We start from the raw sequence: 57671 nt of genomic DNA on the forward strand, positions 1-57671 counted from the left end.
TGAGTGTAATAATTACAGTTGTAGTTAATTACTTTATTTATATTTTTATACAATTCAAAACACTAAGGCATTGCCTGTTATAAACCCAATTATAAATTATTGAATGGAACTGGAGAATAAAGGTGTAAAGGGCAGTCAGCTAAAAAATACGATCATTAAAACGCTTTATTTTAATAAAGCGATGTCATGCGCGGGCTTGAGCGAGTTATTTGATAAAAGTATACCGTCAATAGCTAAGGCTGTAAATGAATTAATGGATGAGGGTTTTGTTGTTGAAGATGGCTATGCCCCTTCAAGCGGTGGCCGCAGACCGCTGATGTACTCGGTAAAGGCCAATACCATGTATATTCTGGCCATTGCGCTTGACCAACTTACTGCACGGATCCAGCTTTTTGACCTGCTAAACAATGCTGTAGCCGACATGGTTACTTTTGAACTTAAACTACTTAACAATCCCGATGCCCTGGCTAAACTAACCACGGAGATCAATAATTATATTAAGGGTTCAGGCGTGGCCAAAGAAAAAATAGCAGGTACAGGTATTGGTATGCCGGGCTTTATAAATGTTACCGAGGGCATTAATTACACTTATCTTGATGCCGGCGGCGAAAGTTTGACCGCTTATCTTACCGCTAAAACTGGTATCACTACCTATATTGATAATGACTCCAGCCTAATAGCCCTGGCCGAACAAAAGTTCGGTATAGCCAAATCACAGAATGAGGTAATGGTGATCAACCTGGGTTGGGGTATCGGTTTAGGGATGATTGTAAATGGTAAGTTATTCCGTGGATATAATGGTTTTGCCGGTGAGCTAAGCCACATACCTTTATCAGAGGATGGCGCGCTTTGCGAGTGTGGTAAACGCGGTTGCCTGGAAGCAGAAGCTTCCATGCTGGTAGTAGCCCGAAAAGCCATCGCAGGTATTCAGCAGGGACGTATCACCAGTTTAAAATACAATAGTAACGATAACGATCACTCTAAGCTCATGGGTGATGCTGTACTGGAAGCTGCCAACAACGGCGATCAGTTTGCTATTGAGCTGCTATCAGACGCGGGTTATAAAATAGGGAAGGCCCTGGCTATCCTCATCCACATCATGAACCCCGCTATTATTGTACTGAGCGGCAGGGGGGCAAAAGTAGCTAAGATACTCATGGCGCCTATACAACAGGCCCTGCATAAGTACTGCATCCCCAGGCTTGCAGGTGGTACCGAGTTACTGGTATCCGAGTTGGGTTTTGACGCCGAGTTGATTGGGGCAGCCGTACTGGTAATGGAAAATTTTGATAAAAACAAAAAAGCAAAAATAAGCAAGGCGGCGAAAGCTGTAGCTTAGTCGATGTGCGGATATGCAGATGTGCAGATTAAAAAATGAAATAATTATTGATAATTTGATTTTTTAATCTGCACATCTGAAATTCGCACATCTGCACATCTGGTCCTATTTGCACATCTAAAAAAAAACTTTTCCTGAATAATCCATGGCTTCCTGAAATTTTCCTAAATCAAGCCCCAGGAGCTCGTTTTGTGATTGCAGGTATCCAATAAGGTTTTCGGTAGCGATATTGCCTGTAAGGTCGTCTGCGGCCATTGGACAGCCTCCGTAACCCTTTAGTGCTACATCAAAACGTTTACATCCGCTTTTGTAGGCAGCTTCTATTTTGGGCTGCCAGGTATCGGGTGTAGAATGTAGATGGATGCCGAACTCGGTTTCCGGAAATTTACGGCATAGGTCAGGATAAATACTGCCGATCTGTTCTGCCCGGGCAATGCCAATAGTATCAGCAAGGGCTATGTTTTTGATCCCCAGGCCAACCAATTGTTCTGTCCAATGCTCTATGATACCCGTATTCCATTCATCACCGTATGGATTGCCAAATCCCATAGATAGGTAAACCAACAATTGTTTATTACTGGTATGGCATAACTCGTTGATCTTTTTTACATTATCAAAAGCCTGTGGTAGTGCGGTATTGGTATTGCGGAGCTGAAAAGTTTCGGATATGGAAAAAGGATAGCCCAGGTAGGTGATCTCTTCGTGTTTAATGGCATCCTCTGCACCGCGGTAGTTGGCAATAATGGCTAGCAGTTTTGACCGGGTATTGCTCATATCCAGCTTTTTTAATACTTCGGCAGTGTCCTGTAGTTGTGGTATAGCTTTAGCGGATACAAAGCTGCCAAAATCGATGGTGTCGAAACCTACCTGTAACAACAGGTTGATATAAGCCGCTTTGATGTCGGTTGGTACAAAATCATGCAAACCCTGCATGGCATCGCGGGGGCACTCGGTTATTTTTATGCTCATTTCAAGTACTAAGTCTGAGGTCTATAGTCCAAAGTTAGTTTTTAAGTCTGAAGTTGTGAATTTTTAAACCTAGTCTAAAGACTTTATGACTTTCGGCTTGAGACTCAGAAATCAATCAACCGTTTTGGGTAAATGCTTGTCTTCGGTCAATCCTTCGCGTTCAAACTTGCGGATAATAAGCCTTGTACCGCCATTATAAGTAATATAGCTGGATACCCAGTTAATAAACACGATCACCTTGTTACGGCCACCTAAAAGCGATATTAAGTGAACGAATAGCCATACCAGCCAGGCAAAAAATCCCTGGAATTTTATTTTACCCAGATCGGCAACGGCTTTATTACGACCAACAGTAGCTAAGGAGCCCTTGTCGAAATACTTAAAAGGTACTGTTGGTTCATGGTTGATGAGCTGAGCTATTGATTTGGCCACATGCTGCCCCATTTGTATGGCCACCTGGGCCACGCCTGGGTGACCTTTAGGAGTTTCGTCGGTTATCATGGCTGCCACATCGCCAATGGCAAATATGTTGCTGGTGCCCACTACACGACAAATACTATCAGTCCTGATCCTGTTGCCGCGTTCAATAAAGCTGGGGTCGATACCTTCGGGTACCACACCCATAACTCCGGCACTCCAGATCACCGTTTTGGTACGAATGGTTTTACCACCTTCAAATTTGATCTCCTCGCCGTCATAACTTTCTACTTTTACGCCTAAAAGTACTTCAACACCCATTTTGGTCAAAAAATCCTTGGTTGCGGCAGATGCTTCATCTGAAAAAGGGCCTAATACTTTTGGCAGGAAATCAACCAGGTACACTTTCATATCCTCCTTTTTGAGCTCTGGATAATCTTTGGCCAGGATATGATTGCGCAATTCTGCCAGTGCGCCCGATAGCTCCACACCGGTTGGCCCGGCGCCTACCAGTACAAAAGTAAGGTAGGGGGCACGTTCTTCCTGGGTGGGTTTTAATAGTGCTTCCTCAATGTTTTGCAGGATGGAATACCTTAGGTTAAGCGCTTCAGGAATAGATTTCATGGGCATCGAAAACTTTTCGATATCCTTATTTCCAAAAAAGTTGGTGGTTGAACCTGTAGCTATTACCAGGTAATCATAGGCTATTTCACCAATGGTGGTTTCAAGGGTGTTTTTTTCAGCATTTACCTTGGTTACCTCGGCAATCCTGAACCTGAAGTTTTTTTGACTGGCAAAGTTCTTACGCAGCGAAAAAGCTATCGATTCCGACTCGAGGCTGCCCGTGGCTACCTGATATAAAAGCGGCTGAAACGTGTGGTAATTATGCTTATCGAGCATTAAAACCTCAACGGGTTTATCTTTAAGGTGCTTGGCTACCTGGAGGCCGCCAAAGCCCCCGCCTACAATAACTACCAGTGGAAATTTTGAGCTGTCTGTTAAGTTCATAGCACAGGTGTTTTTAAAATGTTAACCCCCTCTAAATCTCCCCCAAAGGAGGATACTTTAAAAAACTAAAGCCCTCCCTTCCGGGGAGGGTTGGGAGGGGTTATCAATAGAAACAAAAAAGGCCCCAAAAGTTCTTTGGGGCCTTGTAAATAAATTTATGGAGTTTATCTCAGGTCTTTTTTCCCAAAGTCAACAATAACTGGTGTCGCTACGCAGATAGATGAGTATGTTCCGAAGATCACACCGATCAATAATGCGAACGAGAATCCTTTGATCACGTCACCCCCAAATATGAACAACACGATCAATACGAATACCACGGTTAAAGCGGTAATGATGGTACGGCTCAGGGTGCTGTTGATAGCCTGGTTAATTACTTCTTCAGGGTTATCAGTTTTTGCATGGTGCAGTTCCAGGAACTCGCGAATCCTGTCAAACACTACCACGGTATCATTGATCGAGTAACCGATAACGGTTAATATCGCGGCAATGAACGCCTGGTCAATATCCAGTGAGAATGGAAGTATACCTCTGAATAAAGAGAAGAATGATAATACCAATAACGCATCATGCGCGGTTGCTATCATTGCACCTAAACTGAACTGCCATTTGCGGAAACGGATAAGAATATAAGCCGAGATCACAAATATGGCGAACAATACCGTATAGATAGCTGATGTTTTTAATTCATCGGCAACGGTGGCGCTCACTTTGGAGAAACCTACTATATCCTTATCGGTTATACGGGTAGCATCTTTGGTCCCCAAAGCCTGGATCAATGTGCTCCTTACTTTAGAGTCAGTGGCGGCATTATTATCCCTGATCAACAAGTTGGTCGTGATGCTCATTTTATCGGCACCAAATGTTTTAACCTCTGTACTGCGACCTAATGTAGCGTCAACTGCATCGTGAATGGCTTCAGTAGTAACGGCTTTATTAGGGAAAGTAATGATATAGTTACGACCGCCTTCAAAATCCACACCATAGCTAAATCCGCGGGTAAAGATGGAAATTAAGCCTGCTAGTATGAATATACCCGAGAAAGCGTAAAACTTGAAACGATTTTTTACGAATTTAAAATTCGCGTTTTTGAACGTGTGTGAGCTCCATGGGTGAGAGAATTTAATGTCCCAGCCTTTATCAAGCATCCACTCAAATATAACCCTTGAGATCAGTAATGAACAGAACAATGAAGTAATGATACCGATCATCAACGTGGTAGCGAAACCTTGTATCGGGCCTGAACCAAAAATGAACAGGATCAAACCGGTTAAGAATGTGCTGATCTGTGAATCGAGAATAGACGGTAAAGCGTGTTTAAAGCCATCGGCTACAGCTATTCTTAATGATTTGCCTAAACCAAGTTCTTCACGAACACGTTCATAAACCAGTACGTTAGCATCAACCGCAATACCCAGTGTGAGTACAATACCTGCTATACCCGGTAAAGTTAATACCGCGCCTAAGCTGGTTAATACACCCATCAGGAAAAATATGTTGATGATAACCGCTACAACTGCTACGGTACCTGCACGGTTGTAATAAGCAATCATGAATATCAATACCACAACCAAACCTAATATACTTGAGGTAATACCGGCATTGATTGCTTCCTGACCTAATGACGGACCTACTACTGATTCTGATATGATGTGAGCAGGAGTAGGTAAACGACCAGCTTTTAATACGTTGGCCAAATCCTTGGTGTCCTCAATAGTAAAGTTTCCGGAAATAGAAGATACCCCACCAGAGATCTCATTCTGAACGTTTGGTGCAGAGTATACATTATCATCCAATACAATGGCTACCGCTTTTTTGTTGGTACCTGATGATGCCTCAGCAGTAACGGTACGCCATTTCTGGGCACCTTCTGAGTTCATGATCATAACAACCTCTGGATTTCCTTTAGGGTCATTATCGGCACGGGCGTCAGTGATCACATCGCCAGATAATACCGGGCCATTGTCAGCGCCCGTTAATTTGATGGCATATAATGCAAATGCTTTGTCCTTGTTGTTTTTTAATGGTTTTACTTCCCAAAGGAATTTTAGGTTACGTGGTATTACCGCTTGTACATCGGCGCTATGCAGGTACGAGTTAACTTTGGCTGTATCTCTTAGCGGAGCGTAACCTACAACTGGTCCCTGGCCTAATTGCTGCTGACCACTTGCATCCTGCCCAATGTTTGGAGACAATACCGAAAACAGTGGGTGCAATGCTGCAAATTGTGTTTTGCCGGCCAACGCTGTAGCAGATGTATCTTTAGCGGCATTTTTTTGAACCTTGCTCAATAATGAACCTGCTTTAGCTGCAGTATCAGTTTTAGCGGTAGCTGTTGTAGTTGCTTTAGCTTTTGATGAATCTGCTTTAGCTGTTTTGTTTTTTGCAGCCAGCAAGTTGTCAATATTGGCTATGTATTGATAAGCTTCGGTATTATCATAAGTTTCATAGAACTCCAGCTTGGCAGAACCTTGTAACAATTTACGAACACGCTCCGGTTCTTTTACACCAGGCAACTCAATCAGGATACGGTTTGAGCTTTGCTCTAACTGAATGTTAGGTTGCGTAACACCAAATTGGTTGATACGGGTATTTAAAACCGTGTATTCTTGTTTTACCGCTGTATTGGCCTGATCTTTCAAATAGGCTTGAACTTCGCTGTTAGATGCGTTAAACTTTAAGTGATCCTGATTATCCTTTGTTGAAAAGATAGCAGCCAGTTTACCGTTTGGATTCAGTTTCTCATACTCGCTAACAAATAACGAAATGAAATCTTTCTGATTGGTTTTAGCGTCAGCTTGTAATTTGTCGGCATTAGCCAATGCCTGGTTAAACACAACGTCTGGATTGTTGTTGGCAATTTTCCTTACCAGCTCGTCAAGCGAAATTTGCATGGTAACGTTCATCCCACCTTTAAGGTCGAGACCTAATGCCAATTCTCTTTGGAGAACGTATTGATAATTGTGTTTGAACAACGGATATACCGGCTGTGTCGACATCGAATCCAGATACGCTGTTTCTCTCTTAGGGTCACCCTTTGAATATACTTTGGCATCACTTTGAACTTTACGCGCCACCCACGTGAAAGATAGCTGGTATAAGCATACTACAGCCAGCAGAATGGCGAAAAATTTAATAACCCCTTTACCTTGCATCGAATTATAATATGTAATTAATTAGTTTATAAGCTTTTTTTTAATAAGACGGCAAATCTAATAAAATTTCGCAAGCATGAAATTTTAAATTAAAACAATTTGATGACAGAAAATGTTAGCGGCGTTCCATCGTGATGAAGGAGTACCTGTACTTGTTTTTCTCATCGGGCTCAAAATTTTCCCGTTCCGTCTCTTTCCAATCCTGAGGATCCAACTCCGGGAAAAAAGTATCCCCATCAAAATCCTGGTCGATCACGGTTAAATAAATACGATCCGTAAGCGGAATGGCTTGCCGGTAAATCTGGGCGCCACCAACAATAAATACCTCATTCTCGCCGGCGCAAAGCTCAAGAGCATCTTCTATAGAGCCTGCAACTTCACAGCCTTCAATAGTGATGGACTGCTGGGTTACTACTATGTTACGGCGTTTGGGTAATGGTTTACCAACCGACTCGTAGGTCTTACGCCCCATGATCACGGTATGCCCGGTGGTGATATCTTTAAAATGTTTCAGATCATTTGGTAAATACCAAAGTAATTTATTGTCCTTGCCTATAGCATGGTTTTTGGCTGTGGCAACTATGATGGATGTAGTCATTGATTCATTAGTATCATTGGTTCAATAGTTCATTGGTATTGCCCCAGTCATGTAATTTTACCATCACGTCATTGCGAGGAACGAAGCAATCCCTAACTATACAGAGCGACCCTGTAAATCGGGGATTGCTTCGTGCCTCGCAATGACGCGCGGTTGATAATTGTTGTAAGATTAATGAAATTCTGTTAATTTTTAAATTCGGAAAATTCTGATTCAGACAATCTACACCGCCACCGCAGCCTTGATATGCGGCCATGGATCATAGTTCTCCAAAGTAAAATCTTCAAACTTAAAAGCGAAGATGTCTTTAACTTCGGGATTGATCTTCATGGTTGGTAATGGGCGTGGTTCGCGGCTCAGCTGCAAACGGGCCTGATCCATGTGGTTATTGTACAGGTGGGCATCTCCAAAAGTGTGGATGAAATCGCCATAATCCAGATCACAAACTTGGGCCATCATCATGGTCAACAAAGAGTAGGATGCAATATTGAACGGCACACCCAAAAATATATCGGCACTTCTTTGATAAAGCTGACAAGACAACTTACCCTTCAATTCCCCCTTCAAGGGGTTAGGGGGCTCCACGTAAAACTGGAAAAGACTGTGGCAAGGTGGTAGTGCCATCTGGTTCACATCGGCAACATTCCATGCCGATACGATCATGCGGCGCGAGTCGGGATTATTTTTAATTTGGTTTACCACCTGGGTTATCTGGTCAATGTGGCCTCCATCGGGTTTTGGCCACGAGCGCCATTGATAACCGTACACCGGGCCGAGATTACCTTCGGCATCGGCCCACTCATCCCAGATGCGAACGCCGTTTTCTTTCAGATAGCTGATATTGGTGTCGCCACTCAAAAACCAGATCAATTCGTGAATGATGGATTTGAGGTGTAATTTTTTGGTGGTCACCATTGGGAAACCATCTTTAAGATTGAAACGCATCTGGTAGCCAAACACACTTACCGTACCGGTTCCTGTCCTGTCATGCTTTTGCGCTCCGGTTTCCATCACATGGCTCATCAAATCGAGATACTGTTTCATTTTTTTGGTTGATTAAATTACTTGTTGATTGGGAGAGTGGTTGGATTGGGGTGATTAAGTTTTGAAGAACCTAATGAACTCATGAACCGTTGAACCAATGAACAAATTTCAAAAGGCAAAGAAAAATAATCTAATTTTGGTATCCTAACAGATGTGCAAAAATACAAGCGGTGTTAGTCTTTTTTCTATGATCCTTTTTCCGAACGCAAAAATAAACATTGGCCTGAACATTATCGAACGCCGGCCCGACGGTTATCATAATCTGGAAACCATTTTTTACCCTATCAATATTAAAGATGCTCTTGAAGTTGTGGTAAGCGATAAACTGAGTTTTGAGTCTTCCGGTTTGGAGATCCCGGGCAGGGTAGAGGACAACCTGTGCATTAAAGGTTATCATTTATTAAAAAATGACCATAACCTGCCACCAGTGAGTATTCATCTCCATAAAAATATCCCGATAGGGGCCGGACTGGGCGGGGGCTCGGCTGATGCTGCTTATTTTATTAGGCTGATGAATCAGCAATTTGAACTCGGGCTGTCTGTTGCTGAAATGACCGGTTATGCGCGCAGGCTTGGTGCCGACTGTGCTTTCTTTATCGAAAATAAACCTGTATTCGCTTTTGAGATGGGTGATGAATTTGAATCGATCAAATTGGATCTGTCTAACTATAAAATTGCTTTGGTGATGCCGGATGTTCACATATCAACTGCCGAAGCTTTCAGAGGGATTAAACCATCCCCCGCAAAAGAATCATTGTTTGATCTGATCGCTGAGCCGATTACCGAATGGAGAAAATTCATCAAAAATGATTTCGAAGCATCGATATTTAAAAATCATGTAGAAATACGGGGCGTTAAAGCAGCCTTGTATGAAGCCGGTGCCATCTACGCCAGTATGAGCGGGAGTGGAGCCTCGGTATTTGGCATATTTGAACAAACGCCCAACCTGCAACATCTGGAAGCAGAGAACGAGGTGTTTTATGATGTATAGTAAAGCATAATCCTTGAACAGGCGGCCCATTTTGTTACAAAAAGTGGGTTTACATGGTTTACATATTTTATGGTTAACTATTAATATAATTAATTGATAATCAATAAATTATGTTAAATATGCAGTGATTTAATGTAAACCATGATTTGTCTGAATTTAAGTCCCTCTCAGGGGACTCTGCGTTTGTATCACCACGCGTCATTGCGAGGCACGAAGCAATCCCAATAAGCAGAGCCGCTCTGTAGGTCGTGGATTGCCACGCTATCGCTCGCAATGACGAGAAGGAGATAAATTCCCCTTAATCAAACTCCCGCGTCTTCGCTTACGCCCCGTCCAATAGCCTCTACCCAATCGGTCTCGCCCCAGCCTTTTGCCATAGCGCTCAATAAGCGGCTGTGTAAGGTATTTACAAGTGGCATGGGTGTCTGACTTGCCTGGGATAATTTAAATGCAAGACGCGCGTCCTTATAGCCTAATTTTGATTTGAAACCTACGGGTTGGTATTGCTTGTTGGCGATAGCCCGGCCATAATTTTGAAAAATAGGGACATTGAACAGTGTCGATCCGAAAAAGTTGGCTACCTGTGCCCGGTCCAGTCCGTTCTTCTCTGCAAGGGTATAAGCCTCCGCCATGAGTTCCATCGAAGCCATGATCATAAAATTACCTGCAATTTTTATCACGTTTGCTCCACCAGCCGATTCGCCAAAATCTATCACGCCCTGGCCAAGGCAATCCAGTACTGGTCTGGCTGTGTTCTTGGCATGCTGATCGCCGGATACGCATATCCAGAGTTTACGGGCCTCTGCGGCCTCGGCCCGGCCAAATATCGGAGCGGCCAGATAGTGACTGCCGGCTTCTTCATGAAGCAGGGTAAGTTGCTCAGATGTTTCTGGTGAAACGGTGCTCATGGAAATGTGCAGGGCATGCTCGGGCAATTTTTCCAATATGCCCTGATCTCCCAGGGTTATTTCTTTCAGCACTTCGTCGTCCGAAAGTATCGTGATCACGATGTGGACGCCTTCGGATGCATCAGCAGGCGTTTGGCATTTGGTAACGTATGCGGGATTGAGCTCATCTATTTTTGAAAGGGTGCGATTATAAACTTGTAAATGATAACCCGACTTGATGAGATTTTGTGCCATAGGTATGCCTATGTTACCGAGGCCGATAAATCCGATTTTCTTTTCCATGATTGTTATTGGATGTTAGCTGATATACTCTCTGTCTTCGTCGCTTAGTGTATTAGGGTCTTCTTTCTTGTGGATGTTGTCATGATAGCCCTCAATGTCAAATTTTGCTTTTTTAGGTCGACCAACAAGCCAGCCTAAAATAAAAGCCACCACGGCTACCACTGCCATCATCGTCAATTTTGAAATATAAAAATTGGAGAATAAAAAGGCGAACGGAACCTTGTCTGTGTTTTGTACCAATGCTGCTGTGAGCAAAATGGTGATAACTATTATGGTGATTGTTTTAATGCTCATGACGATTTGGTTTAACAGTTTATACAATATCCGGTTTTTAAATCTTTATTAAAAATCATTTTCGTTTAGCGCTTTGTAAAAACTGAAAAACATGGAGGGAGTAGGTGGTTAAAAATGGAGCACCTGAAAATTGGTTTTCGATCATCGTGAAAAAAATAGAAACGATTTTTGATGGTTTTAAATTTTAAGCCCGGAAGAAAACCGACCGAAATGAAACCGTGATTTTGAGAGGTTCGGGATCACTGAATCAAATCCTGATTTGACAATCCTGTTTCTTCTACTTTTTGATTGGTCTTATCAGCTCTATCACCATGTTCTCCGGCCCGAAAACAGACAGCTGCTGCTCCGCTGAGAATCCAAAAAATTTCACCGGATTAAATTTTTTGTATACAACTGGGGATGTCTGGCCAATTTTACTTCACTCCTTATTTTTAAGTTCATAACACTATCTGTGAACTTTTAAGCCAATCCTCTTATCTGTAGTTGTTAGTTATATAATTACTTTTATTTATCTGAATATTAAGTATATAAATACATTATTTATGCGTATGGATTTTTATTGCTAATTTTTTTAGTTTTTTGTTGTTTTAGTTAAATCTATTTTGTTTAACTCTTACTTTTGATAATTAAATTAAATATTTGATTATTAAAGTTTTATATATTTTATAAAATAACTATTTCCAAAGTTTTTGAATTGAAATTTTGCTTAAAAAGTAGCTTAAGATGTATTTTTATGTAATTGCCTGTTTTTTTATTTGTTACACTAACTAAAAAATGAATTTTGGCGCTGTTGTGCGCAAAGATGTTTAAACGGTGCCAAACCTGTCGAAAAATAATAATGCCTTACAGGGCTTAAAAATGGCTTTCAAAACCAGGGGCTTTCTATCCCCTACCAGGGTATGTCGGCATTAAAAACAGAAGGAAATGGGGCTGGATTTTGTGGTTTTATGAAGGCAATAGCTGGGGGTAAATTGTCCGATATTTACAAAGAAATAAAACCGCAGGAAGCGAAAAAAGAAGAATTATTATCTTGATCTTCTCTTACTGATTTGTTTTCGGGCTACCGGATATAGGAATATCGTAGACAAAATAATGACTGCTCCTACCCAGAAACCCACCGTCATTTTGTTCATATCACCAAAAAAAATAAACGACATCAGGATGCCATACACCGGTTCGAGGTTAGTGATGAGTGCTACTTTGAAAGCCGAAAGTTCGCGCATTACAGATACTCCCGCAACATAGGCAAGCGACGTGCAAATGGTGCCAAGCAGCACCAGGTATCCAATGTCGCTGGGTTTTAAAAGGAGTGGTCTGTTAAATCCATTGGTTAATAAAAGGTATATGGAGATCCATAAAAACGCGCCGGTTAGTTCATAAAAAGCAATGATAGGGGCCTCATGTTTCTTTACGAATTTTGAATTGATGATCGAAAAAAGACTGGCGCAAACGGCGCTTGCAAGCCCGGTAATGATACCCTTAGTGTAATGTGATTCAAATTTGAATATTAAAACAATGCCGGTTATGATCAGCAATCCGGCCATTATCTCCAGTTTTGAGATCTTTGTTTTATTCAATAAAGGCTCAAATATCGCCGTAAATAAAGTAATGCTGGAGAGGCAAACCAGCGTTACAGGAACGGTAGATAACTTGATAGAAGCAAAAAAAAGTACCCAATGACCGCCCACTAAAGCGCCCGTAAAGGCCATTTTTAGAAAGGTTTTTTGATCAACTTTGATAGCTGTTCTGTTAAAATTGAAGTATAAAAACAGCGATATCACGGCAATCATTACCCTGTACCACACCAGTTGTACTGCCGAAATGGTAATAAGATTGCCCAAAATACCGGTAAATCCCCAGATAAAAACAGTGAAATGGAGTATAATTAAGTTCTTGTTAAGGCTTCCTTTGCTACTGTTTGTAACCACTATTTTGGCGCTTTTAGGAGTAAATAATAGCCGAGCAAACCAAATGTTGTATTAGGAATCATGACGGTAAAAATAGGAGGAACTCCGCCTTTTATGGAGAATACGATAGAAAATCGCTCTACAATAATGTAGGCGAAACAGAGTAAAATACCGATCCCAAGGGGTAAACCAACACCTCCCCGTACCTTGCGTGACGATAAAGCTACGCCCACAATGGTTAAAACATAGGCCGATAAAGGGTATATAAAACGGTGATATTTTTCGTAATAAAGGTTATTTAGCACCTCTGGCCGGCGTAGTTTTTCCTTATCTATATTCTTGTTTAGGTCGCTTAACGACATGGCCGCGTATACATTATCATACACGATAAAGTCGCTTGGGTGCATGTCAAGCGTGGTATCTTTTGGCGTTGTGCTGTTGATATACTGCTCTTTTAGGCCGTTTATATACTTAACAGTGTAGTTTTTTAATGACCAAACTCTTTTAACCGAATCGTAGGTTACCTGGTTGGCAATCAGTTTTTCGCGAAGCGTATCGCCATTGAATTTCTCCATAATGAACTGGTAGCCAGTATGTACAGTTGGATCATAGTTTTGCAGGTATACAAAGGTATGTTTGTCTATCTGCATATGTACCTCAATCTTGGTTGGGTCGTTATCGGTTATACCATTGGCGTTCTCAAAATCGTTTTTTAAGTGGTTGGTAAAGGGGATGAGGTATACATTAGCAAAAAATGATACCACAAATATGATGGTCGAAGCTATAAAATAAGGTCTTAAAAAGCGGTTAAAACTGGCCTTGCCGCTCAAAATGGGTACAATTTCTGTTTGATTAGCCATCTTGGCCGTGAAGAATATTACCGCCAAAAAGTTAATCAAGGGCGACAACATATTCAGGTAAAAGGGGATAAAGCCAGCATAATACTGAAACACGATATCGTGAAGTGAGGCATGTTTACTGGTGAAGTTATCCAGCTTTTCAGACACATCAAACACTACCGATACCGCAGCAAAAATACCCATGGTAAACACAAAAGTGCCCAGGTATTTGCCCATAATAAACCTGTCAATAACTTTCAGATACCGGTGTATAAAAGCCTTCATCCTTCAGTTTAGTTGTTTATGATTAGCCAGATTGATACCATAAAATTATGTTTGTTGTCCCTCATTTTTACGTTGTACTTCTGTTTATAATCGTTGACCAAGCTGTTTAACCATGCTGTTTTTCCAGTTATAAAACTCGCCAGATATGATCTTTTTACGCGCCTCTTTAACCAACCACAGATAAAAGTGAAGGTTATGCAAGGTAGCAATTTGTGCTCCAAGCATCTCACCCGAATGTATTAAATGGCGTAAATATGCTTTTGTATAATTCTTATCGGCAAACAGCTCGCTATCACTTTCAATGGCAGAAAAATCATTCTTCCACTTCTCGTTTTTGATATTGATGATGCCATTTTTAGTAAAAAGCATACCATTACGGGCGTTACGGGTTGGCATAACACAGTCAAACATATCAATTCCCAGGGCTATATTTTCCAATATATTAATAGGTGTGCCTATACCCATTAAGTAACGTGGTTTTTGTTCGGGTAATATATTGCAAACAATTTCTGTCATGGCGTACATTTCTTCGGCGGGTTCACCAACTGAAAGTCCACCAATGGCATTGCCTTCACGCTCATAGGAAGCGATAGCTTCTGCCGATTTTATACGCAGATCTTTATAAACTGATCCTTGTACTATAGGGAAAAGGGTTTGGCTGTAACCATATTTGGGCTCAGTGCTGTCAAAACGGTCGCAACAACGTTTCAGCCAGCGATGAGTCATGTCAATAGATCGCCTGGCGTAATGATAATCGCATGGGTAGGGGGTACATTCGTCGAAGGCCATGATGATATCGGCGCCTATAATGCGTTGGATATCCATTACATTCTCTGGTGTAAACAGGTGTTTTGAGCCATCAATATGTGAGCGGAAAGTAACACCTTCCTCCTTGATTTTACGAACTTCGGTCAGGGAATATACCTGGTAACCCCCGCTATCAGTTAAAATAGGTCCATCCCAGCCATTAAATTTATGCAATCCTCCGGCTTGTTCAAGGGTATGAAGGCCAGGTCTGAGGTATAAATGATAGGTATTTCCTAAAATAATCTGCGCTTCTATATCATTTTTAAGCTCGTGCTGATGAACCGCTTTTACGGTGCCGGCAGTACCAACGGGCATAAATATAGGGGTTTGTATAGTGCCGTGATCGGTGGTAATTTCACCTGCGCGGGCTTTTGAAAGTGGGTCTTGTGCTGTTAAATTAAATTTCATTTTGAGGTTGCAAAATTAACAAATAAAGCCGGTTTGCTTAAATGGTTGACAATGAAATATTCAACAGCATAAAACAATGCGCACTTAGTTTAAATCATTGCATCTTCTGATACCTTCTTTGACCTGGAATATGAAGAAGGGAGAACTTTTTTCTACTTTATATCTGATTGATCTGTGAAGTGTGGAAAAAAAGATGTCAGTGTGTGTAATAATCACGAAATAAACCCATGCTGGCCACTTTTATTCCGGTGATTTTTAACAAATTTGCCTGATATTAAAACTGATTGGAAACTTATATACACAACGCACTTTTTATTCTTTTTCAGCTGTGTTTTATCGTTCAGCTGTATTACCTGATAAGTAACCATAGCCGCCTTTCACGATATAAGCCAGTGGAGCAGTTACCCGAGGTATTGATACCTGTTTCGGTAATTATCAGCGCACGCAATGAAGCTAAAAATTTGCAGGAAAACCTGCCTTTTATATTGCAGCAAAACTATCCTGATTTTGAGGTAGTGGTGATCAATGATTGCTCTTACGATTCATCAAACGATGTTTTGGACGATATGCAACGGGAGTATCCGCACCTAAAAGTGGTTACCATAACGGAGCACGACCGCTTTAAAACAGGGAAAAAATTTGCCCTTACCCTGGGAATAAAGGCTGCTAAAAATGAGTATATGTTGTTTACAGATGCCGATTGCAAACCAGCCTCGGTAAACTGGATAACGCGTATGGCCGTTAATTTTAGTACCAAAGCTCAAATCATTTTAGGTTATTCGCCCTATTATAAAACCCGTAATTTTTTGAACCCCTTTGTGCGTTTTGAAACGATTAAAACAGCTATAAACTATTTGTCGGGTGCACTTAATGGTGATCCGTATATGGGAATCGGTCGTAATTTGGGCTATACCAAAACTTTATTTTTTAGTCAGAAAGGCTTTGCATCACATATGCACGTCATCTCTGGCGATGATGATCTGTTTGTAAATCAGCACGCCACCGCCGATAATACCATTATTGAAATACACCCCGAAACGTTTACTTATACCAGTGCAAAAACAACCTTAGCATCATGGTACAGGCAAAAGAAACGCCACATGGGGGTTGGTAAATTGTATAAAAATAAGCACAGGCGAATGCTCAGCTTTGATGCCATGAGTGGTTTTCTGTTTTATGTTTTACTTATAATAGCCCTTGTTTTTAAATATGAGGCTTTGCTGGCACTTGGTTTGTTTACTTTTAGGCTGATATTACAGCTAATTATATACAGTAAGATATTTAAAAAGCTCGACGGTAAAGATCTGATATGGTATTTGCCATTTTTTGATATTATATATTATATGTATTTAAATGTTTTTGGGCTGATCGGGACATTTTTAAAAACAACCCAATGGAAATAAACGCCAACTTTACCGATAATGCGAAGAATGATTTTCACCTGGTGGTTAGGGCCCGCGATGGTGATCAAAAGGCCTATGCCGATCTGATGCACCGGTACAAGGATTCTATTTATTTTATGGTTTTAAAAATGGTTAACAACAAGGAGGATGCGATGGATCTTACCGTTGAAACCTTTGCCAAGGCTTTCGAAAAGCTGGACAAATACCAACCTGATTATGCTTTTAGTACCTGGTTGTTTAGAGTAGCTACCAATAATTGTATCGATTTTATCCGTAAAAAGAAGCTGAATACCCAATCTATCCACGGGATGACCGATGATGACGGGGACGAAAAACCCTTACAAATAAAGGCTGACGTTTTAAATCCCGAAGAAACATCTATCAAAAAGCAACAAACACAAGAGCTTAAATTATTGATCGAAAGCTTGCCTCACCGTTACAGAAACCTGATCACACTGCGCTATTTTGATGAATTATCATATGAAGAAATAGCTCAGCAGCTCGATTTGCCACTGGGTACGGTTAAGGCACAATTGTTTAGGGCCAGGTACTTATTGGGTAATATCATTAATCGTTTTAACAGGGATGACATCTGATTTCGTATTTAAATATTTTCCGGATTTGACCGCGAAACAACGTTCTCAAATTGAGCAGCTGCCGGAGTTATACAACTTATGGAACAGCCAGATCAATGTGATATCCCGCAAAGACATCGACCTTTTGTATGAGCGCCATGTGCTGCACTCGCTGGGAATTGCGCAAATAATGTCCTTTTTACCAGATGAAAGCGTGCTGGATGTGGGTACGGGCGGAGGATTTCCGGGTATTCCACTGGCTATTTTATTCCCCGAAACCCGGTTCCATTTGGTTGATTCTATCGGTAAAAAAATAAAAGTGGTGCAGGAAGTGGCCAAAGCCCTGGGTTTAACTAATGTAAAAGCATCTCATCTGCGGGCCGAGCAACTGAATGAAAAATTTGACTTTGTAGTATCGCGAGCGGTTACCCAACTCAAAGATTTTTATCCCTGGGTACGCGGTAAATTCAATAAGGACTCAAAAAACACCTTACCCAATGGGATCTTATATCTAAAAGGTGGTGATCTGGAGCAGGAAATTAAAGAATCAGGGCTGAAGGTACAGCAGTATCACCTTAAAGACTATTTTACCGAAGATTTTTTTGAGACTAAGCAGGTGATCTACGTGAAAGGATAGGCATATGATGCCTTTACATGGAAAAATGCCGAAGCGGTTTTAGCCGTTCAGCAGTTTTAAAAACAACCTGTTTTGTCGTTTGACGGATTGAAAAAGGCATTTTATTTATGATTCAATGTGTCAGATTTTATCCTGATTGTCATCTCAGGTTTAGCCTGCTTTACCGGCCTATCCTGCTTTGCCGGCCTATCCTTAACATCTATAGCTTTCTTAGCCGGAGTTTGTGATTCGACTGGCACATCTATTTGGATCTCATTTACCGCTTTTGATGGTGCAGGCGGCGATGGCGGATCTTTTACAACCTTTGGTGGCATAAATTTTATATTAGCCGCTTTAGGTTTTTTTACCGGTGGAACAGGTGGCGGTGGTGGCGGACGTTTTGTTACCTGTACTTTTGGTGGTGGGAATTTCACAACAGTTACTTGTGGTTTTTTTACAGGAGGCGCGGGTGGCGGTGGCGGCGGTACCTTCAACTGTTTTGTCTTAATAATGGTGTCTGCGTGTTGCGGTACCAGATCAACCAGGGCATAAGTTTTGCTGAAACCTAGCGTGGAGGCGCAAAGAGCCGCGGCACAAATAGGTACAGCTACAAGGTATTTTAGCCTGGCTAAATTCCCTGATCGTTTTTGATTTAACATAATTATTCTCTTTTTTAATAAGTTATAATTGAAAAATGAAGGTGCAATTGATGAGCCGCTAAGCCCGTACGCATTGTTTACTAAAAACGAAGAGTAGGCGAGGGTATCATTTTCAAAGGCTGCGGCCTGCTCATCAGCGATATACTCATGCACTGTTTTAAGACTATTCTGAAGCAGGTAAACAAAAGGATTGAACCAATTAATGATCTTGATAAACTCCAGGAATAACACATCCAATGTATGTTTTTGGCGAATGTGTACCATTTCGTGCCTGATAATGATACTGGTGCCCTCTGTTTTTGACCCAATAAACAGGTAATTGAAAAAGGAAAATGCGGTATTAGAGTTTTCAAGCTGTACAATTTTGTATCTATTGTCAGCTATTTTATTGGCGGTTTGGATCATTTGCACCAGCTTAAACAGCTTAAATAACAATAGGCCAAGCAATATCGTGACGCCTAACAGATAAGCATAAAAAAGGATATCCTGTATACTGGTATCTCGGTTTACGGCTGGTGTAAGATATACTATGCTTATAGTGTCATGTACGGTTGGTTTTAGTATACCTACCTGTACTAATGGCAACAGAAACGATAGGAGACAACTTATTAAAAGGTAAACCCTGTTTAGCGTATAATAGGTTTCCTTATTTAGAAACAGACAATATCCGACATAAAATACGGCAAGGTAGATATTCGCTTCGAGGAGGTAATGCAGCCAATTCATGATTGTTGATTTTTAAGTTGATCAATCAATGAGGTTAATTCGTCAAGTTCTTTTACACCCAGTTTTTTTTCGTCAACAATAAACGATACCAGGCTTTGGTAGGAATTGCTGAAATAGTTTTTCATCATCTTATCAAACGTGAATTTTTTGTACTGATCATCAGTAACAAGCGGGTAATAAACATGCGAGTTGCCATATGCCTTATGGTCAATAAAGCCCTTACCCTCCAACACTCTTACCACAGTTGATACTGTGTTATAAGCCGGCTTTGGATCGGGCATTTGCTCAATGATATCCTTCACAATAGCCTCTTTAAGCTGCCAAAGTATCTGCATCACTTGCTCTTCGGCCTTGGTTAGTTCTTTTAAGTTCATAGTAAACTATTTTTATAGTTGGGTTAAATAAAGGTATGAACTATTTATATAGTTTGCAAACTATTTTTATAGTTTTTTATTTATGCTAATATTTTTAGGATTTTTTATATTTTAGATGTGAATAGAATAGCAGATTTAAATGATGATCTGTCTATCTGAAATTTGCACATTCATTAATATGTCATTACTACACAGAGTAGCTTTATCATTTGTAAAAAATTTGGGTCCGGTATCGGCTAAATCATTGATCGCTTATTTAGGCAATGAAGAAGAGGTATTCAGATCTTCCACCGTAAAAATGACCAGGATACCTGGTATCGGTGATAAAAAAGTAGCCCAATGGGACTTTGACGACGCCCTTAAAAAAGCCGAAAAGGAGCTATTATATATTGAAAAGCATGGTATAGAACCCATATTTTATACAGACAGTAGGTACCCGAAGCGACTAAAGAACTGTGGTGATTCACCCATATTACTGTATGCAAAAGGTAATATGGATTTAAATCCGCAACATGTGATCAGTATTGTTGGTACACGTAATGCCACCGACTATGGCCGGTTATTATGTAAACAGCTTATTGAAGAATTACAACAGTACAATGTTTTAATAGTAAGTGGTTTAGCTTTAGGTATTGACGTTGCTGCTCATAAAGAATGCCTGAGAAATAATATATCCACAGTTGGCGTATTAGGTCATGGGCTCGACAGGCTTTACCCCAGCCAGAACCGGGCTACGGCCGATAAAATGCTGGAGAATGGTGGCTTACTGAGTGAATATCCATCCGGCACTATACCTGATAGGGAGAATTTTCCTCAGCGTAACCGCATCGTGGCCGGTATTGCCGATGCTACAGTAGTGGTTGAGGCCGGTATAAAAGGAGGGGCGCTAATAACTGCCGAAATCGCTAACTCCTATAACCGTGATGTATTTGCCTTCCCCGGTCGCCTGGATGACAAATATTCTGAAGGGTGTAATTTCCTGATACGTAATAATAAAGCGGCTTTGCTAACCTGTGTAGCCGACCTGGCCTTTAGTTTGGGTTGGGAAAAAGCAGATAAAGCTAAACCAATTGATCAGTTTGTTTTACCCATTGACCTTTCGAAAGATGAGCGTTTAATATTTGACATCTTACAACAGCACCAATCACCTTTGGCTATCGATGATCTTACCATCAAAGCCAATATGCCTATGAGTATGTTGGCAATGAATCTACTTAATATGGAAATGCAGGGTTATATCCAATCATTACCCGGGAAAACTTATAAAGTGAGTTAAGGGGAGGTTGTATGTGATACGTTATACGTTAGGTATTTGATTAATAGTTGGTTGATAGATTAGATATTACGTACAACTTAAAACGTGTGACGTACCTCATCTACCCCTTCGGTGAATCATAAAAGGACAAATGCCCGTCCTCATTACTGATGGAACGCCAATCATCGTTATCAAAACTGATCAATGCAACAGCGCAGGTAGGTACATCACGCAATTGACCTGTCAGGTAGTGTAATAATTGGCTTATACCCGGGTTATGACCAACCAGGCCAATATATCCATACTCATTCGGCAGGTTATTGATCACATTTACCAGGGTACGTTCGCTTGCTTCGTATATTTTTATATCGGTATGTGAGGGCGGCAATTGGAGATGTTCGGTAAATATCTGCGCTGTAGTTAAAGTGCGTAATGCCGGACTAGTCACCACTATTTCAGGAACAATAGATCGATCTTTTAAAACGTCGGCCATCAGTAACGCATCCTGCATTCCGGATTGTTTTAAAGGGCGGTCAAAATCCACATAACCGCTTTCATGAGTTGCCTTGGCATGGCGAATTAAAATTAGTTTTTTCATGTTTCAGTATAGGTTTATTTATAAAGATAACAGCAAAGCTTTAATAAGTTTTTGATATTATAAATAAAAAAGAGGGCCCGAATAAACCCTCTTTTTTAATCTGTTTTTAATAGACTAGCTTAAAACGCGTAACCTACAGAAATACCAAATACACGGGTTTTTAATTTGCCGCTGTCGGCGGTTGGGTTTATGTTAGTTAAACCCAGGTCATAATTTACATTAAAAAGCAAGCCGCCTTTCAGTTTAATTCCAGCGATGGCGTTGGCACCATACTCCATAGATTTAATACTGTTGTCGTCATTGCCACCAAATTTAACATCTTCGCTTGCAGTTTGTCCGCTTTGAGGATCGGTTACTTTTATTTTGCCCGAAATTCCTCTTGCGGCGTAAGGTCCGGCGCCAAAATAGATATCACCAACAACCACCGGTACATGATACACGATATTTACAGGTAATTGTAAATAAAGCAGGTTGACTTTTCCTGTACCTTGTTCAATCTCAACATCAACATTTGGGTCGCTGTTATCGGTAAAAGAGGCTCCGTTAAATTTTCCACCCTTACCGCTAAGGTTAAGAGCAGGTTGTAAGGAAACATTACCAAATTTAAAATCAACAAAAACGCCCGCGTTAAAAGTGGTTAAAGAGTTAGAGTTAGCACTAAGACCGCCAATTGATGCATTTAAGGTGGCAAAGTTAACACCACCTTTAATTCCGATTGTTGGTAACTGGGCAAAGGTTACAAGTGATGCACCCGCTAAGAGCAGGGAAAGTAGGAGTTTTTTCATACAAAGTGATAAGATTAATAATTTACCAACAAAAGTAAATAAATTAATCAATCGCCCAAGAAAACATTCTATTGATATGTTTATTTTAATGTAAGTTTCTGATTATCAGTAATTTTGTCTATTTGTTCGCAAATTGAACAATGCCATCTTCGGGCATATCATTCATGCACTTAAAGTGGCCCAATGGGCATTTCTCCAAACCGAATTTGGAGCATGGGCGGCAGGATAATTCAATGCCGGCAACTAGCACATCTTTAACCATATAGGGTTGCACACCCAAAAGATCCGGTACAGTGCCTCCCCAAACAGATACTATGGGCCTGTTAAAAGCCTCGGCGATATGGGTAAGACCGGTGTCAAAACCAATGATACTTTTAGCCTTGGATACCAGGAAAACTGATTCATCAAGTGAGGTAACACCACAAGCGTTATAAACTTTCGCGCCAACTGTAGTGGTAATAATGTCGCCGTTAGCTTTTACATCATTACCTCCTAACAGTACTACCGGGCTATTTAGTTGCCGACAAATGCTGATGATCTTATCATTAGGCATGCGTTTAGTAAAATGCGTGGCTCCAATTACAAATGCCACATATTCAGCCTGGTGCGATGCAGGTAACAAATTATCTAACTGATGATCAGCTTTGATATAATAATCAATAGGCTGCCCGTCATTAACCACACCTAAAAATTTAACCGCTTTAAGATAACGATCCACCAGGTGAGTAGGCGGGATCAGCTTTAATTTAAACTTTAAACTTAGCCATTTTTTTACAGGCTGTTTTTTGTACGTCGACGACCGGATACCTGTGCGTAGTTTGATGATGGCAGTACGTAGATTGTTGTGCAGATCTATAATATAATCGTATCGTTCAGCTTTTATTTCATTAATAGTTGCTGATAGTGTGGGTTTTAGCAATAGTAATTTATCTACATAAGGATTACTATCATAAATATACTGGAAAGCCGGTTTGGTTAAAAAATGGATCTCGGCTCCTGGTATCTGCTTCTTGAGGCAGCGTACAACCGGTGTGGTATAAATAATATCCCCCATCGAACTAAAGCGGATCACCAGTATCTTCATTTTTATGCTTATCAGGTAATTATATTTACTGAATCCTTGCTCCTTGTTCTTTTTATCCTTGCTCTACTTTACTGCCGCCCTCTTTTTCTCAAATACTTTGGTGATCTCCGGTAATGATAGGGCGTTAAGACACATCTCCTTATATAAACCACCTTTGCGTGCGGCTAAAACACCGAAGCGCATGTCCAGGAAACCCTCTACACGGTGGGCATCCGGGTTAATAGATAGCCAAACACCCTTTTCTAAAGCGTATTGGTGCCAGCGCCAGTCGAGGTCAAGTCTTAACGGGTTGGCATTAATTTCAATCACCACATTGTTGGCCGCGCAAGCATCGATCACTTTTTTATAATTGATCGGATAGCCGCCGCGACTCAATAATAGCCGGCCGGTGGGGTGACCTAGTATGGTGGTATACGGGTTTTCAATGGCTGTGATCAATCTTGAAGTGGCTTTTTCCTCATCCATTTTAAGTATGGAGTGCACGGATGCTACTATAAAATCAAACTTTTGGAGTATTTCATTAGGATAGTCAAGAGAACCATCATACAAAATATCCGACTCGATACCTTTAAAAATGTGGAAATCACCGAGCTTTTTGTTCAAATGGTCAATCTCTTCCTGTTGTTGTAAAACCCGTTCAATGCTCAGTCCTTTGGCGTAAAACGCGCTTTTGCTATGATCGCACATGCCCAGGTATTCCAGTTTTAAATTATCACGGCAATAAAGCGCCATCTCTTCAACCGTGTTTACCCCGTCGCTCCAGGTACTGTGATTGTGCAGGCTGCCTTTCAAATCGTGTGTAATGATCAGGGTAGGCAGTTCATTTTTTTCGGCCTTTTCAATAAAGGTAGTACCCTCGCGCAGTTCAGGTTGTATCCAGGCTAAACCGGCTTTGGTATAAATGATCTCTTCAGATTCAGGTTGTTCCAGTGGTATGTTAATGCGCTCCAATACAGCCTGAACATGATCATCTGTACCTGTATTAATGAATAGCTCATTAAAGTAATCGGCTTTATCGACACAAATAATATCCACCAGTAAGCCATTGTGCAGTTCGCCTGAGATGTGGTTCTCATTCAATGAAACGTTATTCAAGATCTTGGACTCTAACAGGGCATTATAAGCTACTTCCTGATTTATGCTGCCAACAACGATCACGATCTCGGTGATGATTTCACTTAACCGGCGAAATTCACCCGCAAAATGTTTCAGTGCATCCGGAAAAATGGCTTTTATCTCGTCCATCAGCTCATTGGCTTCCTGCTCCACCTGGGCAAACAGGAACTTGCCGTTACTGGCCATCCGGAATTCGATAGCTTTGCGTATTTCTTCCTGGGTTTTAAGTCCGAAGCCTTTGGCCTCTATCAGGCGGTTCTCATTACAGGCATAGAACAGCTCACCGGTATTTTCTATACCCAGATCTTTCCAGATAATAGCCACTTTTTTAGGACCGATACCTTTAATGCCCATCATTTCAACCACCCCAGCTGGCGTATTATCCAGCAATTCCTGCATTTCGGCGATAGTGCCGGTTTCAAACAGTTCGATGATCTTGGATGCAATGCTTTTGCCTATACCGTCTACTTTTTCCAGTTGTTCCAGTGTTTTACCGGCAATAGGGAAGGGCAGCTTATCAACTTTAAAGGCGGCATTGGCCACCGATTTTATTTTGAATGGGTTACCCTCATGCAGTTCCATGAGTTGCGATAGTAAACGAAGCGTGCGGGCTATGGGTTTATTTTCCATAATAGTATTGAGGTCGTAAAAATACAAAAAGCCATTTGCTTTTTTTAGTTCAATAATTCATTAGTTCGGTGGTTCAATAGGTTGATCTTTTAGCCCCGAAAACTTTTTAAACTTTAAATTTTAACACTTTTTTAGTCGAAACAGGGCAAAAAAGCGTTGCATTTACTCATTTTAACAAAGTTTTAACGCCATTTTAACACTTTTTAACAAATTTTTGATGGGTTTTGAAAGGTTTAAAAAGTATTAAAATATTGATATTCAATAAACTATGTGTAAAATGGCCCGTTTTTGGGCTGTATTTTCTCTTAACTAAACAGCCCGGTTTTCCTTTATCGCGGGAAAACCGGGCTGTTGTATATACAAAAATACGCAATATTAAGAGGGATACCTACCGCCATCTGAAAATAAAAAAAGCTGCCCATACAAGCAGCTTTAATCAAAATATAAACTGGAAAACTTATTTTATTTCTATACTATAAGGCATGCGGGCCTGTGGGGTACGCATCATTTGGGTAACGCCTTTAATTTGTTCGTAAACTTTGTAATTATCACCCAGTTCTGATTGCAGTATCCGGGTGCGGGCCTCCGCGGTTACATCACCGCTTAGCTGATTAAAGAAGCTTTTTTGCTCGGGATATGTTACCAGGCTGTAGTTTTTAATTTTGGCCTTTTTAGCAGCCGATGTTATGGCATCATTGATATTGCCTAAACGGTCAACCAAGCCATTTTTTAATGCCTGCTCGCCAGTCCAAACACGGCCCTGACCTATGCTGTTAATGTATGCCTGGGTTTTGTGGCGGCCTTCGGCAACGGCTTTGGTAAAGTCATCATAGCCACGGTTTACGTTGTTTTGCAATATCAGCTTTTCGTCGGGGGTCAAAGGGCGACTAATATCACCCAGGTCGGCATATTTTCCGGTTTTTACACCGTCAAAGGTAACACCCAGCTTATCGTTAAAAAGCTTTTGCATGTTTGGCAAAATGGCGAAAATGCCTATAGAACCGGTAATAGTATTGGGCTGCGCGATGATAGAATCGGCTGCGCATGCAATATAATAACCGCCCGATGCCGCTAAATCGCCCATGGAAACGATGATAGGTTTTACTTTTTTGGTCAGCATAACCTCGCGCCAGATCACATCCGAAGCCAGCGAGCTGCCACCGGGAGAGTTTACACGAAGCACTACCGCTTTTACTTTATTGTCAAGCCTAACTTTGCGCAGGGCTTTTGATATTCTTTCGGAGCCAATGGTGTTGTCATCTCCTTCGCCACCAGAAATTTCGCCCGATGCATAAACAACGGCTATCCGGTTTTTGGATGATGTAGCCTCATCTTTATTATCGTTATCAGCGCTGCTCTTGGTATAATCGGCCAGTTCAATACTGTTCAGGTCGTTTTTCTTTTCGGTATTGGTGCGCGCTTTCAGATCATCCAGTATTTCATCTTTATATTTTAAGCCGTCTATCAGCTTCAATTTAAGAGCATCTTCAGGTAATTGTACCCGGCCGTTGTTGGCGTAATTAAATAAAGAATCTTTATTAATGCCGCGGCTTTTGCTGATACCGGTTAAAAAATGATCATATAAGGAGCCCAGGTAGGAGGTAACCTGCAAACGGTTGGCATCGCTCATTTTAGTCAAAAATAAAGGTTCAACAGCGCTTTTGAAAGTACCCACTTTGATGATCTGTACCTCGATACCCAATTTATCAAGCGCTCCCTTTAAAAAAGTAACCTCCGAATTAAAGCCCTTGAGCTCAAAAATACCTTTGGGGTTCATATAAACCTTATCGGCAACTGATGCCAGGTAGTAAAAGCCCTGTGTATATATTTCTGAATAAGCTATGATGAATTTGCCCGATTTTTTGAAATCGATCAGGGCGTTGCGGATCTCCTCGGTAGTAGCCTGGCCGGATACCATGTAGCTTTCATCCAGGAAAATTCCTTTGATGTTGGCATCGGCTTTGGCCTTTTTAATATTGGCCAGTATATCATTTAAGCCTGTTGATTTATCTTTATCCAATCCTAAAAAACTTAAGCCGGCCAAAGGGTTGTTAGGTGTACGCTCGGTTATGGGGTTTGTAAAAGCCATATGCAGTACAGAATTGGGCTCAACTTCAATTGTTTTATCGCCACTGGCGGAAATTATCCCTATCACTACCAAAACCAAAATAACGGTGATTAAAACTACACCAACAATGGTGGCCAGAACGAATTTGAAGAATTGTTTCATTAATGTTATAAATCTTTTTATCTATGCAAACTTAGTAATTCAATACCGATAATGTTAAGAGCCGTTTCTATAATATTTGTTACAACATGAATAACATTTTTTTACTTTTAGGCAGTAACCTTGGCGACAGGAAATTGTTTCTGAAACAGGCAGTTGACCATATTGAAGCGGAGATTGCCCCTGTTATAAAGCGATCATCGGTATTTGAGACACAATCATGGGGTAAAACCGATGCCCCCGATTACCTGAACCAGGTAATACAACTGGATACTTCCTTACCGGCAAGGGTATTATTAGAGAAAATACTGGCTATAGAGATTTTGCTGGGGCGCGAACGTAAAGAAAAATGGGGATCGCGAACTATTGATATTGATATTTTGTTTTACGGCGATGAGATCATCCATGAACCCGATTTGCAGGTTCCCCATCCCGAACTCCATAAACGACGGTTCACCGTAGAGCCTTTGGCCGAAATAGCTGCTGCTTTTGTTCATCCGGTGTTGCATAAAAATATTTTACAACTTAAAAATGAATTGATAGACAATTTGATTGTAAAAAAAGTATAATTTTAGTAAAACATAAATTTGTATGGCGGATATTTCACCGGGCCAGGATCTCGACCTTTCTTTTTTGTACGAAATTGCGGATGGCAGTACGGAATTTATTGTGGAGTCGATTGAAATGTTTCTGCAGCAAACCCCGCAATTGCTGAGTGCTATTGACGATGCCCTGGCTGGTAAAGACTGGGCCGCCGCCGGACAAGCCGCGCACAAACTAAAGCCAAACCTGGGTTTTTTTGGTATGCCTATTAGCCAGGAAACTTTACAGGAGATTGAAATAGCTTGTAAAGAAGGAGCACCCGACTCCAGCGAGGTGATGGAAAAATTTAACCAGGTAAAACAATTGGTAAATGCCAATTTGATAACTCTCCAACAAATAAAAGCAGAGAAAGAAGCGGAGCTGTAAAGAGCGGAAAGCTTAAGGCTGAAAGCCAAAAGCACAAAAATTCAGCGTAAAAAATTAAAGCAATCAATTAGATTGCCTTAATTTTTTATATGCTCTACAAGTAAATTGATTTTACTTTTTTGCTTTAAGCTCTCGGCTTTATGCCTTTAGCTATCTTTAAGCTACTTGTTGTATTTTGAAGGTATAGCTTTCCATGATCAGGTTAGCTAATAGATTTTTGCAGGCCTGATCTACTTTGGCGTGTGCGATTTCGGCGCTGTCGGCTTCAATTTCGAGGGTAATGTGTTTACCGATACGTACATTTTGTATTTCGGCTAAACCAAGGTTTTTCATGCTTCCGGTTACTGCTTTTCCTTGAGGATCAAGTATTTCTTTTTTGGGCATTACGTCTATTTCAGCCTGGAATTTTGTCATTTGTGAATTTAAATTGAATTAAAGATAAAGTGATGTATATAAATATCACCACCGGAACTGCCACAAATTTAAAAAATAGAATCAGTATTGCCGAAAACAACAGCAGTAAATAGCGGAAAATGTTTTTATTAAAGTCGCGGTTCTTGAATTTAAGCGACATCAGCGGTATTTCAGACACCAGTAATATGCACATCACTGTAATTAACCCCGTTAATATATAAGGATTTAGAATGTAATGAGCTAAATCTTCGTACTGCTGAATAATTAGTGGAAGCGAAGCAATAAATATAGCGTTGGCTGGTGTTGGCAGGCCAATAAAACTATCAGACTGGCGGGTATCATTGTTGAATTTGGCCAGGCGTAAAGCCGAGAATACCGTTATTAAAAATGCGACATAACACAAATAAGGACTTATATGGTCAATTTGCGGAGCTTTTAAATATAACTCATATAATATGGCCGATGGTAAAAAGCCAAAGCTTACCATATCGGCAAGTGAATCCAGATCTTTACCTATAAATGAATAGGAATTAAGCACCCTTGAAGCCAGTCCGTCGAAAAAGTCGAATATAGAAGAAAGAAAGATAGCGTAGGCAGCTATGATGAGGTTGCCCTGGAAAGCAAATACTATTCCTATACAGCCGCTAAACAGGTTGGCACAGGTAATGGCATTGGGGAGATGTTTCTTAACGCGCTTCTTCATTATCAGGCCATGAAGTTATCAGGATTTTATTAAGTATTTATGAAGTTACAGATAATAATTTTATTTGAAAAGAATCAAGAGGCAAGAATCAAGAGTCAAGATAACCTAAATGGGCTTGTCTCTTGATTCTTGCCTCTTGATTCTAAAATTTCATCTACCTATAACTTCATAAATACTAAAATATTACGAATTCATTGAAATCAAAAATTCTTCGTTAGTTTTTGTGCCTTTTATCTGGGCCTGTAAAAACTCCATTGATTCCTGCGAATTCATATCGGCAAGGTGGTTACGTAGTATCCAGATGCGTTGTAAAGTGTCGCGGTCAAGCAGTAAGTCGTCACGACGGGTGCTTGAAGCGGTAATATCAATAGCGGGGAATATACGTTTGTTTGAAAGTTTACGATCCAGTTGTAACTCCATGTTGCCTGTACCTTTAAACTCTTCAAAAATAACCTCATCCATTTTTGATCCGGTTTCGGTAAGCGCTGTAGCGATAATGGTTAATGAACCGCCATCCTCAATGTTACGGGCTGCACCAAAAAAGCGTTTGGGTTTGTGCAAAGCGTTAGCATCAACACCACCCGATAATATTTTACCTGATGCAGGAGCAACGGTGTTATATGCACGGGCCAGGCGGGTGATAGAATCCAGCAGGATTACTACATCATGACCACACTCAACCATGCGTTTTGCTTTTTCCAATACGATGTTGGCAATTTTTACGTGACGTTCTGCAGGTTCATCAAAAGTTGATGAAACTACTTCGGCGCGTACGCTGCGAGCCATATCGGTCACCTCTTCCGGACGCTCATCGATCAATAAGATGATCAGGTAAACTTCGGGGTGATTTTTAGCTATAGCATTGGCCACATCTTTTAACAACATGGTTTTACCCGTTTTTGGCTGGGCTACAATTAAACCACGCTGACCTTTACCAATTGGCGAAAACAGGTCCATGATACGGGTTGAATAGTTGCCGGCATCTGTAAACAGACTCAGTTTTTCTGATGGGAAAAGTGGTGTTAAGTGATCAAAAGGTACGCGGTCACGCACTTCGGCCGGGATACGGCCATTAATGGCTTCCACACGTACCAGCGGGAAATATTTTTCGCCTTCTTTCGGCGGACGGATGCTACCACGAACGGTATCACCTGTTTTAAGACCGAATAATTTTATTTGTGATTGCGATACATAAATATCATCGGGCGAAGTAAGGTAGTTATAATCTGATGAGCGTAAAAAACCATAACCATCGGGCATGATCTCCAGAACACCCTCATTTACTATTACATTATCAAAATCAAGGTTAATGGCAGGTTCCTGGTTTTTTTGCTGGGCTTGATTGCCGTTACCATTGGCATTGGCGCGCCTGTCAAATTTTTGCGGGCGACCCTCGGTTAAAGGTTCTTCACTCCTGGGAGTGGTTTCACCTTGTTGAACTGCCGGGGTTTCGTCGGTAACTGCTACCGCAGGTGTTTCGTTTTCGGTTTCTTCAGTTTGTTCTTCATCCTGTATATCAAACAGGTTGGTATCATCTAAAGGTACTTCAACACGTGGTTGTGTTTTGGGTTTTAGTACACGGGTTCTTTTGCGTGCTTTGTCTACTGTTTCGGCCGGAGCGTTAGTAGGAGTATAGTTTGACTCAACAATGTTTTGTTGAGCGCGGGCAGCCTCAATAAGCTGTTGTTGTTCAATGATGCGGGATATTAGCTGTGGCTTTCTGAGTTCGTCAGCCTCGGCAATACCTAAATTTTTTGCAATTTCGCGCAACTCAGAAACGAGTTTGTCGTTCAATTCTATTTTATCAGACATGATATGAATTATAGTTCAATGGGATTTTTAATGTTGTAATTTGTTCTCTTGACGGTAATAAAGCCCCATGTGAGTTTTAGTGGTTAAACATGAAGAATTATTAAAAGAAATTGATCTTGAAACTTTGTATAAGTAAACATCCAAATCCAGGTAAATATTATTGTAATAAATAACGTGGGGTTTTAAATTGTTTCTTTAGTGCAAGAAAAATTCAAAGGAAAACGTTGCAATTGTAATCAAATAATTTATAATTTCAAATTAATTAAATAAATATCTGATAATTGGCCGCATATAAGCTAATTTTTTAGTTTTTTTGACATTCAAAATATTTAAGCATTAATGATTTCACGCGCCCGGCTAATTGAACAGATCAAACAGAAAAAATCTTTTTTATGTGTTGGTCTGGATACTGATATTAATAAGATCCCCGAATTTTTAAAAGATTACCCCGATCCGATACTGGAATTTAATAAAAGGATCATTGATGCCACTAAGGATCTTTGCGTATCCTACAAACCCAACGCGGCATTTTATGAGGCCTATGGAATAAAAGGGCTGCAAAGTTTGATTGACACCTGGAAGTATTTGCCTACCGATACCTTAAATATAATAGACGCCAAACGAGGCGATATCGGTAATACCTCTGATAAATACGCGCAGGCTTTTTTTGATGAAAAAGCTTCGGGGATGAGCTTTGATGCCATTACCATTACTCCTTATATGGGTAACGACAGTGTGACCCCGTACCTGGCTTATGAGGGTAAATGGATCATTCTGCTGGCACTTACATCTTCGGTAGGCAGTAAGGATTTTCAATACCTGCAAACAGGTGATGGTTATTTGTACGAAACCGTGATACAAAAGGCCAATACCTGGGCCGGCGCCGACAGGATCATGTATGTAGTTGGCGCTACCAAAAGCACCGAGTTTACCAATATTCGTAAATATGCCCCTGATAATTTTTTACTGGTGCCTGGTATTGGCGCGCAGGGTGGGAGCCTGGAAGAAGTGTGCCGCTATGGTATCACTAAAGATTGCGGCCTCATTGTGAACGCGTCGCGCTCTATTATCTATGCCGGTAACGGGAAAGACTTTGCCGATGCCGCCCGAGCCGAAGCGCAACGTATGCAGCAACAAATGCAGGTAGAGTTGGAAAAGGCAGGGGTGATATAACCCCTCCTAAACGGCGAAGCCCTCATGTAATAATGTGCATAGCCTAAAAATATATACTCAGATATTCAGTTTATTGCTAATTGAATTTTGCTAATCAAAGTCCTCTCCTTTGGAGAGGATTTAGGTGAGGTTTATGCCGCATAATTACTAAATTACCCCCCTGTATTCTTTACACCTTATGAAAAGAACCTTATTGTCTGTTATTGCTTTTTCCGCGGCCTGTTTGGTATCGGCTCAGGAAAAGAAACCCTTAAAACCAATTGATTTTTACCGTATACCTTCAGTGAGCGATCCTCAGCTTGCTCCGGATGGTAAATGGGTGGCTTATAGTGTATCAACGGTTGACACGGCTAAAGACAAACGCGTTTCGCACCTATGGATGCAGAGTTGGGATGGTAAAGAGTCAATAGAGTTGACGCATGGTGATGAGGCTGCTTCGTCACCAAGATGGAGCCCCGATGGCAAGTACCTGGCCTTTCTTTCTTCGCGCGATTCCAAAAACGGTTCGCAGCTTTGGTTGATAGACAGGCGGGGAGGTGAAGGTTTTAAGCTGACGGATGTAAAAGGTAGTCTGAGTGAATATGCATGGTCGCCTGATAGTAAAAAAATAGCGCTGGTTATAGGTGATCCTGAAAACAAAGGCAAGGAAGAACCTAAAACACCCAAACCTATTGTAATTGACAGGTATCAATTTAAACAAGACGTAGAAGGATATTTGCAGCAATTACGTGATCATTTGTACCTGATTGATGTAACTACTAAAAAATTGGATACCCTTACCAAAGGCGACAAGGATGAAAATTCTCCTGTATGGTCACCAGATAGCAGGACTATCGCTTTTGTAAGTAATCGCACCGTTGATCCGGATAAGAATCAGAATAAGGATATTTTCACTATCGATGCCCGGCCCAATTCTACCATGTTACAGTTAACCACCTGGAAAGGTAGGGATAGTAACCCGCAGTGGAGTCCCGATGGCAGGTATATCTCTTATCTGCGTACTACAAGTGATGCTGATTATATGATGTATGACCAGAGTGTACTATGTATCATGGATGCGGTTGGCTCCAACAACCGGGTACTGACAGCACAGCTCGACAGACCGGTTTCAGACCAAACCTGGGCTAAGGACAATAAAAACATATCATTTTTAGTGACGGACGACCGGGAGCGTTATCTGGCCAGTATTAATATTAACAACGGTAAAATAGCAACCGTAAGTAAAGGGATGTTCTGTATCACCGATATCAATACCAATTTATCAGGTAATTGGGTGGTATCTAAAAGCGATCCATATACTCCTGCAGAAATATTTGCTTTAGAGGGCGAAAAACTTCGGCGCTTAACCTTTCATCATCAGTCCTGGTTAAATACAGTAAAACTGGCCCATGTGTCGGGTTTCCAATCAAACAGTTCAGATGGTACACAGGTATCAGGTATATTGTTTACACCAGATAGCATCCCCGGTAAAAAACTGCCACTGATATTATTTATACACGGCGGCCCCGTGGGGCAGGACGAGTATACCTTTGATGCTACCCGGCAAATGCTTGCCGCAGCTGGATATGCTGTAGTCGGCGTAAACTACCGGGGAAGCAATGGTCGCGGACTTGATTACTGTAAAGCCATATATGCCGATTGGGGTAATAAAGAAGTAAAAGATTTATTGGGCGCTGTTGATCACCTGGAAAGAATGGGAATTGCCGATCCAGATCATTTAGGTATTGGCGGGTGGAGTTACGGAGGAATCTTGACCGATTATACCATTGCATCTGATACCCGTTTCAAAGCTGCCGCCAGTGGTGCGGGCAGTGCCTTGCAGTTATCGGTTTACGGAAGCGACCAGTATGTGTTGCAGTACGAAAATGAAATTGGCCTGCCCTGGAAAAATGCCGATAAATGGATACAGCTATCCTATCCGTTTTTTCACGCTGATAAAATAAAAACACCGGTGATGTTTATGTCTGGCTTGCGCGATTTTAACGTTCCCACAGCGGGGAGTGAGCAAATGTACCAGGCGCTGAGATCGCAAGGAGTCCCAACAGAATTGATACTGTACCCCAACCAATTCCATGGCCTTACCAAGCCAAGCTACCTGGTTGACAGGTTACAGCGTTATGTAGATTGGTATAATAAATACTTAAAATAAACCCGAACTGTCACTATACTCTGATAGCTAACTTCACCAACGCTCATCTACTGATAAGACGATGGTGAAATAATAAAACTGGCCACATGAATAAAAATATACTGTTTATTATTATAGCTGTATTTATTTGCAGGGGTTCTTTAGCCCAAACCGTTAAAAAGCCGTTCAAGCCAACCGATTTTTATCATATCCCTACATTGGATGATCCGCAGCTTTCACCCGATGGCAAATGGATCGCCTATAGTTTGGCTGAGGTCGACTCGGCTAAGGATAAAAGGATATCACACATCTGGATGCAGAGTTATGATGGTAAGCAGTCTATCCAGCTTACTTTTGATGATGAACCTTCTTCAACACCAAAATGGAGCCCCGATGGTAAATATTTATCGTTTTTATCTGAAAAAGATTCTAAAAATGGAGGACAGGTTTGGCTGATGGATCGCAGGGGAGGCGAGGGACATAAGTTAACCGATATTAAAGGGGAGTTGCAGGATTACGCATGGTCTCCGAATAGTAAAAAGCTGGCGCTGATCATCAAAGATCCGGAAAATGGCGGTAAATCCGCACCCAAAACCATCGCCCCTATAAAAATTGACCGCTATCATTTTAAACAGGATATCGAGGGTTATCTGCAGCATTTACACTCACATCTGTATGTGTATGATATCGACACCAAAAAACTGGATACCCTAACTAAGGGAGATATGGACGACGACTCGCCGGTTTGGAGCCCGGATGGTAAAACCATAGCTTTTGTAAGTAACCATACCGATGATCCCGACAAAAACGAAAATTCGGACATTTTTACCATTGAGGCCAAAAGCGGGGCCGAGGCCAAACAATTAACCACTTTTACAGGTCATGATATTAAGCCGCTATGGAGCCCCGATGGTAAATATATCGCTTACCTGCGTTCAACCAGCGATGCCGATTATTTTATTTATCAGCATGATGTACTTTGCCTCATGGATGCGGATGGTAAAAATAATAAGATGCTTACCGCACAATTGGACAGACCAGTGAGTAATCATGCCTGGAGTAAAGATGGTAAGAACATAGTTTACCTGGTAAGTAATGACCGGATCAGGTATGTGGTCCAGTACAATTTGTTGCTTCATAAATCCACTATAATTAATAAAGGAGCCCAGTGCAGTTTTGAAACCCTGATAGCCCATTCGCCGGGCAACTGGATAGCCAAGATGACCAATCCACATATGCCGCATGAGTTAGTGGCTATTGAAAATGGTAAGATACGTCGGCTTACCTTTCACCAGGATAAATGGCTGAGCAAGGTTAAACTGGCCTACGTGAAAGGTTTTCAATCATTTAGCAGCGATGGTACGCTGGTGTCGGGGATATTATATACTCCGGATAGCGTTGTAACCCAGAAATTGCCTTTTATTTTATATATCCATGGTGGGCCAACCGACCAGGATGAGTTTGAGTTTGATGCCACCAGGCAAGTGCTGGCCAGTGCAGGTTATGCTGTAGCCGCTGTTAACTATCGGGGCAGTACCGGCAGGGGTTTAGAGTATACCAAAGCCATTTATGCCGATTGGGGTAACAAAGAAGTAAAAGATCTGCTGGGCGCGGTTGATGAACTGGTAAAAACGGGCGTTGCCGATCCGCAACGACTGGGCATTGGCGGCTGGAGCTATGGAGGCATATTAACAGATTATACCATAGCTACAGATCCCCGTTTTAAAGCCGCGGCAAGTGGAGCGGGGAGCGCATTGCAATTATCTGTTTATGGCAGTGATCAATGGGTAGTTCAGTATGATAATGAATTGGGCGTTCCATGGAAGAATGCTGATAAGTATATTAAACTATCTTATCCGTTTTTTCATGCAGATAAGATCAAGACCCCAACCCTGTTTATGTCGGGTTTGAAAGATTTTAACGTACCAACCGCAGGGGGCGAGCAAATGTACCAGGCACTTAAATCGCAAGGTGTACCAGCCGAGCTGGTGCTTTATCCGGGGCAGTATCATGGTATCAGTATACCAAGCTATCAGGTTGACCGGGCACAGCGTTACATTGATTGGTTCGGGAAATACTTAGCCCCCCAGTCCCCTAAGTTTTGATATGCGGATGTGCGGATTTCAGATGTGCAGATTTTAATTGGTATTGGCGTTAATCATCATCTGCATATTTGCACATCTATATATTGCACATCCATTTATTGTTAATATGTTAAAAATATCCATATTAAATAACTATGGTTTAAGTATAATTTTACTTCATGACTAAACATAGCCATCTGCTTTATTTGTTTGCCGTGTTTTTTGTGCCATTGGTGCTAACTTCCTGTCATTCGCGTAAGGCTGCGATGAAAGGGCAGCCCGGCGAAATTGTGAAACCGAGGACAGAAATGGCGGATAAGTATTCGCAAATCATGGGAGTAGACAGGAGCGATATTGAAAATGGCCGTCTGTACACATTCATCGACCAATGGATGGGGGTACCTTATAAATTTGGTGGCCTGGATAAAGATGGCGTTGATTGTTCGGGTCTTGCTTTTTTACTGGAGCAACAGGTTTATGGTATTACCATTCCGCGGATGACCAGTAAGCAGATCACCGTGATCAAACGCAAATATGAAGAGGATCTGAAAGAAGGCGACCTTGTTTTCTTTGATTTTGACGGTAAGCAGTTTAGCCATGTGGGTGTATATCTGCAGAACGGATATGTGGTGCACGCTAGTTCCAGGAGGGGAGTGATCATTGTTCGTCTGCGCGATCCTTCTATATATAAATACTTTTCGCGTGCAGGCTCCATCATAGCGGATACCAGCGTAACGGATGCCAGTGCCGGGAAATAACCTGTTGATTTAACGCTTACTTTTGTGTTCTACCTTCTTAACGGGTTTTGCAACAGTTTTTCTACGCGATCTGAAGTGCCGAAAAAGCATAGGTGCCGAGTTGTTTTGATCCGGAAAGTATCTTCTGTTAAGTCCGGCTATCAGTATCCCATATAAACCCACGAAATAGAGCAGCAGTTTTGTATCAAGCTCAAGCCAGGTGATCAATGCCATACAAACAAAGCCCAGTGGGATAATAATAAAGTTGATGCGTTGTACCTTCCATTTAAGCACAGTTTCCATATTGGCTGCATTTACACAAAGCAGACTTTTATTTTTTAGGAGATAATAGACAAGCACTGTTTGTGATAAAGTAACCAAAAAGATAATGCCGATATAGGAGAACAATCCCCAGCTGTATTTGATGAGATCAAAACCAGCGGTTATAAAAGTAACCGCAAAAGGGAACATAGAAACAAAAAACAGGAAGACCAGGTTCATAACAATCAGGCTTACATTATAATCCTTTAAAAAGCTGAAGATCTGTAAATGCCTGTACCAAAAGCTGCCAATTAGCGCAAAACTGAAAGCATAGCCAATAAACTTAGGTATCAGATTGGTGAATGCTTCATTTATTTGCCGGGCACTGGCATGATGCAGGCTTTCGGGTAGCTTTATCTCCAAAACCATAATGGTGATAATGATAGCGAATACGGCATCACTAAAAAGTATAACCCGTTCCAGTTGAAACTCTTTTTTTATTTCATCTTCATTTACCATATCTATTTTCCGGTAGTTTTAATTTAATTGGTAATTTTGCTGCATTATGTCAGATCAAAAAGAGAATTACTCCTTCTGGACTAAATATAAGCGTTTTGCAGGTAACGAGATTTTGCTTTATCTGGTGATGATCATCGGCATCATACTTGGCATTGTGATATTTAGTTACTTTTAGCCAGGGTAACGTTGTTGTCGTCACTTTCTACAATGGCCTGGTAAAAATCAATCAGGTCCTGGTAAATGTCCTTACTGTAAGTTCCGTCAATCAGCTGCACGCGGCGTTTATATACCAGTTCGTTCCCTTTTACGCTTATAATTGCCGAAAACTTACCGAATGGTTTACTAATGGAAACATCGGCAGGGCGCAGATCAACATGATAGTTTGGCGGTAAGGTATAAACGATTTCGTCTTCGTCTGTATAGCCCCGGTTAATATATACTTCGTGACGGCGATTACGTACCTCACGTGGAACTATGTGGGTTCTGTTGGTAGCATTGGCCAGGAAAGTTATTTTTCTGTCATTTACAGATCCGTACTCACCTGCATTAAGCTTAATGGTTTCGGTAGTTACAGGCTGCAGACTCTTATCTTGTTTAAAGTCTACTTTTTCAATATCCATATTGTTGATGGCGTATTCTTTCTGTAGGTTTTTTATCCGCTCTTTGGGTGCTTCTTCAATTATTCCTTCCCGGTTATCGTATTGGGTACCTTTAAAAATAGTTTGCATCTGGCCCGATAAATTGCCTTGCACATCTAAAACGAAGGTGGCTTTACGCTGTTGCAAGTTGTTTGGAGCCGTATATTTGGGCGTGTGAAGTAATTTTCCACCTTCAGGGGTACAGGCTAATACGGTACGATCGTCGGTAAAGTCACTTAAAAAGCCAAACGGTATTTTCTGGCTGGTGCACTCTAAAAAAGTAGTATCGTTTTTAAAAGGCAGGCATAAAATAACATGATCAAACTGGTTCATGCTGGCAAAATCACTTAATGGGCTTTGCTTGCGGCTGCCGGCTTCCACAATACAATAATAGGAATCAATATTTACGGTTTTAAGTAAGGCCTGGGTATAATTCACCAATGCCTTACAATCACCATAATTTTGCTGATCCACATCAGCAGCCAAAAAGGGCTGATACCCTCCAATACCAACCTGTACGCTTATATAATGGGTTTTACCCTGCATATATTCGTATATCTTTTTGGCTTTCAATTTTGGATCGGTGATACCATTGGTAAGTTCTTTAATATAAGATGCTGTAGCACCAGGTACCTGCAGACGACTGGCCAGTAGTTTATCATATATCCATTTCCCCATCTCCTTCCAGTTATTGAACGACCCGGTAATACCCTCGTAACTGAATTTTTCGGGGGCTATTTTAACACTGCTCAGGTACTTATCTTCATTAGGGCTATAAGGTTCGTCCTTAACTGCTTTTAAGTTATTAACCCGCCAGGTATAGGTTTTATAACCATCTTTATTAATACCCGTAACTACTTTAACGGGCATATTGATCTCTTTGTACCGGATATTAAAATCGGGTTTACAGCTAAATGTATACGAGCTTTTTTCAACAGCCTGTCCGGTAGTTGAGTTGGGTTCCCAATCGCTGAAATTAAGTGACTGTTTTGATTTTACTTCATATTCATAAACAATGGTATATGGGTAATCAGTTACAGCAGGGTTATAATGTTTGACCTTTAAATCCTGAAATAACGAAAATCCATCCTGCGCGTTTACATCCTCAAAATCGCTTTCTGAAAACTTATTAACCTGTTTGCCAAATTGGTTGTAAACCAATCCTTTAATGTTTTTTATTACGCGGCTTTTATTGTGCCAAACCACAATATCCGCTATATCGTTACCATTTTTATTTAAAATGGTAACCGCGGTTTTGATATGATAAAGTGTATTGTCATAATCTTTTACCTCAACGCTCACCTCATTATTGCGCACTACCGCGCTGGCATAAGGCAACAGATCTTTGGAGATAAGAGATACATCATAATTGTCCTGCGCGCTGGCGCCCAGGCTTATGATGGATAAAAAAAATAGTAATAAAGGAGCTCTCATTATTTTTTCTTGAAGACCATATCAGTTTTTTCTGTAAGGACTATCTTGTTATATAATTCTTTAAGGTAAGGATATTCTTCGGGGGTATAAATAGCCTTAGTGAACCGGATGATATTTGAAAAAGTAAACTCGTTATCATGACTCTCATAATTAGTAACAAACATACCCCCGCTATTGGGTAAAGCAAAAGCCACTACCTGTGGTGGGGTGTCAATAGTGTATTGCGCTGGCAGATGCATATTTATAACAAGCCTGTTGTCGCTGGCCATGCCCCAGTCAACCGGGTAATCACGCTCAGCAAGTTTAAAAGGATTATTGGTTCTTTTTTCCCAAAAGAAGGGGTTAAAAATCAGGCGGGCCTTGTTCATATTATCAAAGGCATCTATTTCAACCTCCAGTACTTCTCCGAGGGGTTGGTTAAGGGTATCCAGGTTAGTGATGTCTGATTTTAATATCTTTATTTTGGGCAATTTTGCATCAAGATCCTCTATATATTCATCAATGGAGTTGAATTTTTTGATCGCTTTACGTTTTAAATAAGCGTTATATCCATTATAATAATTACTGATGGTACCTTTGATCTTTCCGTTGTCAAGCAGTGTAAGATCAAGAGTGTGAATCTCGCTGGTCTTTTGTAAGGAACTTAGCTCAACCCAGTATGAGGGTTTGTTCAGGCTTATCACACGACCCTTATCATTCAAACATTTTAGCGGAAGTACCCCAAAAGATAACAAAGGGTCGCTGGCATCCAGGTAATATGATTTATCACCGATGTTGGCTTTAGCTACGATATAGTTAAAGTCGCTTATTACCGGGTATAGCGTATTGATGTTGCCATGTTCGCGGGTTGATAATAATACAGCCTCGGTATTAATACCTGCAGCGTTTAACGCGGTGATCAAGGTAAGGTTGATATCGGCAATGCTGCCGGTGTGGGCGTCCATAGCATGTTTAATACCTTCTGAGCTGGATATGCCAATATACTCGTTCCACTTATACCACTTTTGCAGGTAGGCATAAATGGCTGTAGCCTTATCCATTTCGGTGGTTTTGCCCACTATAACCGGTGCGATACGCTCCTTCATTAGATCTTTTCGCTTCATTTGCGACCCGAATCCCTCATCAATTTTAAGCTGATGGTCTATATCTTTCCATTCCTTGGTTTCACGGGTTTTAGCACCAGTGTAAGGATTAGTCCACTCCACAAGCTCAAAATATATAGCGGATAAAAAGTTCTTTGGCGAGGTCATGTAGTCTTCTTCCACAAAAGCCGGTATATCTTTCATCCCGTAAACGAGGTGCGAGCAGTCACTTTTTGATCCATGCGAGGTAAAACATTCGCGCTCAAGCTCGGAAGTGCTTTTTGTAAGTTTGTATGGCCCTCTTAATGATGCGTTGAAGGTCCAAAAGCCGGGTATATGAACTTCATACTGGGAATAGATCTTGGGGATATCGTCCTGAAACTCCCATTTGCGAAAGTTGTCCCAAAAAGGGGAGGTAAGTCTGTACCTGAATTCAATAACACAGCCCGGACGCAAGCCAGGCAGTGCAAATTTAATGGTACTTTGATATTTGTAATCTTTTACCTTGAATATCTTTTTAGGGTCAAGATCCACTTTTTGCATCATTCCATTATCATCCTTATAGTAAGTGGTACCTGTTATGTCGGTCACTTCTTCAGATACATTGTCACTATTATGTACAGGTATCTCGATAGTGCCGCTGGTAAAGCCCTTATTATCGAATATTTTTATTTTAGCATGGTAGCTATAAATGATCCCGATATGATCGTCTGAGGTTACATCCATCCTCGAATTACCAAATTCATTTAAAAATACGGCGTGGGCAGCGGTATCTTTATCATAGCGTTGCATGTCTACCTCTTCCTGTACAAAGCCCTCTTTAAAGTCTTGTGCAGTTGCAAGGTGTTGTATACCAATGAATAAAAGAGTAATGAGTAAAAGTTTCTTCATGAAATATTGTGATAAAATAGGAAGGTATTAAATTAAAAATAAAACGTTTATATTAAATAAATTAAAAAATTTATTCTGCTGATTCTTTTTAGGACATTTGCGACCTTTGTACCATCTACTATTGATACTTTTAAAATGAAATTAAACTTAAAACGCCCTCTTGCTTTTTTCGACCTGGAAACAACCGGTACCAATATTGGTTCCGATCGTATCGTTGAAATATCTGTAATAAAACTAAATCCGGACGGCAGCGAGGAAGTAAAAACCTGGCGTGTTAATCCTGGTATGCCCATTCCTTTGGAGTCATCACTGGTGCACGGTATCTATGATGAGCACATCAAGGATGAATTGCTGTTTAAAGAGATAGGGGAGGCGGTTGCAGAATTTATTGGCGAAAGCGATTTGGCCGGTTACAATTCTAACAAGTTTGATATACCGATGCTGATGGAGGAGTTTTTACGCGCGGGAGTATCATTTAGTCTGGATGAACGTCATTTTGTGGATGTACAAAATATATTTCACCAGATGGAGCAGCGTACATTAAAAGCCGCTTATCAGTTTTACTGTAATAAAAGCATTGAGAACGCTCACTCTGCCGAAGCCGATACCCGTGCCACTATGGAGGTTTTGCTGGCGCAGATAGAACGCTATGAAAATATGCAGTGGGAGGATAAGAAAGGAAATATCAGTGTGCCTGTTGTAGGTGATGTAGAGGCACTGCATAATTTCACTAATTTGAGTAAACCGGTTGATTTTGCAGGTCGTATGGTTTTTAACGAACAAGGTGAAGAGCTGATCAATTTTGGTAAGCATAAAGGTAAACGCGTTGAGGATGTATTTAACGTAGAACCAAGCTATTACTCCTGGATGATGCAGGGTGATTTTCCATTGTATACCAAAAGGAAACTCGAAGAAATATATACCCGTTGGAATGGTAAAAAAGCGGCTGAACGCCAGGCTAAAGCAGCAGCACAATCCAAGCCAGAACCACAAGCCCCAAAAACTGATGCCCCAAAAGCAGATTACCCTAAAAAGGAATTTGCCAAGCCCGATCATACCAGGACACAATATCCACCTAAACCTTTTAAGAAGAAGGAAGAACCCGCAAAGCCTGTTGATAACGATATGTTGCAGCAATTAGCTTTGAAGTTTAAAAAGGGGTAAGTTGGATTTGAGATATTAGATATGAGATCTGAGACAACGCAATCTCATATTTAACCATTTGTATTTATACAAAAAAGGCCTTGTAGTTAACTGCAAGGCCTTTTTTGTTAGGAATTTAAAACAATTATTCTGGTTGGCAATTGTTCTCATATCTCATATCTCATATCTCATATCTCATATCTCATATCTCATATCTCCTTCAAAAAGTCAATATTTCGTTTAAGGCCGGTGAATTTGGTGCGTTTTACGGCTGAGTTTTTAAATACTTTTTGAAAAACGTCCTGTGTTATTTCCTGCCAGTCATCGGCTTTCAGATGAAGCAGTTCGGGATGTGGACTGAAGGCCGGTTCGGTGTTCAGTATCGAAAAACGGTTCCAGGGGCATACATCCTGGCAAATGTCGCAGCCAAACATCCAGTTATCCATTTTACCCTTAAACTCTTGTGGAATCTCGTTTTTGAGCTCAATAGTGAGGTAGGAGATGCAACGACTGCCATCAACTACATAAGGGCCAACAATAGCATCGGTAGGGCAAGCGTCAATACAATTAGTACAGGTACCACAATGGTCAATGGTGGAGGCTATATCATACTCCAATTCCAGGTCGATGATCAGTTCGGCTAAAAAAAAGAAGGAACCGGCTTTTTTGTTCAACAGGTTGGAATTTTTACCTATCCAGCCCATACCTGCCTTTTTTGCCCAGGCCTTATCCAGCACCGGTGCCGAATCAACAAATACGCGACCGCCAACTTCGCCTATTTTTTCATTGATGATCTGTAAAAGCTGCCTTAATTTATCCTTTATAATCGTATGGTAGTCAATTCCGTAGGCGTATTTTGATATCTTGGGAGCGTTAGGATCGTCTTGTTTATTGTCGGTATAATAATTAATACCTAATGATATTACCGATTTAGCGCCATCAACCAACAAACGCGGATCAAGCCGTTTATCAAAATGGTTTTCCATGTATTGCATTTCGCCATGCATGTTTTTTTTGAGCCAGGATTCTAGCCTGGGGGCCTCTTCTTCCAAAAATTCAGCTTTTGAGATACCACAAAACAGGAAACCAAGCTTTTGCGCTTCGTTTTTGATCAATTGGCTATATATTGTCCTGTTTTGCGTCACTGGTGCAAAGATACTATAAAATAAAATTCATAAATCAGGAGGTATTTATCTATCTATTATTAATAGGAAGCCGTTAATCATAACATTTTTAATAAAAAGTACCTCCTGTTAATTATTGGTGTGGTATTTGTGAATATTATGATAAATATGAAAGATGCTTGAACACATGAATTATTTGCCTTCACATGTGTTGGGTATGCATGCAGTTGGTGAGGTAACCATTAATGATTACGAGAAAGCCCTTTTACCTTTGCTCCATGAGCAGGTTGAAAAAACAGGCAAGATCAATTTTTTGTTAGTTCTGGAAACCAATATTCAAAATTTTACAGCAGGAGCTTGGTGCGGAAACATTGAAATTGGCCTGAAATACTTTATGAAATGGCACAGGCTGGCCATCGTAACCGACCAAAAGGGTGTACGTGAATTTAGTCACCTGTTTAAATATATTATTCCGGGGCAGTACAAAGGTTATCCTTTGGAGCAATTGGACGAAGCCGTAAAATGGGTTGCCGGAAAATAGTATTAAGTTAAAAGTCTTTAGTTGTAAGTCGATAGTCGTCCTATTGAGCACAGTTTTACGACTAATTTGAAGACAGTCAATTAAAAATCATGGTTTATATTACCCATCAGGTTTTTTGCATTCCAGTGTCCGCTGTCAATGATTCTTCTGATGGTCATGAGCGGATCGGCAGAATAACGTTTTGTTGATAATTGGAAGGCTCCCTTGAAACCTCTTTTATGCAATTCCGGTAAACTTTCTTTGTTCCATAAACCAAAAGGGTAGGCAAAGTACTTAACAGGTTTGCCCGTTATTTCTTCCAGTTTTTTTGTGGGTTTATCTAACTGAATTTCCCAATCCTTGCCGCTAAGTTTTGGAAATGGATGATGATCCCAGGTATGGCTGCCAATCACGTTTCCTTCATCAGATAACTGTTTGATCTGGGCTTTATTCATATAATGAGGCCGACCGATGGATACCGTCATGATGAAGTAAACGGCTTTGAAGTTGTATTTTTTTAACTCCGGAGCAGCAACGGTAAACTGATCCAGATCGGTGTCATCAAAAGTGAACATGATGGGTTTGGATGGCAGCGGCGCACCCGTAGTGAGGTAATCATACAATTGATCGGGTAGGATACTGTGATAGCCCTGGTCGGCCAGCATTTTGATATGCTCTTTAAATGCTGCTATTTGTACAATATCATCTTTGGCGCTTTTGGAATCAGTGGGGCGCCAATCGCGTACCTGGTGATAGCATAAAACAGGGATTTGTTTTCGCTTCATGATAGCAGCAGTATCAACAGGAATTATGGCTGTTGATACTGCTGGTTTTGCAGCCGGCTGTGAAGTAACAGCAGTTTTATGAATTGATTTTGGCTGGCACGCAACTATGCCTGAAACAAAAAGCAATAATGCCAGTGATTTTAACATGATAAGGTTTGAGCTTGCAAACAACCCCCTTTACGGCGCCGGGAGACTAAAAACTGTTTCTTACGCTGTTACCAAAAGTTTTAGTGCTCCAGTAACCGCTGTCTAATATCCTTCTAACGGTCATTAGCGGATAATCAGGATCGCGTTTGTCAGCCAATTGGAATGCTATCTTGAAACCTTTTTTCTGGATCTCCGGTAAAACTGGTTTTTTCCAGATGCCAAACGGGTAAGCGAAATAATCTATTTTTTTACCTGTAATTTCTTCCAGCTTTTTGGTAGGCTTGTCTATTTGCGTAACCCAATCGTCAACAGGGCGGGTAGTGATTTTACCGTTTTTGCCGATGATCTTCAGCGTCGAATTGTGAGAATATTTATCAACCCGGTGATGATCCCAGGTATGGCTTCCAATGATGTTACCCTCATCTGATAGTTTTTTAACCATATCTGCAGTCATATAATGAGGGCGGCCGATAGATACAGTCATTACAAAATAAACAGCCTTAAAGCCGTATTTTTTAAGTGTAGGATTAGCAATGGTGAACTGATCAAGATCGGTATCATCAAATGTTAGCATAATAGGCTTTTTAGGCAATGGCGCGCCGGTTGTCAAATAGGCATACAACTGATCGGGCAGAATGGTATGGTACCCGCTGTCGGCCAGCATTTTGATATGTTCTTTAAATGCAGCTATTTGTACTATGTAATCCTTGGCATTTTTTGAATCGGTCGCTTTCCAGTCGCGTATTTGGTGATAGCAAACAACAGGCACCTGTTTACGGGCCATGATAGCGGCGTTATCGATTTTTCCGCCGGTTGTGGCGGCAGGAGTTTCAGAACCTTTATCAGCGGGGCTGGCTGTTTTATCAGTAGGTTTAGACTGGCATGACATTGCGCCTAATGCACAAACGGTTAACCACACAAAAGCTTTTTTTAACATAAGATAGCAATGATTATAGATTGAATTATTAACGGCGAAATTAATATTATAAATGTGCAGGTTTACAATTATATTAACAAATATTCAACCCGAAGTTATAAAATTATCCTTTTGCCTTCTTTAATTGATCTTTTAGCGGCATCCAGTATCTGCATCACAATCATGTTGTATTTTAACGATGAACGGTCATTGCGTACTTTGATAGGGTTTTTAAGCGCGGCGGTAAAATAGGGTACAGGGGCGCTTTCTGTTAAAGCCAATGGCGGCGCTTTAAATTCCTTTACATCATTATTGATGCGTACCTGAACCTTGTCGGGGTCAAAAGTATGGATATAACCTTTGGCGCCGAATATTTCCATATCCTTAATGCTGAAAGGCCAGTTCCATGACGCTTCGATCATGCCGGTGGCATTGGGATATTCTACTATAATGGTAGCATCATCTTCTACTTTGGGATATACCGATGGTTTATAATGACGGGCTATGGCAGTAACTGCGATAGGGCGTTGACCCTGCATGAACCAGGTCATCATATCGGCACCGTAGCAGCCAAAATCATTTAGTGCACCGGCTCCGTTAAGTTCCGGATCGGTTAACCAGCTTAAAAAATCCTCACTACAGCCAATCTCCCGCGGGCCCTGGTGCCCATCATGAAAAACCATTTTGCGGATCGCGCCAATGCTATCGGTTTTTACCGTATTGTAAGCGCTTTGTACCGATGAATACCAGGTGGTTTCGTAGTTGGTTAACAGGTTGATATAATATTTGAGCGCCAGAAACTCCATGCGTTTAGCCTGGTCAAGTGTGGCTGCCAATGGTTTTTCCACCATTACGGATATACCTAAAGGAGCGCAGGTCTCCACGATATCGATATGTTTACCTACAGCGTTATAGCCCAATACAATAGTAGGTTTGCGCTTAAGGCACATGGTTTTCAGATCCTCAAAAAACAGGGAATCAGGCAGGTTATATATTTTACCAAACTTTTGCCAAAGCTTTTTGTCGGGCTCGGCTATGCCAACAATGTTCACATTGCCATGACGGTATTCATTCAATATCAGATGTATATGATCATGGTTCAGCCCGGCGATGCCAACTTTGGTGCCGGTAGCTATCCTGCGGGAGGCCAAACTATCGGCTTTGATCTTAGCCAGGGAATCGGCCTGGGTGGTTTGAGCCTGTGTATCAATTGAATAAAGCGTGAAAATAACAGCAATAGCTAAAAGCATTTTGCAATAAAACCTGAAGCTTTGTTTAAGTCGTGTTCTCATGGTTTAATATGGTATAGTTGGTGGTTTACTAAAATAATGATGGGTTACCGCCCAGTTTTATTTTGCCTAAATGTTTATAAGCGCTTTCCGTAGCCTCGCGCCCGCGGGCGGTGCGCATCAAAAAGCCTTCCTGTATCAAAAAGGGTTCGTATACTTCTTCAATAGTACCTTCGTCTTCACCAACGGCGGTAGCAATTGTTTTTAAACCTACCGGTCCACCTTTGAACTTATCAATAATGGTAATCAGTATCTTATTATCCATCTCATCCAAACCGTGTTCATCCACGTTGAGGGCATTTAGCGCGTATTTAGCTATTTCGGTATCAATGTTACCGTTGCCTTTGATTTGGGCAAAATCGCGTGTGCGGCGCAGCAAAGCATTGGCAATACGCGGGGTACCACGGCTTCTGCGGGCAATTTCGTAAGCGCCTTCATCCGTAATGGGGGTTTTGAGGATAGATGCCGAACGCAGTACAATAGTTGTAAGCAGTTTGGCATCATAATACTCCAACCGGGAATTAATGCCAAAGCGGGCCCTTAATGGCGCCGTAAGCAGACCTGAGCGGGTAGTAGCCCCCACCAGGGTAAAGGGGTTAAGCGATATTTGCACCGAACGGGCGTTGGGGCCGCTCTCCAGCATAATATCTATCTTAAAATCCTCCATGGCCGAGTATAAATACTCCTCAACCAGCGGACTTAAGCGATGTATCTCGTCAATAAATAGTATATCCCCGGTTTCCAGGTTGGTAAGTAAGCCGGCAAGATCGCCGGGTTTATCCAGTACCGGGCCCGAGGTGATCTTGATACCCACGCTCATCTCATTGGCGATGATGTACGATAGGGTAGTTTTGCCCAAGCCGGGAGGGCCATGTAATAAAACATGATCAAGCGCTTCGCCACGCTGACGGGCAGCCTGTACAAAAACTTTTAAGTTGGCTAATATTTTATGCTGACCTGTAAAATCCTCAAATTGCTGCGGACGCAATACCTTCTCAATATCGCGCTCGGTATTGGTTAATCTTTCTGCTCCGGGGTCAAGATGCTCGTTCATTGCCAACGAAATTAGCTTTTTTAATTAGATTTGAGATGTGAGATATGAGATATGAGACAGATTTTTTACAAAAATCTCAAAATCAATAGTTCATCTTTGGTCTATATCTAAAAGGAGATATGTAGGCAATTAAGATTTTATCTCAAATCTCACATCTAATATCTCACATCTACCCTTCAGGGTATTTCCTGAAAATACTGTTGATTTTCATTTGGATTACCCCAAAAAATGCTTCCTTGAATATACCTGTCGACATTTTGGAGGTGCCTGCTGTACGATCGGTAAAGATGATAGGAACCTCTACCAGTTTAAAGCCATGTTTTATAGTAGTATATTTCATCTCGATCTGGAAGGCATATCCCACAAATTTTATCTTATCGAGCCTTACGGTTTCCAATACTTTGCGTTTATAGCACATGAATCCAGCTGTAGAATCATGTACATCGATACCGGTGATGAACCGCACATATACCGATGCAAAATAGCTCATCAGCACGCGGCTCATGGGCCAGTTTACTACGTTTACGCCATTGCTGTACCGCGAGCCAATAGCTGCATCAGCGCCATCAATACAAGCCTGGCGAAGTTTGAGCAGATCATCGGGGTTATGCGAAAAATCGGCATCCATTTCAAAAATATAGTCGTACTGACGCGCAATAGACCACTTAAAGCCATGTATGTAGGCCGTTCCGAGGCCCTGCTTACCCGCACGCTCTTCAATAAAAAGGCGTTCGGGGTATACGTTCATCAGATTTTTTACAATGATGTTTGTGCCGTCAGGCGATCCATCATCAATGATGAGTAAATGAAAATCATGAGGTAAGGAAAATACTTTGCGAATCATTCGCTCAATATTTTCCTTTTCATTATAGGTTGGTATTATAACTATGCTATCCGGCACTTAAAAAATATCAGGTAAACAAAGAGCAAAAATAATTGATTTAAACCCGGTTTTAAAAATTAAAAGCAGTTAAATAATGTTAACTGCTTTTAATGAAAAGAGATTTATAAATTATGCGTATCAGCAATAACCTGGTTATCTACATAAGGATCAGTAATGTAGTTGCGCTCTTTTAACCTTGGAGCAACAAAAAGAAATATCAGTATAAATACGCAAATAAAAATAACAAAGAACCACTCATAGTTTGCACCTTTAAGCATACGTGCCCACCAGCCACCATCTTCTATTAAGCCATTAACAAGCGCGGTAATCAAATTACCGAACGATACAACCAGGAACCAGATACCGGTCATGGTACTTTTCATTGATTTTGGTGAGTGTGTATAAGCGTATTCCAGGCCGGTGATGGATACGAGCACTTCGGCCGCTGAAAGTATCATAAACGCAAACACCTGCCACCAGATGGAGGGTGTACCGCCATGATCCAGGCTGGTGTGTATTATGCCGATTACCACGAATGATAAAGCTGTTAAAATCAGGCCGGTGCCAAGTCTTCGCAGCGGGGTTGTTTTTAGGCCAATTTTATCAAGCCATGGATATACTACATAGTTGAAAAATGGAATGAATAGAAGAAGGAACACCGTATTAACAGTTGATAACTGACCAGGCAGCACCGTGAACGAGGTAAAACCCAGGTTAATTACACGGTCCATCCTTTCGGCATATAGCGTCCACTCAGATAAACATTGATCCCAAACAGCCCAAAATGCCAGTGCGAAAAAGAATACCGACATAACCCGGTATACTGCTTTCACTCCTTCAACGCGTTCGGGGTTATACGGACCTTTGGCAACATCAAGCATAGATTGCCCGGGTTTGCGTTCACCTAAATGAGTTAGTGCATACCAGGTTATAAATACCAGGTTATTGCGATTAACGCCTTGTGGGGGAACCTTTACGTATTTTTTACGGCCCGAAAAAAATATGATGGTAGCCAGCGCCATTAGTAAACCGGGGATACCAAAAGCCCATCTGGGGCCAAAGTGCTCATAAGTCCATGGAATAGCAACGGTTGAGATCATAGAGCCGGCATTGATACTGAAATAGAACCAGCCGTAAACTTTCGAAAGCAGATCCTGGTTGGTAGCATCAAACTGATCCCCCACGTTAGCAGATACGCATGATTTAATGCCGCCGGCGCCAATTGCAACTACAAGTAAGCCTAATTCAAAACCACCAAGGCCACCATCGAACATGGCCAACATTAAATGTCCCACACAGTAAATCATCGATACATATAGAATGAGTTTGTATTTTCCTGTAAACCAGTCTGCTATCATGCCGCCTACAAATGGCAAAGCATAGGCCACCATCACAAATAAGTGGTGTAGCTTATTGGCTTTGGCGTTGGCAACATCTGTTAACGCAACAATATGGTTGGGATTAAAAAACTGGTTTACCAGAAAAAGCGTCAATACAGAACGCATTCCGTAAAAGCTGAAACGTTCCGCGGCTTCGTTGCCGATAATATAAGGAACACTCCTGGGGAATCTGGATTTTGGGGTAGCCGTTGCGGCAGGGTTTTCTTGCATTATTTAATTTTGTTAAAAATAGTATAATTCTTGTTATTCAGGGTCTTATACCAAAGGTGTTACAATTTATGATTTAAATATCTTGATGAATGAATTACTTATAGAGTTAATGTATTTAATTTGAATGTATCAGGCTCTTGTCCTTAGCTGCCTGTTTTTTCGGGTCCACGTATTCTTCATCGCTATTGTTAGGGATATTGCGCATATCCAGATTTTCTACATATACCCAGCGGCCATTTTTTAGCTTATAACCATCGTATGACAGATCGGGGCCAAAGGTCTCGGGTTGGTCTTTCATCTTCTTATCCGGCGGTGCCAGGTGGTCAAATACGATTAGATTTTGGTCGGCTACATAGCGCAGCAACATGGATACCTGGCGGGTATACTCAAATATTATCCTTTTGCGGGTTTTGCTATTGCCATCAAAAACAGGCATCCCGAATGAAGGCTTTTCTCCATTACCATTATTAAAAGATAGTATCTCCAGTACTTTTTTGGTTGATTTTACGGTATTTCCCTTCCAGCCAAGCAACACATAATAGGGTTTTTGTGCATACACCGGGATGATCTTGTAATACTGGGCGCCGTACCATTTGCGGTTATCGGTCACCGAATCCTCGGGGTTTTTGAGTAGGGGCGAATAATCTTCGAGCGGAAACATTTTAAGCGGGCCGCCGCTATTGAGCTGAATAGTGCCATAAAAGCGATAACTGCCATCCTGGTTCATCACGTGCCAGCTCATGATCCGGAAACGGTTATCGGGCGAATTCAAGATGCTGATACTTTTAACCGAATCAAAAGGAAAAAGGAAAGAATTGTTAATTTTTAAGGCGCTTACCAGTGTTTTAATAAACTGGTAATTAGCGTTTTTCCGCTCCAGGTCGTTTTCATCATTCACCATTTTTTTACCCAGCGAGGCGAGGCTGTCCTGGTAAATATTCAATTGTTTTATGCGTGAACTCTCGTCTAAGTGCTGACCAAAAGTCTGGCTGCAAATAAACAGGAAGGTTACGAACAGAAACAAGCGCTTGGCTACCATACCGGGTATTTAAAAATTAACATGATGTTGCCGCTAAATTAAATAATTTATCATAATAGCTGTTGTAACTTATAGTTGAACAGCCGGTTTGTTTAATTTAACGTAAATTTTCAATAACCATTGCGCTGGCGCCGCCACCACCATTACAAATTCCGGCAGCGCCGTATTTGCCTTTATTTTGCTGTAAAACAGAGAGTAAGGTAACAATGATGCGCGCACCCGAAGCACCCAGCGGATGACCAAGTGAAACAGCACCCCCATTTACATTAACCTTAGCTGGATCGAGCTTTAAAAGCTGGTTGTTGGCAATAGATACTACAGAGAATGCTTCGTTGATCTCAAAAAAGTCGATCTGATCTGAAGATAAGCCAGCGCGGTGTAAAGCCAGCGGGATAGCCTTGGATGGAGCAGTAGTGAACCATTCAGGTGCCTGTTGTGCATCAGCATGGGCTATTATTTTGGCTAATGGTTTAATACCCAGCTCGTCTGCTTTTTCTTTGCTCATCAATACCAGTGCCGCTGCGCCATCATTTAAGGTAGATGCGTTGGCGGCGGTTACGGTGCCATCCTTTTTAAATACGGGTTTTAATGAAGGTATCTTTTCAAACTTTACTGCTTTGGGTTCTTCATCCTCGGCAAATAAAGTGGTATCACCTTTTTTATCTTTAAGCTCCACGGGGGTTATTTCATCGTTGAATTTGCCTGCTGCCTGCGCTTTTTGGGCCCGGTTGTAGGATTCAATAGCAAAGGCATCCTGCTCTTCGCGACTGATGTTACAATCAGTGGCGCACAATTCAGCTGCTGAGCCCATGTGGTAGTCGTTATAAACGTCCCAGAGACCATCTTTTATCAGTCCGTCGGTAATCTGGCCGTTGCCCAGGCGGTAGCCGTTGCGGGCCTTATCCAGGTAATAGGGCACATTGCTCATGCTTTCCATACCGCCGGCTACTACAATATCATTTTGACCGATGGCGATGCTTTGGGCGGCCAGCATAATGGCTTTCATGCCCGAAGCGCATACTTTATTTACGGTAGTGGCAGGTAAATAGGGCAGACCGGCAAATATAGCCGCCTGGGTGGCAGGTGCCTGGCCCAAATTGGCCGACATTACATTGCCCATATATACTTCTTGTATCTGCTCGGGTTTGAGGCCCGATTTTTCGATTGCTGATTTGATGGCTAAGGCCCCCAGTTGCGTGGCGCCTAAGGCAGCTAAACTACCCCCAAAGCTGCCGATAGGCGTGCGTGTGGCAGCTACTATTACTACTTCTTTCATGTGTCCCTCATTAAATTGGTGTGGCAAATTTAGTTATTTTGATGAAAGGAAAAAGCTATGCATGCATAATAATTACAATTGATCCTGGTGGTGTTTTTTTCGGCACAAACCATTTGGCCGGTCGGTAGCCCAGGAGGCATTTTTTATTCGCTTCCTACCCTGAAAAACTTTTTAAACCTTTAATTTTAACACTTTTCTGCTCAAAAAACGATGAAAATAGCTCGAAAACTGCTTGAAAAACCCTCATTTTAACACTTTTTAACAAATTTTAACACGGTTTTGAGCAGTTTTTGAAACTTTAAAAAGTATTAAACTGTTGATATTCAAATAATTGAATTATAAATGGCCTGTTTTTGGCCTTGTTTTATCCTTAACAAAACAGCCCGGATCATCTATTATTAGAAGATCCGGGCTGCTGTATATACAAAGATACGGAATATTTGCCGCAGTTAATAAATATTGCTTCGGCTGCCCCGGCTTTGTAAGATTATAATATGCTCAGCAAGAAAACATAATAAGGGTATCATGTCTTCGGGGATGTCTTTCCTGATGAGGGTAATGGTATCTGTTAAGGAGAATGCCGGACTTTTTATATGCATTAAACTGCCCAATTTGGCCGAGATCCATTCATATTCATGTGAAAATAAGGACACGTCTGAAAATGTAGCCTTAAATCCGTTTACCATGATTAAGGTTGGGGGATCTGATAACCGACCATAATGCTTGGTGGCATGGCCTAACAGATTGTTATTATCATCATATATCAGGATCTCTCTTTTGCCGAAAGGTTCAAAATCATAATCGAATTTCCAGCTTTTACCAGCGGAATAGGCAAGTCCTGTTTCCCTTCCTAAACCATCGTAAATAAGTTTTCCGAAGTTATTGGTGTGGTCCGTTAAAAGATATTCGCCATCAAACAAGCTCTGTTTAACTAAATATAGGGTATCTGTAGCCGGGCTTATTTCCAAGAATTCCATTATTCCTTTTTCTTCTTCGCGCTTTTTTTACGGGCAAGCAGGGCTTGTTGCAGCAGGTATTCGACCTGGCCGTTAGTGCTCCGGAATTCCTCGGCGGCCCAGGTCTCTATTTCCTTCAGCATCTCCGGATTTATACGTAATATAAATGCTTTTTTTTCTGCCATATCACCTCCCTGCCCTTGCCACCATGGCGAAATCTGTTAGTTTTAGTAAAGCAGTTTTTGTTTGTTTTATCAGAATCAAATTTACGCCCAGTAAAGCCAGTGTGGGTATTAGTTTGGGCATGTCCTTTAGTTTGTTCAAATCAATAAAAACCTTAAATGGTATTGCAAAGTTCGCAAATTGCGATCGTACTATTAGCAGATCACCGTGTTGGGTATTTGTAAAAGTAAAGGTATTGGTGAGCACCCTTTTATTAAAAAAGGCGGCCTCAAAGCCATCGATCATATGAAGCCGCAATTTGCGCGATCCGAGCTTTGATGTAACCTTTCCACGGTCGCCGCCAAACTCCTCTATTAAAAAAGTACGGTGAAATATGTTCCGGCGTTTCAATATCCATGTGCTGTTTTCGGTCTCTAATGTAAACTCCAACCGCCATAAATTATCATAGCTCAATTTTCCATAACAAAACTCGCCATCGGTAAATTCATACCAGGGATGCAAAAAGCCATGCCTGACTACCGACAGTTCGTTTGTTTTTAGCTGTGAAAAGTTTCTGTAAGCCTCCATCGTATTCAAATTAACTCTAAAAGGGGCTTAGCCCTCTTTACATAAAGCAATGCATATTCATGACCGGTTTCTGTCATATCACCCCCCCACTCCTGCAGATGCCGCGGCCTTCTTCTGGTTTTGCAGAACCAGGTTTATACCCAGTAAAGCCAATAAAGACGGGTTGGGTATATTTTTTAATACATCCGGCTCCAGGAAAACTTTAAAAGGTGTTTTTAACTTCCATGACTCTTGTTTGATGTTCAGCAGATCGCCATACTGCGTATTGATTAAACTAAAGGTGCGTGTAAATACCTTCTTATTTAAATATACCGCCTCAAATCCGTCGTTCAAGCTCAGCATAGTTTTACGCGACCATATTTCGGGTGTGATGGTGCCTATCTGCATCCCATCGGTATCATTGATCAGTAATACCCGACTAAGTATGCCTTTGCTTTTGATGATCCAGGTTTTTTGTGCCGACTCTAAAATAGCCCCAACTTTCCACAGACCATCGTAGCTCAATTTGCCATAGCAAAACTGGCCATCGGTTAATTCAAACCAGGGGCGCCAAAAGCCATGCCGTATTACCAATAATTCATTGGAACGTAGTTGGTCAAAACTTCTGTAGTCATTCATCATTAATGATATAAAGTTCCGGTATTCACTACGGGGTTTACGCTGCGGTCACCACATAACACTACCAATAAGTTGCTTACCATGGCCGCTTTGCGTTCTTCGTCCAACTCCACAATATTTTTTTCGGAAAGCTTATTCAGTGCCATTTCAACCATACCTACAGCACCTTCCACAATAAGTCTGCGGGCTGCTATAATGGCCGATGCTTGCTGTACCTGTAACATGGAGTGTGCAATTTCGGGCGCATAGGCCAGGTGCGATATGCGGGCTTCCAGTACTTCTATACCGGCACGAGCCAATCGTTCGTTCAGCTCTTTTTCTAACAGCAGGCTTACCTGTTCGGCACCACCACGCAGGGTGATGTTGGCTGTTTCGTCCTCCAGATTATCATACGGGAAAGAGTTAGCCAGGTGACGAACCGCGGCCTCGCTCTGGATATTTACATATTGTATATAGTTTTCAACCGCGAATACGGCAGCGGCAGTATCCTTGATCTGCCATACAATAACAGCGGCAATTTCAATAGGGTTGCCAATGCTGTCGTTCACTTTAAGCTGTTGCCCGTTGAGGTTAAAAGCCCGTAATGATACTTTCTTTTTATTAGTGAAAGGATTAACCCAAAAAAAACCGTCTTTTTTTACACTACCGGTATATTGGCCAAAAAGTGTGAGCACTTTTGATTCGTTGGGGTTTACAACGATCATACCCGGAAGCACAAAAATAAAGCCGAACACCAGGAGGATCGATCCTAAAAGAAATCCCATGTCGGAAGAGAAGAGAATAGCGGCAATAACTAATAATACCAGGAAAAACGCCAGTGCGGTGAAGCCTGATGGCGGATTGATAGTTTTTTCGGTTTGCATGATAAGATGATTTTAAAATGATATCATAAAGATATCAAATTTAAATTGACAAATGCAAATAAAAAGAGTCAAGAGGTAAGAATCAAGAGTCAAGACCGAGAGCGGGATTGCGAATAATATTAAGCCATCAATATGTTTTTTATCTTGACTCTTGGCTCTTGATTCTTGACTCTTACCACATATAACAGAAACTTATATTATTTTTGAGCGGTTAATTAAATAAATGGCAAAACTATCCACTTCGCGCCAAAAGGCTTTATTGCGTAAATACTCGCGCAACGTTAAGTTTTTAATGATGTTGCTGAGCATTGGCCTCATTGTGTTTTTTTTACCCAAGCAGGCAAAATTTGGCTATGAATATGAAAAAGGCCGTATCTGGAATCAGAAAGACCTGGTATCGCCCTATAACTTCGCCATCCTCAAAACCGCTCAGGAAAACAAGAACGACCAAAAATCGGCCAAGGAAAGTATCACCCCCATTTATCAGCTGGATGCCGCGGTTGCCAACCAGCAGCTGGAAGGTTTTAAAAGCGATATCGAGATCAAATGGCATA

54 protein-coding genes (1 of these 54 cut by a window edge) are annotated in these 57671 nt (G+C 41.3%); 17 read left to right on the plus strand and 37 right to left on the minus strand.

From position 1 onward, the window contains the following. Nucleotides 1–103 precede the first annotated feature (103 nt). On the plus strand, nt 104–1339 hold the full coding sequence (locus tag BLR84_RS04355; RefSeq protein ID WP_090464837.1) for an ROK family transcriptional regulator: 1236 nt from the start codon (nt 104–106) through the stop codon (nt 1337–1339). A 117-nt stretch (nt 1340–1456) separates the two neighbouring features. Here the strand turns inward: BLR84_RS04355 and BLR84_RS04360 are convergent, their stop codons facing one another. The 5 genes from BLR84_RS04360 to BLR84_RS04380 all read right to left on the minus strand — a co-directional run bounded on the left by BLR84_RS04360 (nt 1457) and on the right by BLR84_RS04380 (nt 8530). Further along, entirely contained in the window at nt 1457–2308 is an 852-nt protein-coding gene (locus BLR84_RS04360; protein WP_090464839.1) for a beta/alpha barrel domain-containing protein, read from the minus strand. A gap of 111 nt (nt 2309–2419) precedes the next feature. Then, nucleotides 2420–3733 (minus strand): NAD(P)/FAD-dependent oxidoreductase, encoded by a 1314-nt coding sequence (locus BLR84_RS04365; protein WP_090464842.1) that lies wholly within the window; start codon nt 3731–3733, stop codon nt 2420–2422. 164 nt (nt 3734–3897) lie between these two features. Beyond that, nucleotides 3898–6888 carry a protein translocase subunit SecDF gene (gene secDF / locus BLR84_RS04370; protein WP_090464845.1) on the minus strand — a complete coding sequence of 997 codons (2991 nt, stop codon included), beginning with the start codon at nt 6886–6888 and terminating at the stop codon, nt 3898–3900. Between the two features lie 115 nt (nt 6889–7003). Continuing rightward, a complete protein-coding gene (locus BLR84_RS04375; RefSeq protein WP_090464847.1) occupies nt 7004–7486 on the minus strand; it encodes a dihydrofolate reductase in 483 nt (160 codons plus the stop codon). A 222-nt stretch (nt 7487–7708) separates the two neighbouring features. Further along, the gene (locus BLR84_RS04380) at nt 7709–8530 is read right to left on the minus strand and encodes a thymidylate synthase (protein ID WP_090464850.1); all 822 of its coding nucleotides are present in this window, start codon (nt 8528–8530) and stop codon (nt 7709–7711) included. 151 nt (nt 8531–8681) lie between these two features. Here BLR84_RS04380 and ispE point away from each other — a divergent pair, with 151 nt between their 5' ends. Beyond that, nucleotides 8682–9521 (plus strand): 4-(cytidine 5'-diphospho)-2-C-methyl-D-erythritol kinase, encoded by an 840-nt coding sequence (gene ispE / locus BLR84_RS04385; protein WP_369829167.1) that lies wholly within the window; start codon nt 8682–8684, stop codon nt 9519–9521. 302 nt (nt 9522–9823) lie between these two features. Here the strand turns inward: ispE and BLR84_RS04390 are convergent, their stop codons facing one another. Continuing rightward, on the minus strand, nt 9824–10711 hold the full coding sequence (locus BLR84_RS04390) for an NAD(P)-dependent oxidoreductase (RefSeq protein WP_090464853.1): 888 nt from the start codon (nt 10709–10711) through the stop codon (nt 9824–9826). A 15-nt stretch (nt 10712–10726) separates the two neighbouring features. Continuing rightward, entirely contained in the window at nt 10727–11005 is a 279-nt protein-coding gene (locus BLR84_RS04395; protein ID WP_090464855.1) for a LapA family protein, read from the minus strand. 899 nt (nt 11006–11904) lie between these two features. Here BLR84_RS04395 and BLR84_RS30335 point away from each other — a divergent pair. Further along, nucleotides 11905–12039 carry a hypothetical protein gene (locus BLR84_RS30335; RefSeq protein WP_255366850.1) on the plus strand — a complete coding sequence of 45 codons (135 nt, stop codon included), beginning with the start codon at nt 11905–11907 and terminating at the stop codon, nt 12037–12039. Here the strand turns inward: BLR84_RS30335 and BLR84_RS04400 are convergent. The 3 genes from BLR84_RS04400 to tgt all read right to left on the minus strand — a co-directional run bounded on the left by BLR84_RS04400 (nt 12031) and on the right by tgt (nt 15251). Continuing rightward, nucleotides 12031–12936, minus strand: a complete 906-nt coding sequence (locus BLR84_RS04400) for a DMT family transporter (RefSeq protein ID WP_090464858.1) — start codon at nt 12934–12936, stop codon at nt 12031–12033. The genes BLR84_RS30335 and BLR84_RS04400 overlap by 9 nt on opposite strands. After that, nucleotides 12933–14036 (minus strand): LptF/LptG family permease, encoded by a 1104-nt coding sequence (locus BLR84_RS04405; protein ID WP_176851945.1) that lies wholly within the window; start codon nt 14034–14036, stop codon nt 12933–12935. Before BLR84_RS04405 ends, BLR84_RS04400 begins: the two co-directional genes overlap by 4 nt. Nucleotides 14037–14120: 84 nt before the next feature. Beyond that, entirely contained in the window at nt 14121–15251 is a 1131-nt protein-coding gene (gene tgt, locus BLR84_RS04410) for a tRNA guanosine(34) transglycosylase Tgt (protein WP_090464861.1), read from the minus strand. 284 nt (nt 15252–15535) lie between these two features. Between tgt and BLR84_RS04415 the strand changes: the two genes are divergently transcribed. Genes BLR84_RS04415 through rsmG form a run of 3 tightly spaced genes read left to right on the plus strand, consistent with a single transcriptional unit; the run spans nt 15536 to nt 17866 of the window. Next, the gene (locus BLR84_RS04415; protein ID WP_090464864.1) at nt 15536–16654 is read left to right on the plus strand and encodes a glycosyltransferase; all 1119 of its coding nucleotides are present in this window, start codon (nt 15536–15538) and stop codon (nt 16652–16654) included. Further along, nucleotides 16645–17250 carry an RNA polymerase sigma factor gene (locus tag BLR84_RS04420; RefSeq protein ID WP_090464866.1) on the plus strand — a complete coding sequence of 202 codons (606 nt, stop codon included), beginning with the start codon at nt 16645–16647 and terminating at the stop codon, nt 17248–17250. Before BLR84_RS04415 ends, BLR84_RS04420 begins: the two co-directional genes overlap by 10 nt. Further along, complete coding sequence (rsmG, locus tag BLR84_RS04425) at nt 17240–17866, plus strand: 16S rRNA (guanine(527)-N(7))-methyltransferase RsmG (protein ID WP_090464870.1); 627 nt, start codon at nt 17240–17242, stop codon at nt 17864–17866. Before BLR84_RS04420 ends, rsmG begins: the two co-directional genes overlap by 11 nt. Before the next feature lie 101 nt (nt 17867–17967). Here rsmG and BLR84_RS04430 read toward each other — a convergent pair whose 3' ends face one another. Next, entirely contained in the window at nt 17968–19230 is a 1263-nt protein-coding gene (locus BLR84_RS04430) for a M56 family metallopeptidase (RefSeq protein ID WP_090464873.1), read from the minus strand. Then, the gene (locus BLR84_RS04435; protein ID WP_090464877.1) at nt 19227–19604 is read right to left on the minus strand and encodes a BlaI/MecI/CopY family transcriptional regulator; all 378 of its coding nucleotides are present in this window, start codon (nt 19602–19604) and stop codon (nt 19227–19229) included. The genes BLR84_RS04430 and BLR84_RS04435 overlap by 4 nt, the downstream gene beginning before the upstream one ends. 178 nt (nt 19605–19782) lie before the next feature. Here BLR84_RS04435 and dprA point away from each other — a divergent pair, with 178 nt between their 5' ends. Beyond that, a complete protein-coding gene (gene dprA / locus BLR84_RS04440) occupies nt 19783–20880 on the plus strand; it encodes a DNA-processing protein DprA (RefSeq protein WP_090464880.1) in 1098 nt (365 codons plus the stop codon). A 100-nt stretch (nt 20881–20980) separates the two neighbouring features. Here the strand turns inward: dprA and BLR84_RS04445 are convergent, their stop codons facing one another. From BLR84_RS04445 to sppA, 5 genes are all read right to left on the minus strand, one after another. Further along, entirely contained in the window at nt 20981–21457 is a 477-nt protein-coding gene (locus BLR84_RS04445) for a SixA phosphatase family protein (protein WP_090464883.1), read from the minus strand. A gap of 119 nt (nt 21458–21576) precedes the next feature. Further along, nucleotides 21577–22242 carry a porin family protein gene (locus BLR84_RS04450; RefSeq protein ID WP_090464886.1) on the minus strand — a complete coding sequence of 222 codons (666 nt, stop codon included), beginning with the start codon at nt 22240–22242 and terminating at the stop codon, nt 21577–21579. Nucleotides 22243–22360: 118 nt separating this feature from the next. Next, nucleotides 22361–23326, minus strand: coding sequence for a glycosyltransferase family 9 protein (locus tag BLR84_RS04455; RefSeq protein ID WP_255366851.1), 966 nt, complete (start codon nt 23324–23326; stop codon nt 22361–22363). A 63-nt stretch (nt 23327–23389) separates the two neighbouring features. Beyond that, nucleotides 23390–25072 (minus strand): DNA polymerase/3'-5' exonuclease PolX, encoded by a 1683-nt coding sequence (locus BLR84_RS04460; protein WP_090464892.1) that lies wholly within the window; start codon nt 25070–25072, stop codon nt 23390–23392. 457 nt (nt 25073–25529) lie between these two features. Beyond that, nucleotides 25530–27302, minus strand: coding sequence for a signal peptide peptidase SppA (sppA, locus tag BLR84_RS04470; protein ID WP_090464897.1), 1773 nt, complete (start codon nt 27300–27302; stop codon nt 25530–25532). An 86-nt stretch (nt 27303–27388) separates the two neighbouring features. Between sppA and folK the strand changes: the two genes are divergently transcribed. Together folK and BLR84_RS04480 are read left to right on the plus strand one after the other, a co-directional pair. Continuing rightward, nucleotides 27389–27868: a 2-amino-4-hydroxy-6-hydroxymethyldihydropteridine diphosphokinase gene (folK, locus tag BLR84_RS04475; protein WP_090464899.1), complete on the plus strand. Its 480-nt coding sequence runs from the start codon at nt 27389–27391 to the stop codon at nt 27866–27868. Between the two features lie 22 nt (nt 27869–27890). After that, nucleotides 27891–28268, plus strand: a complete 378-nt coding sequence (locus BLR84_RS04480) for an Hpt domain-containing protein (RefSeq protein WP_090464903.1) — start codon at nt 27891–27893, stop codon at nt 28266–28268. 156 nt (nt 28269–28424) lie between these two features. Here the strand turns inward: BLR84_RS04480 and purS are convergent, their stop codons facing one another. The 3 genes from purS to rho form a co-directional block, all read right to left on the minus strand. Further along, the gene (gene purS / locus BLR84_RS04485) at nt 28425–28682 is read right to left on the minus strand and encodes a phosphoribosylformylglycinamidine synthase subunit PurS (protein ID WP_090464906.1); all 258 of its coding nucleotides are present in this window, start codon (nt 28680–28682) and stop codon (nt 28425–28427) included. Beyond that, nucleotides 28663–29385 (minus strand): CDP-diacylglycerol--serine O-phosphatidyltransferase, encoded by a 723-nt coding sequence (gene pssA / locus BLR84_RS04490; RefSeq protein ID WP_090464908.1) that lies wholly within the window; start codon nt 29383–29385, stop codon nt 28663–28665. Before pssA ends, purS begins: the two co-directional genes overlap by 20 nt. A gap of 183 nt (nt 29386–29568) precedes the next feature. Then, a complete protein-coding gene (rho, locus tag BLR84_RS04495; protein ID WP_090464911.1) occupies nt 29569–31197 on the minus strand; it encodes a transcription termination factor Rho in 1629 nt (542 codons plus the stop codon). A gap of 342 nt (nt 31198–31539) precedes the next feature. Between rho and pyrF the strand changes: the two genes are divergently transcribed. The 4 genes from pyrF (at nt 31540) to BLR84_RS04515 (ending at nt 37340) form a co-directional block, all read left to right on the plus strand. Beyond that, nucleotides 31540–32370, plus strand: a complete 831-nt coding sequence (pyrF, locus tag BLR84_RS04500) for an orotidine-5'-phosphate decarboxylase (RefSeq protein ID WP_176851960.1) — start codon at nt 31540–31542, stop codon at nt 32368–32370. Between the two features lie 178 nt (nt 32371–32548). Then, entirely contained in the window at nt 32549–34519 is a 1971-nt protein-coding gene (locus BLR84_RS04505) for a S9 family peptidase (protein ID WP_090464917.1), read from the plus strand. An 86-nt stretch (nt 34520–34605) separates the two neighbouring features. After that, on the plus strand, nt 34606–36603 hold the full coding sequence (locus BLR84_RS04510) for a S9 family peptidase (RefSeq protein ID WP_090464920.1): 1998 nt from the start codon (nt 34606–34608) through the stop codon (nt 36601–36603). A 158-nt stretch (nt 36604–36761) separates the two neighbouring features. Next, a complete protein-coding gene (locus BLR84_RS04515; protein ID WP_090464922.1) occupies nt 36762–37340 on the plus strand; it encodes a C40 family peptidase in 579 nt (192 codons plus the stop codon). Nucleotides 37341–37349: 9 nt separating this feature from the next. On the opposite strand, the gene BLR84_RS04520 is transcribed toward BLR84_RS04515, so the two are convergent. Next, entirely contained in the window at nt 37350–38099 is a 750-nt protein-coding gene (locus BLR84_RS04520; protein WP_090464926.1) for a TMEM175 family protein, read from the minus strand. Nucleotides 38100–38145: 46 nt separating this feature from the next. Between BLR84_RS04520 and BLR84_RS30340 the strand changes: the two genes are divergently transcribed. Further along, nucleotides 38146–38274 carry a hypothetical protein gene (locus BLR84_RS30340; protein ID WP_255366852.1) on the plus strand — a complete coding sequence of 43 codons (129 nt, stop codon included), beginning with the start codon at nt 38146–38148 and terminating at the stop codon, nt 38272–38274. On the opposite strand, the gene BLR84_RS04525 is transcribed toward BLR84_RS30340, so the two are convergent. Together BLR84_RS04525 and BLR84_RS04530 are read right to left on the minus strand one after the other, a co-directional pair. Next, nucleotides 38261–40171 (minus strand): DUF3857 domain-containing protein, encoded by a 1911-nt coding sequence (locus tag BLR84_RS04525; protein WP_090464930.1) that lies wholly within the window; start codon nt 40169–40171, stop codon nt 38261–38263. The genes BLR84_RS30340 and BLR84_RS04525 overlap by 14 nt on opposite strands. Continuing rightward, entirely contained in the window at nt 40171–42144 is a 1974-nt protein-coding gene (locus tag BLR84_RS04530) for a DUF3857 domain-containing protein (RefSeq protein ID WP_090464933.1), read from the minus strand. The genes BLR84_RS04525 and BLR84_RS04530 overlap by 1 nt, the downstream gene beginning before the upstream one ends. Before the next feature lie 135 nt (nt 42145–42279). Here BLR84_RS04530 and BLR84_RS04535 point away from each other — a divergent pair, with 135 nt between their 5' ends. Then, a complete protein-coding gene (locus BLR84_RS04535; RefSeq protein ID WP_090464935.1) occupies nt 42280–43308 on the plus strand; it encodes a 3'-5' exonuclease in 1029 nt (342 codons plus the stop codon). Nucleotides 43309–43496: 188 nt separating this feature from the next. Here BLR84_RS04535 and queG read toward each other — a convergent pair whose 3' ends face one another. Beyond that, nucleotides 43497–44402: a tRNA epoxyqueuosine(34) reductase QueG gene (gene queG / locus BLR84_RS04540; RefSeq protein ID WP_369829168.1), complete on the minus strand. Its 906-nt coding sequence runs from the start codon at nt 44400–44402 to the stop codon at nt 43497–43499. A gap of 184 nt (nt 44403–44586) precedes the next feature. On the opposite strand from queG, the gene BLR84_RS04545 reads away from it, so the two are divergent. Continuing rightward, nucleotides 44587–44952, plus strand: coding sequence for a SpoIIAA family protein (locus BLR84_RS04545; protein ID WP_090464941.1), 366 nt, complete (start codon nt 44587–44589; stop codon nt 44950–44952). 80 nt (nt 44953–45032) lie between these two features. Here the strand turns inward: BLR84_RS04545 and BLR84_RS04550 are convergent, their stop codons facing one another. The 13 genes from BLR84_RS04550 to BLR84_RS04610 form a co-directional block, all read right to left on the minus strand. Beyond that, the gene (locus tag BLR84_RS04550) at nt 45033–45863 is read right to left on the minus strand and encodes a polysaccharide deacetylase family protein (protein WP_090464944.1); all 831 of its coding nucleotides are present in this window, start codon (nt 45861–45863) and stop codon (nt 45033–45035) included. A 46-nt stretch (nt 45864–45909) separates the two neighbouring features. Continuing rightward, a complete protein-coding gene (locus BLR84_RS04555) occupies nt 45910–46800 on the minus strand; it encodes a polysaccharide deacetylase family protein (RefSeq protein WP_090464947.1) in 891 nt (296 codons plus the stop codon). 95 nt (nt 46801–46895) lie between these two features. Next, nucleotides 46896–48071 carry a Gfo/Idh/MocA family protein gene (locus tag BLR84_RS04560; RefSeq protein ID WP_090464950.1) on the minus strand — a complete coding sequence of 392 codons (1176 nt, stop codon included), beginning with the start codon at nt 48069–48071 and terminating at the stop codon, nt 46896–46898. A gap of 28 nt (nt 48072–48099) precedes the next feature. Then, nucleotides 48100–49122 (minus strand): Holliday junction branch migration DNA helicase RuvB, encoded by a 1023-nt coding sequence (gene ruvB / locus BLR84_RS04565; protein WP_090464954.1) that lies wholly within the window; start codon nt 49120–49122, stop codon nt 48100–48102. Between the two features lie 169 nt (nt 49123–49291). Then, on the minus strand, nt 49292–50023 hold the full coding sequence (locus tag BLR84_RS04570) for a polyprenol monophosphomannose synthase (RefSeq protein ID WP_090464957.1): 732 nt from the start codon (nt 50021–50023) through the stop codon (nt 49292–49294). Nucleotides 50024–50127: 104 nt separating this feature from the next. Continuing rightward, complete coding sequence (locus tag BLR84_RS04575) at nt 50128–51615, minus strand: POT-type proton-dependent oligopeptide transporter (RefSeq protein ID WP_090464959.1); 1488 nt, start codon at nt 51613–51615, stop codon at nt 50128–50130. A gap of 115 nt (nt 51616–51730) precedes the next feature. After that, nucleotides 51731–52654 (minus strand): hypothetical protein, encoded by a 924-nt coding sequence (locus BLR84_RS04580; RefSeq protein WP_090464962.1) that lies wholly within the window; start codon nt 52652–52654, stop codon nt 51731–51733. 97 nt (nt 52655–52751) lie between these two features. Beyond that, the gene (locus BLR84_RS04585) at nt 52752–53930 is read right to left on the minus strand and encodes an acetyl-CoA C-acyltransferase (RefSeq protein ID WP_090464965.1); all 1179 of its coding nucleotides are present in this window, start codon (nt 53928–53930) and stop codon (nt 52752–52754) included. Between the two features lie 449 nt (nt 53931–54379). Further along, on the minus strand, nt 54380–54907 hold the full coding sequence (locus tag BLR84_RS04590) for a hypothetical protein (RefSeq protein WP_090464967.1): 528 nt from the start codon (nt 54905–54907) through the stop codon (nt 54380–54382). Beyond that, on the minus strand, nt 54907–55071 hold the full coding sequence (locus BLR84_RS04595) for a type II toxin-antitoxin system antitoxin (protein ID WP_090464970.1): 165 nt from the start codon (nt 55069–55071) through the stop codon (nt 54907–54909). The genes BLR84_RS04590 and BLR84_RS04595 overlap by 1 nt, the downstream gene beginning before the upstream one ends. A 1-nt stretch (nt 55072) precedes the next feature. Further along, nucleotides 55073–55636, minus strand: a complete 564-nt coding sequence (locus BLR84_RS04600; protein ID WP_090464973.1) for a hypothetical protein — start codon at nt 55634–55636, stop codon at nt 55073–55075. Nucleotides 55637–55714: 78 nt separating this feature from the next. After that, nucleotides 55715–56254 carry a hypothetical protein gene (locus BLR84_RS04605; RefSeq protein ID WP_090464976.1) on the minus strand — a complete coding sequence of 180 codons (540 nt, stop codon included), beginning with the start codon at nt 56252–56254 and terminating at the stop codon, nt 55715–55717. 2 nt (nt 56255–56256) lie between these two features. After that, nucleotides 56257–57117, minus strand: a complete 861-nt coding sequence (locus BLR84_RS04610) for an SPFH domain-containing protein (RefSeq protein WP_090464979.1) — start codon at nt 57115–57117, stop codon at nt 56257–56259. Nucleotides 57118–57340: 223 nt separating this feature from the next. Here BLR84_RS04610 and BLR84_RS04615 point away from each other — a divergent pair, with 223 nt between their 5' ends. Beyond that, nucleotides 57341–57671: the 5' end (the start) of an HD family phosphohydrolase gene (locus tag BLR84_RS04615; protein ID WP_090464982.1), read on the plus strand. 1739 nt of this gene lie beyond the right edge of the window; the window shows 331 of its 2070 coding nt (coding positions 1–331); the start codon lies at nt 57341–57343; the stop codon falls past the right edge of the window.

Source organism: Mucilaginibacter sp. OK268 (assembly GCF_900103125.1).
Classification (GTDB): Bacteria; Bacteroidota; Bacteroidia; order Sphingobacteriales; family Sphingobacteriaceae; genus Mucilaginibacter.

Excerpts from the sequence above, each read along its gene's own strand:
- BLR84_RS30340 (WP_255366852.1), top strand. The coding sequence starts at position 38,146 with ATGTCAGATCAAAAAGAGAATTACTCCTTCTGGACTAAATATAAGCGT.
- rho (WP_090464911.1), bottom strand. The coding sequence starts at position 31,197 with ATGTCTGATAAAATAGAATTGAACGACAAACTCGTTTCTGAGTTGCGC.
- BLR84_RS04450 (WP_090464886.1), bottom strand. The coding sequence starts at position 22,242 with ATGAAAAAACTCCTACTTTCCCTGCTCTTAGCGGGTGCATCACTTGTA.
- BLR84_RS04455 (WP_255366851.1), bottom strand. The coding sequence starts at position 23,326 with ATGAAGATACTGGTGATCCGCTTTAGTTCGATGGGGGATATTATTTAT.
- ruvB (WP_090464954.1), bottom strand. The coding sequence starts at position 49,122 with ATGAACGAGCATCTTGACCCCGGAGCAGAAAGATTAACCAATACCGAG.
- dprA (WP_090464880.1), top strand. The coding sequence starts at position 19,783 with ATGTCATTACTACACAGAGTAGCTTTATCATTTGTAAAAAATTTGGGT.
- BLR84_RS04520 (WP_090464926.1), bottom strand. The coding sequence starts at position 38,099 with ATGGTAAATGAAGATGAAATAAAAAAAGAGTTTCAACTGGAACGGGTT.
- BLR84_RS04375 (WP_090464847.1), bottom strand. The coding sequence starts at position 7,486 with ATGACTACATCCATCATAGTTGCCACAGCCAAAAACCATGCTATAGGC.
- BLR84_RS04430 (WP_090464873.1), bottom strand. The coding sequence starts at position 19,230 with ATGAATTGGCTGCATTACCTCCTCGAAGCGAATATCTACCTTGCCGTA.
- BLR84_RS04600 (WP_090464973.1), bottom strand. The coding sequence starts at position 55,636 with ATGGAGGCTTACAGAAACTTTTCACAGCTAAAAACAAACGAACTGTCG.
- BLR84_RS04590 (WP_090464967.1), bottom strand. The coding sequence starts at position 54,907 with ATGGAATTCTTGGAAATAAGCCCGGCTACAGATACCCTATATTTAGTT.
- secDF (WP_090464845.1), bottom strand. The coding sequence starts at position 6,888 with ATGCAAGGTAAAGGGGTTATTAAATTTTTCGCCATTCTGCTGGCTGTA.
- BLR84_RS04555 (WP_090464947.1), bottom strand. The coding sequence starts at position 46,800 with ATGTTAAAAAAAGCTTTTGTGTGGTTAACCGTTTGTGCATTAGGCGCA.
- BLR84_RS04595 (WP_090464970.1), bottom strand. The coding sequence starts at position 55,071 with ATGGCAGAAAAAAAAGCATTTATATTACGTATAAATCCGGAGATGCTG.
- BLR84_RS04360 (WP_090464839.1), bottom strand. The coding sequence starts at position 2,308 with ATGAGCATAAAAATAACCGAGTGCCCCCGCGATGCCATGCAGGGTTTG.
- BLR84_RS04420 (WP_090464866.1), top strand. The coding sequence starts at position 16,645 with ATGGAAATAAACGCCAACTTTACCGATAATGCGAAGAATGATTTTCAC.
- BLR84_RS04395 (WP_090464855.1), bottom strand. The coding sequence starts at position 11,005 with ATGAGCATTAAAACAATCACCATAATAGTTATCACCATTTTGCTCACA.
- folK (WP_090464899.1), top strand. The coding sequence starts at position 27,389 with ATGAATAACATTTTTTTACTTTTAGGCAGTAACCTTGGCGACAGGAAA.
- sppA (WP_090464897.1), bottom strand. The coding sequence starts at position 27,302 with ATGAAACAATTCTTCAAATTCGTTCTGGCCACCATTGTTGGTGTAGTT.
- BLR84_RS04505 (WP_090464917.1), top strand. The coding sequence starts at position 32,549 with ATGAAAAGAACCTTATTGTCTGTTATTGCTTTTTCCGCGGCCTGTTTG.
- BLR84_RS04585 (WP_090464965.1), bottom strand. The coding sequence starts at position 53,930 with ATGAAAGAAGTAGTAATAGTAGCTGCCACACGCACGCCTATCGGCAGC.
- BLR84_RS04435 (WP_090464877.1), bottom strand. The coding sequence starts at position 19,604 with ATGAACTTAAAAGAACTAACCAAGGCCGAAGAGCAAGTGATGCAGATA.
- BLR84_RS04515 (WP_090464922.1), top strand. The coding sequence starts at position 36,762 with ATGACTAAACATAGCCATCTGCTTTATTTGTTTGCCGTGTTTTTTGTG.
- BLR84_RS04550 (WP_090464944.1), bottom strand. The coding sequence starts at position 45,863 with ATGTTAAAATCACTGGCATTATTGCTTTTTGTTTCAGGCATAGTTGCG.
- BLR84_RS04525 (WP_090464930.1), bottom strand. The coding sequence starts at position 40,171 with ATGAGAGCTCCTTTATTACTATTTTTTTTATCCATCATAAGCCTGGGC.
- BLR84_RS04380 (WP_090464850.1), bottom strand. The coding sequence starts at position 8,530 with ATGAAACAGTATCTCGATTTGATGAGCCATGTGATGGAAACCGGAGCG.
- BLR84_RS04445 (WP_090464883.1), bottom strand. The coding sequence starts at position 21,457 with ATGAAAAAACTAATTTTAATTCGCCATGCCAAGGCAACTCATGAAAGC.
- BLR84_RS30335 (WP_255366850.1), top strand. The coding sequence starts at position 11,905 with ATGTCGGCATTAAAAACAGAAGGAAATGGGGCTGGATTTTGTGGTTTT.
- BLR84_RS04365 (WP_090464842.1), bottom strand. The coding sequence starts at position 3,733 with ATGAACTTAACAGACAGCTCAAAATTTCCACTGGTAGTTATTGTAGGC.
- tgt (WP_090464861.1), bottom strand. The coding sequence starts at position 15,251 with ATGAAATTTAATTTAACAGCACAAGACCCACTTTCAAAAGCCCGCGCA.
- BLR84_RS04390 (WP_090464853.1), bottom strand. The coding sequence starts at position 10,711 with ATGGAAAAGAAAATCGGATTTATCGGCCTCGGTAACATAGGCATACCT.
- BLR84_RS04575 (WP_090464959.1), bottom strand. The coding sequence starts at position 51,615 with ATGCAAGAAAACCCTGCCGCAACGGCTACCCCAAAATCCAGATTCCCC.
- BLR84_RS04405 (WP_176851945.1), bottom strand. The coding sequence starts at position 14,036 with ATGAAGGCTTTTATACACCGGTATCTGAAAGTTATTGACAGGTTTATT.
- BLR84_RS04610 (WP_090464979.1), bottom strand. The coding sequence starts at position 57,117 with ATGCAAACCGAAAAAACTATCAATCCGCCATCAGGCTTCACCGCACTG.
- BLR84_RS04355 (WP_090464837.1), top strand. The coding sequence starts at position 104 with ATGGAACTGGAGAATAAAGGTGTAAAGGGCAGTCAGCTAAAAAATACG.
- BLR84_RS04545 (WP_090464941.1), top strand. The coding sequence starts at position 44,587 with ATGCTTGAACACATGAATTATTTGCCTTCACATGTGTTGGGTATGCAT.
- BLR84_RS04510 (WP_090464920.1), top strand. The coding sequence starts at position 34,606 with ATGAATAAAAATATACTGTTTATTATTATAGCTGTATTTATTTGCAGG.
- BLR84_RS04460 (WP_090464892.1), bottom strand. The coding sequence starts at position 25,072 with ATGGAAAATAAACCCATAGCCCGCACGCTTCGTTTACTATCGCAACTC.
- ispE (WP_369829167.1), top strand. The coding sequence starts at position 8,682 with ATGTGCAAAAATACAAGCGGTGTTAGTCTTTTTTCTATGATCCTTTTT.
- BLR84_RS04530 (WP_090464933.1), bottom strand. The coding sequence starts at position 42,144 with ATGAAGAAACTTTTACTCATTACTCTTTTATTCATTGGTATACAACAC.
- BLR84_RS04535 (WP_090464935.1), top strand. The coding sequence starts at position 42,280 with ATGAAATTAAACTTAAAACGCCCTCTTGCTTTTTTCGACCTGGAAACA.
- pssA (WP_090464908.1), bottom strand. The coding sequence starts at position 29,385 with ATGAAGAAGCGCGTTAAGAAACATCTCCCCAATGCCATTACCTGTGCC.
- BLR84_RS04480 (WP_090464903.1), top strand. The coding sequence starts at position 27,891 with ATGGCGGATATTTCACCGGGCCAGGATCTCGACCTTTCTTTTTTGTAC.
- BLR84_RS04605 (WP_090464976.1), bottom strand. The coding sequence starts at position 56,254 with ATGAATGACTACAGAAGTTTTGACCAACTACGTTCCAATGAATTATTG.
- purS (WP_090464906.1), bottom strand. The coding sequence starts at position 28,682 with ATGACAAAATTCCAGGCTGAAATAGACGTAATGCCCAAAAAAGAAATA.
- BLR84_RS04560 (WP_090464950.1), bottom strand. The coding sequence starts at position 48,071 with ATGAGAACACGACTTAAACAAAGCTTCAGGTTTTATTGCAAAATGCTT.
- BLR84_RS04580 (WP_090464962.1), bottom strand. The coding sequence starts at position 52,654 with ATGGTAGCCAAGCGCTTGTTTCTGTTCGTAACCTTCCTGTTTATTTGC.
- rsmG (WP_090464870.1), top strand. The coding sequence starts at position 17,240 with ATGACATCTGATTTCGTATTTAAATATTTTCCGGATTTGACCGCGAAA.